Source organism: Borrelia turcica IST7, from assembly GCF_003606285.1.
Classification (GTDB): domain Bacteria; phylum Spirochaetota; class Spirochaetia; order Borreliales; family Borreliaceae; genus Borrelia; species Borrelia turcica.
In genome coordinates this window covers 173,015-230,685 of sequence record NZ_CP028884.1, presented here as the reverse complement: position 1 = coordinate 230,685, position 57,671 = coordinate 173,015, and the positions used below count along the sequence as shown (strand labels likewise).

General features: G+C 28.7%; 56 protein-coding genes, 3 tRNA genes and 1 pseudogene (2 of these 60 running past the window's edge). 28 read left to right on the top strand and 32 right to left on the bottom strand.

From position 1 onward, the window contains the following. Both DB313_RS01125 and DB313_RS01120 read left to right on the top strand, forming a co-directional pair. Positions 1 to 349 carry the 3' end of an alanine--tRNA ligase gene (locus tag DB313_RS01125; RefSeq protein ID WP_120104028.1) on the top strand. The gene continues 1,430 nt to the left of window position 1, outside the view, so only the last 349 of its 1,779 coding nucleotides appear in the window; its start codon lies beyond the left edge, outside the window; the stop codon is at positions 347 to 349. A 54-nt stretch (positions 350 to 403) separates the two neighbouring features. Next, complete coding sequence (locus DB313_RS01120) at positions 404 to 1,225, top strand: ZIP family metal transporter (RefSeq protein ID WP_120104027.1); 822 nt, start codon at positions 404 to 406, stop codon at positions 1,223 to 1,225. Here DB313_RS01120 and pstB read toward each other — a convergent pair whose 3' ends face one another. From pstB to DB313_RS01100, 4 genes are all read right to left on the bottom strand, one after another. Further along, the gene (pstB, locus tag DB313_RS01115; protein ID WP_120104026.1) at positions 1,226 to 1,990 is read right to left on the bottom strand and encodes a phosphate ABC transporter ATP-binding protein PstB; all 765 of its coding nucleotides are present in this window, start codon (positions 1,988 to 1,990) and stop codon (positions 1,226 to 1,228) included. Next, positions 1,991 to 3,472: a phosphate ABC transporter permease PstA gene (pstA, locus tag DB313_RS01110; RefSeq protein WP_420808984.1), complete on the bottom strand. Its 1,482-nt coding sequence runs from the start codon at positions 3,470 to 3,472 to the stop codon at positions 1,991 to 1,993. Between the two features lie 56 nt (positions 3,473 to 3,528). Continuing rightward, the gene (pstC, locus tag DB313_RS01105) at positions 3,529 to 4,437 is read right to left on the bottom strand and encodes a phosphate ABC transporter permease subunit PstC (protein ID WP_120104024.1); all 909 of its coding nucleotides are present in this window, start codon (positions 4,435 to 4,437) and stop codon (positions 3,529 to 3,531) included. Positions 4,438 to 4,526: 89 nt separating this feature from the next. Next, the gene (locus DB313_RS01100; protein ID WP_174220831.1) at positions 4,527 to 5,372 is read right to left on the bottom strand and encodes a substrate-binding domain-containing protein; all 846 of its coding nucleotides are present in this window, start codon (positions 5,370 to 5,372) and stop codon (positions 4,527 to 4,529) included. Between the two features lie 121 nt (positions 5,373 to 5,493). On the opposite strand from DB313_RS01100, the gene efp reads away from it, so the two are divergent. Together efp and DB313_RS01090 are read left to right on the top strand one after the other, a co-directional pair. After that, positions 5,494 to 6,072: an elongation factor P gene (efp, locus tag DB313_RS01095; protein ID WP_120104023.1), complete on the top strand. Its 579-nt coding sequence runs from the start codon at positions 5,494 to 5,496 to the stop codon at positions 6,070 to 6,072. Next, entirely contained in the window at positions 6,050 to 6,703 is a 654-nt protein-coding gene (locus DB313_RS01090) for a hypothetical protein (RefSeq protein ID WP_120104022.1), read from the top strand. The genes efp and DB313_RS01090 overlap by 23 nt, the downstream gene beginning before the upstream one ends. Here DB313_RS01090 and DB313_RS01085 read toward each other — a convergent pair. From DB313_RS01085 to DB313_RS01055, 7 genes and pseudogenes are all read right to left on the bottom strand, one after another. Further along, positions 6,704 to 6,777 (bottom strand) — tRNA-Ile (locus DB313_RS01085). A 74-nt stretch (positions 6,778 to 6,851) separates the two neighbouring features. Next, positions 6,852 to 7,901: a hypothetical protein gene (locus DB313_RS01080; RefSeq protein WP_120104021.1), complete on the bottom strand. Its 1,050-nt coding sequence runs from the start codon at positions 7,899 to 7,901 to the stop codon at positions 6,852 to 6,854. A gap of 20 nt (positions 7,902 to 7,921) precedes the next feature. Next, the gene (gene mutL, locus DB313_RS01075) at positions 7,922 to 9,766 is read right to left on the bottom strand and encodes a DNA mismatch repair endonuclease MutL (RefSeq protein WP_120104020.1); all 1,845 of its coding nucleotides are present in this window, start codon (positions 9,764 to 9,766) and stop codon (positions 7,922 to 7,924) included. Further along, a complete protein-coding gene (locus tag DB313_RS01070) occupies positions 9,763 to 12,120 on the bottom strand; it encodes a tetratricopeptide repeat protein (protein ID WP_120104019.1) in 2,358 nt (785 codons plus the stop codon). The genes mutL and DB313_RS01070 overlap by 4 nt, the downstream gene beginning before the upstream one ends. A gap of 666 nt (positions 12,121 to 12,786) precedes the next feature. Next, a pseudogene (locus DB313_RS06585) lies at positions 12,787 to 13,423 on the bottom strand (tetratricopeptide repeat protein); the annotation flags it as partial. 49 nt (positions 13,424 to 13,472) lie between these two features. Continuing rightward, positions 13,473 to 15,185 carry a BB_0208 family protein gene (locus DB313_RS01060; protein ID WP_120104018.1) on the bottom strand — a complete coding sequence of 571 codons (1,713 nt, stop codon included), beginning with the start codon at positions 15,183 to 15,185 and terminating at the stop codon, positions 13,473 to 13,475. Next, positions 15,182 to 16,015, bottom strand: coding sequence for a sugar phosphate nucleotidyltransferase (locus DB313_RS01055; protein WP_120104017.1), 834 nt, complete (start codon positions 16,013 to 16,015; stop codon positions 15,182 to 15,184). The genes DB313_RS01060 and DB313_RS01055 overlap by 4 nt, the downstream gene beginning before the upstream one ends. A gap of 86 nt (positions 16,016 to 16,101) precedes the next feature. Here DB313_RS01055 and rsmD point away from each other — a divergent pair, with 86 nt between their 5' ends. Next, positions 16,102 to 16,659: a 16S rRNA (guanine(966)-N(2))-methyltransferase RsmD gene (rsmD, locus tag DB313_RS01050; RefSeq protein WP_120104016.1), complete on the top strand. Its 558-nt coding sequence runs from the start codon at positions 16,102 to 16,104 to the stop codon at positions 16,657 to 16,659. On the opposite strand, the gene DB313_RS01045 is transcribed toward rsmD, so the two are convergent. Together DB313_RS01045 and DB313_RS01040 are read right to left on the bottom strand one after the other, a co-directional pair. Beyond that, positions 16,656 to 18,200: an HD-GYP domain-containing protein gene (locus tag DB313_RS01045; protein ID WP_120104015.1), complete on the bottom strand. Its 1,545-nt coding sequence runs from the start codon at positions 18,198 to 18,200 to the stop codon at positions 16,656 to 16,658. The two genes, rsmD and DB313_RS01045, sit on opposite strands and share 4 nt — an antisense overlap. 190 nt (positions 18,201 to 18,390) lie before the next feature. Further along, positions 18,391 to 18,463 (bottom strand) — tRNA-Phe (locus DB313_RS01040). 147 nt (positions 18,464 to 18,610) lie between these two features. Between DB313_RS01040 and DB313_RS01035 the strand changes: the two genes are divergently transcribed. After that, positions 18,611 to 19,441, top strand: a complete 831-nt coding sequence (locus DB313_RS01035; protein ID WP_238614528.1) for an HAD-IIB family hydrolase — start codon at positions 18,611 to 18,613, stop codon at positions 19,439 to 19,441. 17 nt (positions 19,442 to 19,458) lie between these two features. Here DB313_RS01035 and DB313_RS01030 read toward each other — a convergent pair whose 3' ends face one another. From DB313_RS01030 to DB313_RS01010, 5 genes are all read right to left on the bottom strand, one after another. Continuing rightward, positions 19,459 to 19,863, bottom strand: coding sequence for a hypothetical protein (locus tag DB313_RS01030; RefSeq protein WP_120104013.1), 405 nt, complete (start codon positions 19,861 to 19,863; stop codon positions 19,459 to 19,461). Between the two features lie 205 nt (positions 19,864 to 20,068). Beyond that, positions 20,069 to 21,040, bottom strand: a complete 972-nt coding sequence (gene hflC / locus DB313_RS01025) for a protease modulator HflC (protein ID WP_120104012.1) — start codon at positions 21,038 to 21,040, stop codon at positions 20,069 to 20,071. Then, complete coding sequence (gene hflK / locus DB313_RS01020) at positions 21,041 to 21,970, bottom strand: FtsH protease activity modulator HflK (RefSeq protein ID WP_120104011.1); 930 nt, start codon at positions 21,968 to 21,970, stop codon at positions 21,041 to 21,043. A 138-nt stretch (positions 21,971 to 22,108) separates the two neighbouring features. After that, entirely contained in the window at positions 22,109 to 23,350 is a 1,242-nt protein-coding gene (locus DB313_RS01015; RefSeq protein WP_120104010.1) for a hemolysin family protein, read from the bottom strand. Positions 23,351 to 23,408: 58 nt separating this feature from the next. Then, a tRNA-Cys gene (locus tag DB313_RS01010) sits at positions 23,409 to 23,481 on the bottom strand. A 156-nt stretch (positions 23,482 to 23,637) separates the two neighbouring features. Between DB313_RS01010 and DB313_RS01005 the strand changes: the two genes are divergently transcribed. Then, positions 23,638 to 25,161: a UDP-N-acetylmuramoyl-L-alanyl-D-glutamate--2,6-diaminopimelate ligase gene (locus tag DB313_RS01005; protein WP_174220830.1), complete on the top strand. Its 1,524-nt coding sequence runs from the start codon at positions 23,638 to 23,640 to the stop codon at positions 25,159 to 25,161. A gap of 4 nt (positions 25,162 to 25,165) precedes the next feature. Next, positions 25,166 to 26,260: a D-alanine--D-alanine ligase gene (locus tag DB313_RS01000; protein ID WP_120104008.1), complete on the top strand. Its 1,095-nt coding sequence runs from the start codon at positions 25,166 to 25,168 to the stop codon at positions 26,258 to 26,260. On the opposite strand, the gene DB313_RS00995 is transcribed toward DB313_RS01000, so the two are convergent. From DB313_RS00995 to prfA, 4 genes are read right to left on the bottom strand one after another with little or no spacing between them, the layout of a single operon-like run. After that, the gene (locus tag DB313_RS00995) at positions 26,257 to 28,500 is read right to left on the bottom strand and encodes a hypothetical protein (RefSeq protein ID WP_120104007.1); all 2,244 of its coding nucleotides are present in this window, start codon (positions 28,498 to 28,500) and stop codon (positions 26,257 to 26,259) included. The two genes, DB313_RS01000 and DB313_RS00995, sit on opposite strands and share 4 nt — an antisense overlap. Next, on the bottom strand, positions 28,490 to 30,493 hold the full coding sequence (locus tag DB313_RS00990; RefSeq protein WP_120104006.1) for a RelA/SpoT family protein: 2,004 nt from the start codon (positions 30,491 to 30,493) through the stop codon (positions 28,490 to 28,492). Before DB313_RS00990 ends, DB313_RS00995 begins: the two co-directional genes overlap by 11 nt. Continuing rightward, entirely contained in the window at positions 30,477 to 31,310 is an 834-nt protein-coding gene (gene prmC, locus DB313_RS00985) for a peptide chain release factor N(5)-glutamine methyltransferase (RefSeq protein WP_120104005.1), read from the bottom strand. Before prmC ends, DB313_RS00990 begins: the two co-directional genes overlap by 17 nt. Before the next feature lie 9 nt (positions 31,311 to 31,319). Further along, positions 31,320 to 32,393: a peptide chain release factor 1 gene (prfA, locus tag DB313_RS00980; RefSeq protein ID WP_120104004.1), complete on the bottom strand. Its 1,074-nt coding sequence runs from the start codon at positions 32,391 to 32,393 to the stop codon at positions 31,320 to 31,322. A gap of 294 nt (positions 32,394 to 32,687) precedes the next feature. Between prfA and DB313_RS00975 the strand changes: the two genes are divergently transcribed. Next, positions 32,688 to 33,830: a tetratricopeptide repeat protein gene (locus tag DB313_RS00975; protein ID WP_120104003.1), complete on the top strand. Its 1,143-nt coding sequence runs from the start codon at positions 32,688 to 32,690 to the stop codon at positions 33,828 to 33,830. After that, entirely contained in the window at positions 33,827 to 34,636 is an 810-nt protein-coding gene (locus DB313_RS00970; RefSeq protein ID WP_120104002.1) for a TatD family hydrolase, read from the top strand. Before DB313_RS00975 ends, DB313_RS00970 begins: the two co-directional genes overlap by 4 nt. Here the strand turns inward: DB313_RS00970 and DB313_RS00965 are convergent. The 3 genes from DB313_RS00965 to DB313_RS00955 form a co-directional block, all read right to left on the bottom strand. Then, complete coding sequence (locus DB313_RS00965) at positions 34,618 to 35,265, bottom strand: flagellar filament outer layer protein FlaA (RefSeq protein ID WP_120104001.1); 648 nt, start codon at positions 35,263 to 35,265, stop codon at positions 34,618 to 34,620. The two genes, DB313_RS00970 and DB313_RS00965, sit on opposite strands and share 19 nt — an antisense overlap. Positions 35,266 to 35,326: 61 nt before the next feature. Beyond that, the gene (locus DB313_RS00960; RefSeq protein WP_120104000.1) at positions 35,327 to 36,064 is read right to left on the bottom strand and encodes a hypothetical protein; all 738 of its coding nucleotides are present in this window, start codon (positions 36,062 to 36,064) and stop codon (positions 35,327 to 35,329) included. Between the two features lie 4 nt (positions 36,065 to 36,068). Further along, positions 36,069 to 36,725, bottom strand: a complete 657-nt coding sequence (locus DB313_RS00955) for a hypothetical protein (RefSeq protein WP_120103999.1) — start codon at positions 36,723 to 36,725, stop codon at positions 36,069 to 36,071. 169 nt (positions 36,726 to 36,894) lie between these two features. On the opposite strand from DB313_RS00955, the gene infC reads away from it, so the two are divergent. The 6 genes from infC (at position 36,895) to tsaB (ending at position 39,562) form a co-directional block, all read left to right on the top strand. Continuing rightward, positions 36,895 to 37,449 (top strand): translation initiation factor IF-3, encoded by a 555-nt coding sequence (gene infC / locus DB313_RS00950; RefSeq protein ID WP_120103998.1) that lies wholly within the window; start codon positions 36,895 to 36,897, stop codon positions 37,447 to 37,449. Positions 37,450 to 37,466: 17 nt separating this feature from the next. Beyond that, positions 37,467 to 37,664, top strand: coding sequence for a 50S ribosomal protein L35 (gene rpmI, locus DB313_RS00945; protein WP_120103997.1), 198 nt, complete (start codon positions 37,467 to 37,469; stop codon positions 37,662 to 37,664). A gap of 19 nt (positions 37,665 to 37,683) precedes the next feature. Then, positions 37,684 to 38,031: a 50S ribosomal protein L20 gene (gene rplT / locus DB313_RS00940; protein ID WP_120103996.1), complete on the top strand. Its 348-nt coding sequence runs from the start codon at positions 37,684 to 37,686 to the stop codon at positions 38,029 to 38,031. 202 nt (positions 38,032 to 38,233) lie between these two features. Beyond that, positions 38,234 to 38,494: a hypothetical protein gene (locus DB313_RS00935; protein ID WP_120103995.1), complete on the top strand. Its 261-nt coding sequence runs from the start codon at positions 38,234 to 38,236 to the stop codon at positions 38,492 to 38,494. After that, complete coding sequence (gene tsaE / locus DB313_RS00930; RefSeq protein WP_120103994.1) at positions 38,491 to 38,919, top strand: tRNA (adenosine(37)-N6)-threonylcarbamoyltransferase complex ATPase subunit type 1 TsaE; 429 nt, start codon at positions 38,491 to 38,493, stop codon at positions 38,917 to 38,919. The genes DB313_RS00935 and tsaE overlap by 4 nt, the downstream gene beginning before the upstream one ends. Beyond that, the gene (gene tsaB / locus DB313_RS00925) at positions 38,900 to 39,562 is read left to right on the top strand and encodes a tRNA (adenosine(37)-N6)-threonylcarbamoyltransferase complex dimerization subunit type 1 TsaB (protein WP_120103993.1); all 663 of its coding nucleotides are present in this window, start codon (positions 38,900 to 38,902) and stop codon (positions 39,560 to 39,562) included. The genes tsaE and tsaB overlap by 20 nt, the downstream gene beginning before the upstream one ends. Here the strand turns inward: tsaB and csrA are convergent. The 5 genes from csrA to DB313_RS00900 are packed head-to-tail and all read right to left on the bottom strand — an operon-like array spanning position 39,547 to position 43,852. Next, on the bottom strand, positions 39,547 to 39,795 hold the full coding sequence (csrA, locus tag DB313_RS00920) for a carbon storage regulator CsrA (RefSeq protein ID WP_120103992.1): 249 nt from the start codon (positions 39,793 to 39,795) through the stop codon (positions 39,547 to 39,549). The genes tsaB and csrA overlap by 16 nt on opposite strands. Further along, positions 39,789 to 40,190, bottom strand: coding sequence for a flagellar assembly protein FliW (gene fliW, locus DB313_RS00915; RefSeq protein WP_120103991.1), 402 nt, complete (start codon positions 40,188 to 40,190; stop codon positions 39,789 to 39,791). Before fliW ends, csrA begins: the two co-directional genes overlap by 7 nt. Then, the gene (locus tag DB313_RS00910) at positions 40,191 to 41,462 is read right to left on the bottom strand and encodes a flagellar hook-associated protein 3 (RefSeq protein WP_120103990.1); all 1,272 of its coding nucleotides are present in this window, start codon (positions 41,460 to 41,462) and stop codon (positions 40,191 to 40,193) included. Position 41,463: 1 nt separating this feature from the next. Continuing rightward, positions 41,464 to 43,347, bottom strand: coding sequence for a flagellar hook-associated protein FlgK (gene flgK, locus DB313_RS00905; RefSeq protein WP_120103989.1), 1,884 nt, complete (start codon positions 43,345 to 43,347; stop codon positions 41,464 to 41,466). A 10-nt stretch (positions 43,348 to 43,357) separates the two neighbouring features. Beyond that, positions 43,358 to 43,852 (bottom strand): flagellar protein FlbF, encoded by a 495-nt coding sequence (locus tag DB313_RS00900; protein ID WP_120103988.1) that lies wholly within the window; start codon positions 43,850 to 43,852, stop codon positions 43,358 to 43,360. Between the two features lie 136 nt (positions 43,853 to 43,988). Here DB313_RS00900 and mnmE point away from each other — a divergent pair, with 136 nt between their 5' ends. From mnmE to DB313_RS00850, 10 genes are all read left to right on the top strand, one after another. Continuing rightward, entirely contained in the window at positions 43,989 to 45,383 is a 1,395-nt protein-coding gene (gene mnmE, locus DB313_RS00895; RefSeq protein ID WP_120103987.1) for a tRNA uridine-5-carboxymethylaminomethyl(34) synthesis GTPase MnmE, read from the top strand. 2 nt (positions 45,384 to 45,385) lie between these two features. Then, positions 45,386 to 47,248, top strand: coding sequence for a tRNA uridine-5-carboxymethylaminomethyl(34) synthesis enzyme MnmG (gene mnmG, locus DB313_RS00890; RefSeq protein WP_120103986.1), 1,863 nt, complete (start codon positions 45,386 to 45,388; stop codon positions 47,246 to 47,248). Then, positions 47,245 to 47,868, top strand: coding sequence for a 16S rRNA (guanine(527)-N(7))-methyltransferase RsmG (gene rsmG / locus DB313_RS00885; protein WP_120103985.1), 624 nt, complete (start codon positions 47,245 to 47,247; stop codon positions 47,866 to 47,868). Before mnmG ends, rsmG begins: the two co-directional genes overlap by 4 nt. Positions 47,869 to 47,941: 73 nt before the next feature. Then, positions 47,942 to 48,934, top strand: coding sequence for an AAA family ATPase (locus DB313_RS00880; RefSeq protein WP_120103984.1), 993 nt, complete (start codon positions 47,942 to 47,944; stop codon positions 48,932 to 48,934). 13 nt (positions 48,935 to 48,947) lie between these two features. Beyond that, positions 48,948 to 49,829, top strand: a complete 882-nt coding sequence (locus tag DB313_RS00875; protein WP_120103983.1) for a DUF58 domain-containing protein — start codon at positions 48,948 to 48,950, stop codon at positions 49,827 to 49,829. Then, positions 49,826 to 50,725, top strand: coding sequence for a hypothetical protein (locus DB313_RS00870; RefSeq protein ID WP_120103982.1), 900 nt, complete (start codon positions 49,826 to 49,828; stop codon positions 50,723 to 50,725). The genes DB313_RS00875 and DB313_RS00870 overlap by 4 nt, the downstream gene beginning before the upstream one ends. After that, on the top strand, positions 50,712 to 51,713 hold the full coding sequence (locus tag DB313_RS00865; RefSeq protein WP_120103981.1) for a vWA domain-containing protein: 1,002 nt from the start codon (positions 50,712 to 50,714) through the stop codon (positions 51,711 to 51,713). The genes DB313_RS00870 and DB313_RS00865 overlap by 14 nt, the downstream gene beginning before the upstream one ends. Continuing rightward, positions 51,710 to 52,699: a vWA domain-containing protein gene (locus DB313_RS00860; RefSeq protein WP_120103980.1), complete on the top strand. Its 990-nt coding sequence runs from the start codon at positions 51,710 to 51,712 to the stop codon at positions 52,697 to 52,699. The genes DB313_RS00865 and DB313_RS00860 overlap by 4 nt, the downstream gene beginning before the upstream one ends. Then, positions 52,681 to 53,268, top strand: a complete 588-nt coding sequence (locus tag DB313_RS00855) for a tetratricopeptide repeat protein (RefSeq protein WP_120103979.1) — start codon at positions 52,681 to 52,683, stop codon at positions 53,266 to 53,268. Before DB313_RS00860 ends, DB313_RS00855 begins: the two co-directional genes overlap by 19 nt. Beyond that, positions 53,217 to 55,268: an SH3 domain-containing protein gene (locus tag DB313_RS00850; protein ID WP_120103978.1), complete on the top strand. Its 2,052-nt coding sequence runs from the start codon at positions 53,217 to 53,219 to the stop codon at positions 55,266 to 55,268. The genes DB313_RS00855 and DB313_RS00850 overlap by 52 nt, the downstream gene beginning before the upstream one ends. Before the next feature lie 17 nt (positions 55,269 to 55,285). On the opposite strand, the gene infA is transcribed toward DB313_RS00850, so the two are convergent. Further along, positions 55,286 to 55,507, bottom strand: a complete 222-nt coding sequence (gene infA, locus DB313_RS00845; protein WP_120103977.1) for a translation initiation factor IF-1 — start codon at positions 55,505 to 55,507, stop codon at positions 55,286 to 55,288. A gap of 167 nt (positions 55,508 to 55,674) precedes the next feature. Between infA and DB313_RS00840 the strand changes: the two genes are divergently transcribed. Further along, on the top strand, positions 55,675 to 56,052 hold the full coding sequence (locus tag DB313_RS00840) for a TraR/DksA family transcriptional regulator (protein ID WP_120103976.1): 378 nt from the start codon (positions 55,675 to 55,677) through the stop codon (positions 56,050 to 56,052). Positions 56,053 to 56,061: 9 nt separating this feature from the next. Here DB313_RS00840 and DB313_RS00835 read toward each other — a convergent pair whose 3' ends face one another. Further along, on the bottom strand, positions 56,062 to 57,219 hold the full coding sequence (locus tag DB313_RS00835; RefSeq protein ID WP_120103975.1) for an OmpA family protein: 1,158 nt from the start codon (positions 57,217 to 57,219) through the stop codon (positions 56,062 to 56,064). Positions 57,220 to 57,382: 163 nt separating this feature from the next. Between DB313_RS00835 and malQ the strand changes: the two genes are divergently transcribed. Beyond that, positions 57,383 to 57,671, top strand: the start of a protein-coding gene (gene malQ, locus DB313_RS00830) for a 4-alpha-glucanotransferase (protein ID WP_174220829.1). 1,199 nt of this gene lie beyond the right edge of the window; only the first 289 of its 1,488 coding nucleotides appear in the window; it begins with the start codon at positions 57,383 to 57,385; the stop codon falls past the right edge of the window.

Below are 57,671 nucleotides of genomic sequence, written 5' to 3'. Positions count from 1 at the left end.
GGGAAGTAATATTACAGCAGAAAGACTGAGATTTGATTTTAGTCATCCTCACAAAATGACAGATGATGAGATAAAAAGGGTTGAGGATATTGTCAACTTACAAATAAAGAATGCATTGTCTGTAGAAAAATCTATAATGAGCTTGGATGATGCTATGGCTAGGGGTGCTATGGCTCTTTTTGGTGAAAAATATGATGATATTGTGAGTGTTTATGAAATAGATGGTTTTTCAATTGAAGTTTGTGGTGGTCCTCATGTTAAAAATACTAGTGAGCTTGGTACTTTTAAGATACAAAAAGAACAAGCTTCTTCTTCAGGTATAAGAAGAATAAGAGCAGTTTTGCTTTGAATAATAAATGGTAATTAATCGATTGATAATTAATAAAATTTAGGAGGATACTTTATGTTTGAACATTTTGGGGAATATTTATTAACGCTACATCCTGTTTTTTTGGGATTTTTAGGTTCTACTTTTACTTGGTTTACTACAGCCTTTGGAGCTGCTGCTGTCTTTTTTTTCAGAAGAGTAAATAATAAAATAATGGATGCTATGCTTGGATTTTCAGCAGGTATTATGATTGCTGCTAGTTTTTTCTCGCTTATTCAGCCTGCAATAGAGAGAGCTGAAGAGCTTGGTTATACTCCATGGATGCCAGCTGTTTTTGGATTCCTATTAGGGGCTTTTTTTATATATGCTGTGGATGTGTTTGTGCCAGATCTTGATAAGCTCACATTTATTGATGAAGATTTAACAAGACATGGTAAGAAGGATTTTTTGCTTTTTACGGCTGTTACTTTACATAATTTCCCAGAAGGGCTTGCTGTTGGTGTTGCTTTTGGAGCTTTAGTTTCTACTCCTGATATACATACTTTGGTTGGAGCTATGATTCTTACATTAGGAATTGGTATTCAAAATATGCCAGAAGGTGCAGCGATTTCTTTGCCTTTAAGACGAGGTCATGTTCCTTTGTGGAAATGTTTTAATTATGGACAGATGTCAGGTTTGGTAGAAATTTTTGGAGGGGTTTTAGGAGCTTATGCAGTTTATACTTTTACTAGAATTTTACCCTTTGCTTTATCTTTTTCTGCAGGCGCAATGATTTATGTCTCAATTGAGCAATTAATACCTGAATCTAAAAGAAAGGATATTGATAGTAAAGTGCCAACCATATTTGGAATTATTGGGTTTACTTTAATGATGTTCCTTGATGTTTCTTTGGGCTAATTAACCAAATTTACCAGTGATATATTCTTCGGTCTTAATATTTTTAGGATTGAAGAATAATTCATCTGTTGGGCTTTCTTCTTCAATATATCCGTTAAGGAAGAATGCAGTTCGGTCAGATATTCTTCCAGCTTGTTGCATGTTATGAGTAACTATTATGATAGTATAGCTTTCTTTTAAATTGATTATTAACTCTTCAATTTTTCCTGTTGATATTGGGTCAAGAGCTGAAGTAGGTTCGTCCATTAATATTACATTTGGTTCAATTGCAAGAGTTCTTGCAATGCAAAGTCTTTGTTGCTGTCCTCCTGAAAGACTTAGCGCATTTCTATTAAGCTTATCTTTTACTTCATTCCAAAGTGCAGATTTTATTAAAGATTTTTCAACTACTTCATCAAGCTTTTTTTTGTCTTTAATGCCGTGAATTTTGGGTCCATAACTTATATTGTCATAAACAGACATTAAAAATGGATTTGGAGTTTGGAACACCATTCCAATTTTTCTTCTAAGTTCAAGAACATCGAAATTATTTGAGTAAATGCTTTTACCTTCATATATTACTTTCCCCTCTATTTTCACACCTTCCACAAGGTCATTCATTCTGTTAAGTGTTCTAAGGAATGTTGATTTTCCACAACCCGATGGGCCTATTAAAGCTGTAATGCTATTTCTTAGTATGGATATATTAATGTTATTTAATGCTTTAAAGTCTGTATAAAATAAGTTTAAGTTTTCTGTTTTAATGATTGCTTTATCTTCACTCATTTATTTAATCCTATATAATTTATTGATTAGAAATTTTGATATCAAGTTTATTAAAAGTATCATTATGATAAGTATTGATGCCGTTCCAAAACCTTTATCTAGATGTCCTTCTTGAAATAATAACAATAAATGTACGGTTAAACTTCTTGCAGGCTCATTTAGGCTTCCTGCAAGACCTAAATTTGTTCCCATTGTAAATAGAAGTACGGCTGTCTCGCCAAGCGCACGCCCTATTGCAAGAACTATTCCTGTTAAGATACCTGGGCTAGAGGCGGGCAGTAGAATTTTAAGTATAGTTTCTGTTTTGTTTGCACCCAGAGCAAAGGAAGCGTATTTATATGATTTAGGGATTGATTTAAATGCTTCTTCGGTTGTTTTAATAATCATTGGTAGTATCATTAAAGAACTTGTTATGGCGCCAGAGAGTATCCCCATTCCAAGAATTGGAACAAAAAACATGAGTCCAAATAGTCCAAAAATGATTGCAGGAATTGATGATAAAATGTCAACGCTCATAGATATTGTTTTGTAAAATATTTTATTTGAAGTGTATTCTGCAAGCATTATTCCTGTGCCAATTCCTATTGAAATTGAAATTATTGCTGTTAATAATATTACATGAAAGGTATTAAGGATTAAATAAGAAATACCTCCGTATGCACCAGAATTTCTTGGGGTAGATAATATGAAATTTAGGTTTAAAGGCATGCTTTTTTTTGTGTAGTATAGCTTAAGAAAGGGTGCATCACTTTTATAAAAAGAGTGCCAAGGTACAACGGCAATTGTGCCTTCTTGTTCTTCTACTTCTTTTATTGCATTAGGATTATAAGTTGAGTATTTTATAACATTTGAGTTGATATTTTTAAAGATTAAATCATTCCATTTTTTCTTGCCTATGAGTAGTTTTTCTGTCATTTCTAGGCTTAGAGTATTGATAATTTCATTTTCACTCTTTTGTAGTGTTTTTTTTCCTACTAAAATGGACATAGATTTGATTTTTATGGATTTAACTTCCGAATATTTTTTAAAATTCAATTTTTCAAGTTCTTCTTTTGTTAGATAGCCAATAGCGCCCGCAGTTTTATTGACAGTTTGTATCATCTCTTCAGTCGATTCTTCTACTTTTATATATCTGTTATTAAATTCATTATTCTGTATAAAAGTTGTTAATATAGCTTTACTAGATAAATTTGATTTTGAACTTGCAATGGGAGCTATATCTGTAACTTGATCGGATATACTGCCCCAATGTGAGATTTTGTTATTGTATATGTTATATATGTCTTTAGTGGTAAGTTCATCTATTTTAATGCTTTTATTTATAATAAAGGCAATTTTTATTGTTTTGTTCTTAAGTGTTAATGGTAGAAAATGTTTTGTTTCATTTAAAAATAATGTTTGTTTTTTAGAGAAAAAGAATAGTGAATTGTATAATATATAAGATATTAAAAAGATTAATAGTGCTATTAGAGCATAAGAGATTAATTTTATTATGAAAAATGATATTTTATTTAACAGTTTGTTTATTTGAACTGTATTCACTTGATTTTTAGCCTTTTAGAAGAAGAAAGGATAAAATACTTAATTGAATTTGTAATGATTACTGATAGTAACAAAACCAGAGCTGTTGAGAATAAAGCTTCTCTGTGAGTTCCGGATGCATATCCCATATCTATTGCAATATTTATTGTAAGAGTTCTAATAGGTGAGAATATGTTTTTTACAAATAAAGGGGAACCTCCACCAACCATTAAAACTGCAATTGTTTCACCAATGGCTCTGCCAACAGCTAGTATTACTCCTGCTAGGATTCCTCTTCCAGCGGAAGGAATCATTACTTTGTATATTGTTTGCCAGTCTGTTGCTGCTAGAGCAAGAGAGGCTAGTTTATATGATTTAGGAACAGCTTTAAGAGCTGTGTATGAGACACTAATTATTGTTGGAAGTATCATTATGCTTAAGACTATTGCTGAGCTTATTAGATTATATCCTAAATTGTCTTCTCTTTTGAATGTGTTCTTTATGAGTGTGGCTATAAATGTACTTCCAAAAAAGCCATATACTACACTTGGAATTCCTGCTAGTAGTTCTATGATAGTTTGTAATATTTTTTGATAAATCCCTTTAGCTTTTTCAAAAAGATAAATTGCAAATCCAAGTCCAATTGGTAATGCAATCAAGACAGAAAAAAGTGTTGTTAGTGCAGAATTTATAATGAATGATAAGATTCCATAAGACTTTTGTATATTACTGGTAGGATCCCAGTTGGTGCTGAATAGAAAATTGGAAATTTTAATTCTATTGTGAAGAAAAGGTGCAATCCCATTGTTAACAATAAATAAAATCAACAATAATATGGATAAAGCGCTAATTGTTGCGGATGTAAAAATAAAGCATTTAAACCCTAAGCTAACAATATTTCTTTTTGTCTTTAAATTTAATGCCATTCTTTACAAGAATTCCTCATAGAATTTTATTAAAATTCTTATCTACCAAAAGCCTTAGTTAAGTTTATCATATCACTGTTTAGTTATGCCTAAGTTGTATTTGCAATGCCAATGAACCCTTGTTCTTCAACAATATCTTGACCATTTGGACCTAGCATAAATTCAATAAAGTTAATTGTATTTTTATTCTCCGAAATACTAGTTGTGATTGCAATTAAACTTCTTTTTATATTGTATTTATTCTGCATTATTGTTTCTTTTGTAGGATATATGGTATTGATTGAAAGCGTATTTAGACCCTTCTCCATAGAATTTCTTGCATATCCAAAACTAACATAACCAATTGAGTGTGGAGTAAGACTCACCTTTTCAATCACCTCCCCATTAGATTTTACCACGATACTATCTTGTCTAAATTGAGCTTCTTCGGGATTTTTTAATATTTTCTCAAGAACTAATTCTTTAACAGATGAATATGACCCAGATGATGAATCTCTGTTTATGAAGTTAATCTTAGCATCAGGTCCCCCAACTTGTTTCCAGTTTTCAATATTTCCATTAAGTATGTTTGCCAAATCAGACTCTGCAATATTTGTAATCTTAACATCAGGACTTGTTATAAATATTAAAGCATCATAAGCAATTACTGTGACTTTAGCTCCCCTAGCTATTTCTTCCTCAGTAGCATCCCTTGATGAGATTGCCATTTTGTAAATGCCGTCAAACAATCCTTTAATGCCAACACTACTTCCTTGAGCATCATAAGTTACTTTAATTTTATCGTTTGCTTTTTTGTAGCTTAAGATTATTTCATCCATAATAGAGGTAGCAGTGGTAGAGCCACCAACAGGAATAATATTTTCATTGCTATTGTTTGTACAACTCATAAATAAAAAGAATAATGAAATAATAAAGGATACCTTAATATTTCTCATTAAATTCACTCCTTTTACGACTATATATAATATCATTAATTTTAGATAAGTCAACAAATAGTAAATATTTTGGTTTTTTGATATAAATTATTATGCACATTAGAAATTGATGAGGTATTAGATGAGTACAATTAAGTCTGGAGAAATTGAAAAGGGGAGTTTTTTGCTTTTTAAAGGTATGCCGCATATTGTTCTTGAACGAGAATTTTCGAAAACAGGTAGGGGAGGGTCTATTGTAAGACTGAAACTTAAAAACTTGAAAAATAAATCTGTTATCAAGGAAACATTAAAAGGGGCAGATACAGCAGAAGAAATTGAAGTTTTAGAAGTAAGATCTCAGTATCTTTATAGGGAAGGTGAAAATCTTATTTTTATGGATTTGGAAACTTATGATCAATTTAGTGTTAATTTAAGAGAGGTTTCAAATCTTGAGGATAAGGTTCTCTTTTTACAAGAAGCAGAAGTATATTCTCTTGTTAAATGGGAAGATGAAGTTATTGACATTAAGTTGCCACCCAAAATTGCATTTGAAGTGGTAGATGCTGAGGTTGCCGTTAAGAGTGATACTGTAACTAATGCTATGAAGAATGTTACTCTTCACACAGGTTTTATAGTAAAAGCACCTATTTTTATTAATGTTGGAGATAAAATTTTGGTTAATTCTGAAACAAAGGAATATGCTGAAAGAGTTAAAGACTAAAATAGTTCTGTTATTTTTTGTTATTTTCTGTTCTTGTGAAATAAGCTATCCTGAGATAAAAGAACTCGATTATGTCATTAATTATTATTTCAATAAGGATAATTTTGATTATTTTATGTCTTTTGATTTTGCTATTAGAGTTTTAAATTCTAAGGATATAACTAAGTTTGTTGTTGAGAACATAGATAGTAGGGAATTTATTGAGGTTACTAAGGATAAGTATGCTTCCTCTTTCTTTGATTCTACTCTTGGCAAAGATATTCTTTATTGTAAAGATTTGATGTTTAATTTTGCAGATAAAACTTTTGAGAGTTTTGTAGCGCAAGTACATCTTTTTGATACTGGTATGAGAATATATAATAAAGACATTGTCATAAATTTAAATTTATCAAGAGAAGAATTAGCTTTATTGTATGATTATGTGTATAAACATAGGGATATGTCTAAGTTAAATGAAATAAGTGGCAATAAAGTTTATTTGATGAAGGCATCCAAAGATGAGATTAATTTTTCAGATGAAGTTACTAATATTGAAGATATAACCAGTATTCAAACAGACGACAACTTGGATAATTATATGGGATTTTATTATATTGGAAAAAATTCTAACCTATTTTTTAAACTAAATTAATGGGCCCACCAGGACTTGAACCTGGGACCTACCGATTATGAGTCGGGTGCTCTAACCAACTGAGCTATGGGCCCTAAAAGGACTAGCTAAAAGAATTAAACATAGTTTTCCACTGCTTTTCCATACTTTAAGTCATTATATTTATTTTTTATTTATTGTCAAGTTCATCAATTTCATTTTGTATGATTTCTATTTTTGAATTTAGTTTATTTAATTTATTTTCAATTGATTCTTTGTTTTTTATGAGTTGTTGCATTTTTGCTTTTATTGTTGCTATTTCATCTGTTTTAATTGTTTTTGCTATTTCTTCATTTAGTTTGAGTATTTGTTGATTTAAATTTTCTATTTGTTGTAATAAAGAATTAATTGCTCCGGTTTTACTTAATCCTTTTTCTGTCTTTGTCATTTCAATAAATTCTTCGGCTATTTTTTTTAAAACATTCTCTTTATTTGTTTCAACAATGCTAATTTTATTTTCTATTTTATTTTTGTTATTTATTTTATCTTTTATGCTTTTATTTTTTGTTTCTTTTATGGTGTCGTTTATTGTTATTAAATTTGCTTGAGATTCGTTCATTAATCTAAATTCTTCAATTAGCTCTTTACTTAACTCTTTATTCTCTATAAAATCATTGACTAAATTTTCTAAGTTTTCTGTAGATAAATGTTCTCTTAATATTTTTTTCTCAAATTCTTTTGCTACTTTTCCTATATTTATTTTATTTAGGATATCCTTTATGGTTAGTATAGTATTTGTAATAAACTTCTTAATGAAATTGGGATTTTCATTTGGGCTTGTTATTTCGGTTGTTTTATATTCATGCTTTTCAAGCATTGATTTAGTAAAGTCCAGTTTGTATTCTACAATTGATTGTAAATTTTTTGGATAATGATTTATTAATGCTTCCACAATCTTTATAAGTTTATTTTTGTAAGCTTTAATAATATTTTTTTGATTGACTTTACAGTCTTTAAGATTTTTATATAATTCTTTTAATTTATTTTCATTGTCTTCTGCTTTGCTTAAATTTGTTCTAAGTTGAGTTAATTCTTTTTCAATTAATTTTAAAGAAGTATAAGAGGCCAATTGTTTCAGCTCTATTACATTGTTATTTTTAAGAGTTTTACCAAGCTCAGTTAATTTTTTGTCTCTTTCTAAGTTTAGTTTTTGAATTTGGGATTTAAGATTTTTTATCATAAACAACTTCTGTGTTTATTTTATTTTCTGTCGACACTTTTTTCAAGTTCAAATTTAGAAATTTTGTAGTAAATTTTTCTTCCGTGTGGACAATGTTTGAGTTTTAAATTGAAAAATTCATTTATTAAAAAATTGCTAAATTCAGAGCTTATTGTGTCATTTTGCTTAATAGCTTGTCTACAGGCAATAGTAGCATATAAATCAGCCTCTAAGGAATTAATAGTTTTGCTTTTTCTTGTCTTTAAGAAATGAATAATAACATTTTCATATTTATTGCAAATATTTGGGATGGATTTAAGTTGATAAGTCTGGTTCTTTGTTTTAATAACTATGATGTCTATTTGTTTATATTCTTCTATCTCACTCTCAAGTATTTTGTCTGCATCTTCGCAATCTACTTGAAATTCAATTGGTACTAAAAGATTTTGTATAGTCTTTTTTGAATTTTTGAGATTATTATATATGATCGTTTCATGAAGTGCATGTTGGTCTAGAAAATAGACTTCATTATCCTTCTCTACTATTAGAAATTCAGAAAATAATTGTCCTATATATCTATATTTGTATTCTTCCTCTCTTGGCTTACTAATTGCATTTAGCATTGTGGAAGTTTTTAGGAAAATATTTTGGATGTGGGTTTTAAAGGATGATTTATTGTTTTGAGCTGGATCGTGTCTTTCAAAATTGACCTTGTTTTCTATGATATTTGTTATTTTATTGCTTTGAGGTTTTTCTAATATTAATTCTTCATTTTTTGTAATTTCGTAGACTTGGAAATTTGAATTTTGTGATTCATCACTCTCAGGTTCTAACAAGTGAGTATCATTCGTTAATTGTCTTTTTATTATTATGTTGTTGTAGTCTTGTAAAATTTCTTTTTGTTCTCTGTCAAAAAATTCATTAATGTTGCTTGAAATTTGTTTAGGGAGGAAAGGTAGGTTGAAAAATCTTACTTCTTTTTTTTGAGGATGTATATTAAAATCGATGTGTTTGGGTTCTATTTCTAAGAATAGATAACATATTGGGAAGTTTCTGGGTGTTAGTATTCTACTGTGTCCATCAATAATAGCTTCAGATAAATTTTTTTCTTCAACGGGTCTTCTGTTTACAAATATTTTTATATTTCTTCTGTCTTTTCTTGAAAAATGAGGAGGAGCAAAAAAAATTTTCATTTTGACATTCTCGTATTCTGCTTCTATTTTTCCAAATTTATTATGCTCTATTATTTCTCCATATACGCTTTGAACTCTGTCTATTAGTTTTTCTTTAAAATAGACCTTTCTCAATTCATGGTTAATACTTAATCTAAAGTCGATTTCAGGATGAGCTACTGCCTTTTCTTCAAAAACTTTTAGACACATTTTTGTCTCAATAGAATCTTTTTTTAAGAATCTTTTTCTTGCGGGAAAGTTATGAAATAAGTTTGTAACATCTACTATGGTTCCATTTATTGGAGATTGTTTTTTTAAATATTTTTCAATTCCGTTTTCAACTTCAATTTGATAACTTTCTTCTCCTGTGGTTGAACTTGTTATTATGAGATTAGAACAAATTGCAATACTAGAGAGGGCTTCTCCTCTAAATCCTAGTGTTTTAATTGTTTCAAGATCTTGTTCTGCATTGATTTTTGAAGTAGTGTGGGGTAGATAACATATCTTTAAGTCCTCTGGGCTTAATCCACTACCATTGTCTGTGATTAGTATTCTTCGAATACCTCCTTCTTCAAGGAAAACTTCGATTTTATCTGCGCCAGAATCTATTGAATTGTCAAGCAATTCTTTTAAAATAGAAGAAGGTCTATCTATGGCTTCTCCTGCTGCTATTTTTTGTACTAAGTTTTTGTCTAAAAATTTTATTTTATTCATTGTCCTATAATTTTTATTATTTTTTTATTTTGTGCGTAATTAGGAAATTTTTTAACAACTTCTTTCAGTCTTTTGTCATCTCCATTTTCATTATATTCTATTATGGCCAATGCATGGAGAGCTTCTGGGTTGTTTGAATCTACTTTAATGTATTCTATTAATTTTTCCATTGCTCTTTTGTTTTCCTTAGTAGCCAAAAATGTAATGGCTAGGTTATATTTTGCTTCAAGGTTTGAGCTAGCTTCTGCTTTTTGAAAAATGTTTATTGCTTTTTGGTAATTTCCTTGTTTTTTGTAAAGTTTCCCAAGATTATTTAATGCAACTGAATGATTTTTATTGCTAACCTTTTCAAGTATATCAATTGCTTTGCGTTCATTTCCTAGTTTTTCATATGCTCTTGCTAAATTTATGTGAGCTGTAATATTTTCAGGAGTTTTTAAAATTACATTATTGTAGAGTTCTATTGCCTTATGATAGTCTCCTTTTGTTAGAAAAATGGATGCTTTTAAATATAGATATTCAGGCTTTTCTGGGTTTATAGTAAGAGCTTTATTTATGACTTCAAGTGATTCATTAAGACTGTCGTTTTCAAATTTTGCTATTGCTAGATTATAAAGAATGATGTCATTTTTTTCTTTAATTGAAAAACTTACCATATCTAGGTATTTTTCACCACTTTGAAAGTCTCCAATATGATTTGCGGTAATTCCTGCTTTTATGGCGTAATTAGGATTTTTAGCAATATCATGAGCTTTTTTGAAACTTAAGAAGGCATGTGTTTTATCATTATTTTTTTCTTCTGCTATTCCTTTTTTATAGAAAGCAGTGTCATAATTTTGGTCAATTGCAATAGCCTTCTCAAAGGCTTTAATTGCTTCTTTGGGTTCATCTAATATAATTAAGACTGTTCCTTTATTTGTGTATGCTTTTTTGTGGTTTGGATCAATTAGTATTGTGTCATCAAAAGCTTTAATAGCTTCTTTGTATTTTTTTAGTTTAAATTTAATTAGTCCAACTTTATAGTAATCTTCTGCTTTTTTTGTAATGCTTGTAATTTTTTCATAAATTTCTTCAGCTGTCTTTAAATTGCCTTTTTGTTCATTTGCTACTGCTAGCATTTTGAGGGAGTTTAAATCTGTTGAAGAATTCTTGGTAGGGCCTACAGAGGGTTTGTGTGTTTCTTCTGTTTTGATTTTATTATCTGGTGAAATATTCTTTGTATCAAAAATTTCTTGCATAGGTCGCTCTTTTACAAAAAGCTCCTTTAAATAAGGAGCTTTTTGTAGGCTAACTGATTTTAATTCAAAATCTTGCTTTATTAATTTAAGCAAGATTTGGGCGGCTTCTTGATATTTTAATTTATCAATTAAATCATTTACTTTCTTGAATTTATCACTTAATCCCCTTTTAATTAAGTCATTAAGTCTTGCCTTGCCAATAGAAGGATTGCCAGTATTAATATTATCTAATATTTCATACAGTTCTTTTTTTGTAGAGTAGTTGTAGGGTCTCTCTATTTTTTCACTTACTTGACTTTGTGATTTAGGCAGAATTTTTGGATTTGTCTGCTCTATTTTTATTGGTGGTTTTAGGGGTAAAGACTCAAGATTTTCTTTAGGGTGTTTAATTTGGTTTGTTTGCTCTGTGCTAGAATTGTTTAAAGTTTTTTCGGTAGGTTTATCCTGTTTTTCTATTTCTTTTTTTTGATTATCTAACGGCTTATTCTTAGTATTGTTTAGCTCTTTACTTAAGTTGTCTTTTAACTTTTTTAAGTTAAATAAATTTTTTTGGCTTTCAGTAGATTCTTTATTGCTTAAGGTTGGCTTTTTATTATCCTCGATTTTGCTCTTATTGTCGCCTAAATTCTTAGGTACTTTACTTTGTCTAAACTCTAAAATATCTTCGTCTTCAATACCAGTATCTTCTTTTCTATCAGCATAGTTTTCTATTGCTGTGCTGTCTTTAATATATCTATTATTAAAAGCAATATCAGAGTTTTCATTGCTAATAGGCATTAATTTTTCTCTTCCCTGTATTTTATCTAGTATTTGATTAGCGGTATCTCTTTGCAAATTTTTTGATTCAAAAGGACTATTATTGGCAAGTTCTGCCAGAGTATTCTCAAGCATTGCAATATCTGTGTTTTTTGGATATTTGTCTTTTAGCATTTTTGTTATTGAATAAGCTTTTTTATAATTTCTATCCATAACACTATTTTTGACTTCATTTAGCATTATTTCTTGGTTTCGTTTGTTTAGTCTATCTTTGTATACATAATAACCAAGTGACGCAAATGAAGAAATAAGCAGAAATATTAAAGTTAATAGTATAGGTAGGCTTTTTCTGTTATTCATCTATGTTTAACTCCTCTTGCCAATTAATTTTTTCTAGCTCAATTAAAGAATCTGTGTTTAAATTAGGTTCAAATTCTTCTTTAAGCATTTTATTATTACTGTCTTTACTGTCTTTACTGTCTTTACTGTCTTTACTGTCTTTACTGTCTTTACTGTCTTTACTGTCTTTACTGTCTTTACTGTCTTTACTGTCTTTACTGTCTTTACTGTCTTTACTGTCTTTACTGTCTTTACTGTCTTTACTGTCTTTACTGTCTTTACTGTCTTTACTGTCTTTACTGTCTTTACTGTCTTTACTGTCTTTACTGTCTTTACTGTCTTTACTGTCTTTACTGTCTTTACTGTCTTTACTGTCTTTACTGTCTTTACTGTCTTTACTGTCTTTACTGTCTTTACTGTCTTTACTGTCTTTACTGTCTTTACTGTCTTTACTGTCTTTACTGTCTTTACTGTCTTTACTGTCTTTACTGTCTTTACTGTCTTTACTGTCTTTACTGTCTTTACTGTCTTTACTGTCTTTACTGTCTTTACTGTCTTTACTGTCTTTACTGTCTTTACTGTCTTTACTGTCTTTACTGTCTTTACTGTCTTTACTGTCTTTACTGTCTTTACTGTCTTTACTGTCTTTACTGTCTTTACTGTCTTTACTGTCTTTAGGAGTATGATCATTTCTACTTTTTAGACTTTTGTCAAGCTCTTCTAAGTCTGCTTTTTTATTTCTTAAAAGATCAATCATATAGAGAATGTCGTCTTTTTTTTCAGTATCGTATCTTAGTGTAATAAATTGGGCATAATCGTGAATCGCCATAGTATATGAATCCCATGCGTCTTTATAGTTCTTTTCCTTGAAATTTACTTTTCCTTGTTCTACATAAGAATTTGCTCTGTTAAGTAGTGCCTTGTCGTAATTAGGCATGTTTTTAACAGAATTGGAATAATATTTGATTGCTAAATTATAGTACCCTTCACCTCTTTTAAACATTATGTTTCCAAGTTCAAAAAAGAGTTTATAGTCGATGTCTCCTCCAATTGCAATTCCATCAAGCAAAGCACCTTCTGCTTCTGTTAATTGGTTGTTCTCCCTATAAGCTATTGCTAGGAAATAGTATCCGTTTTGTACTTTTGGATATTTCTGAATAGCATCACTTAGAATCTTTATTGCTTTTGGATAGTTCTTATTTTTTATCTCTTCTTGTCCAATTCGAATTAATCTTTGAGCATATGCTAAGTTTGGGCTTAGTAACAAAACTAAAAATAAAGCAAAGAGTATCGAGTTTTTGAGCAGTGACAAATGAGTATTCATATTTTTTATTATTAACATTGTATTATTTTAGAGGAAATATTACCATATTTCATAGTGTCTTAGAAATAAATTTATTTTGATCTTTAGCCAAAAATGCAATGAATTTCATTATGTCTTCTTTTTGTGAAGAAGACATTGTTTCTTCTTCTTTTAATACGTCTGGATTGGAATAATAAGCAATATAACATATTGCAGGTAGTAATTTTTCATCTCTAAATCCTTCTAGGTTTAACATTAGTTCTGGTTTAATATTTTTATGTAAAATTTTGAGTACTCTTGTTCTTAGAATTAATGATTTAATGAAAATATATGATTTATAGTAGTTTAATTCCTGAGAGTGGGTCTTTTGCATTCTTATTATTTCTTTAGGTATGACAATTTTACTCTCATCAAGATAGAGTATTATTTCTGATATGAATTCAAAATGTTTCTTATCAATATTTGGATAAAAGGATAAAAAGTATACGAGTATTTGATTTTGAATTTCAAAATTTTTATTCTTAAAGAATGTTTTTATGTCTTGTGAGAAATTTTCCTTATCATCTTTATCTGCATAAATGTAGAATGCTACCCAACCATAGGTGTCTATCTTTTTTGTATTGTCTTTTATATAGTTGACCACATTTTGCAAAAATGTTCTTTTTATATATTTATTTTGAAATATGTTAGAACTTTTATATGGATTGAAGCTCATTTTTTCGAAAGATACAAAGAAGTCTTCTGCTTGAAATTTTGCTGTAATTATATCTTCTATTTTTTCATTTAAATTTAGTAACCTATGTTTTGCAATATATTCAATTGCAAAAGTAAAATCTTCCCATTCGTTTGGTACTTTATCTTTAAAGAACCATTTTAAATATTTGTTTGTTGCAGTTTTTTCAAATGAAGATAAATAAGCTTTTAGTGTATTTTGAAAATCTTTGGGGGTATATTTTGTAAAATCGCTGAAAAAATAATTAAAATTAATATTTTTCTTTGACCCTTTATAAAAAATTTCATTAAGGCTTAAAGTTTTTATTGTTCGTAAATATTTAAGAATCTCATCATATTTTAAAGTTAAAATCTCATCTATCATGTATCTATAGTTTTTTATTAAAATTTTATTAAAAAGTGACCTAGATAAGCATCCTACTGGCCAGTATGTTAAAATAAGTAATTTTTGTAGCTTGATTACTCTACTTTCTTTTTTGGTTGAGCTAGATTTGAATAGTCTTTGCAATGTTTGGGTTTGTTTTAGGATGCGTTTAATTTCTTCCTTGTTTCTATTTTTTACAGCTACTAGTATATCTATTGTTGTTTCTAAATTTTCTATTTTTATGTTGCTGGAGAAGTTTAGTATTAGCTGTTTATACAGTTCTTTTTTACATAAAGTGTATTTTGGATTATTTTGTATTTCAATTAACTTTAAGAAATTAGTTGATTTTAATTTATATGTTATTCCAAGCCTTTTACTAATAAGATTTGTTTCTTTTTGTATTTGTAATGAATTTTTTCCTTTAATTATCTCTAATATCCAGTTTTTGATTTTTGTATCTTCATTTTTTTCATAATAATATTCTTCAAGAGTAATGTTTATTGTATTTCTTTTTTGTTCATAATCTCTGCTTATTTTTATAAGATTTTTAATCTCTTCTTCATTTAGGATATAAAGCTTTGAAAAAATACTATATTTTAAAATTTTTTCTTCTATATTTTCATTTATATATTTTTTTAATATGCTAAGAGAATCATAAAATTCTTGGCGTTTTGTTATTGTACTCATTTAACCTCTATTAAATCTTTAATTATTTGGGACAACTTATCATCTCTTTTAGCAATCTTGATTATTGTCTCTAAGTAACCTTCAATATCACCTGTATCAAGTCTCTCACCTTCTATTTCCTTATATAATACTTTGCCCTCACTCATCAGTTTCTTTAAAGCATAAATGTGATGATATTCTCCCTTCTTGTGAAGTTTAAATCCTTCTTCTAAATATTTAAAAAAATCATAAGTGTATAAAAATCTTCCAATAGATGCTTTCCTGCTTGGTTCTTTTCCAACTGCTGGTTTTTCTACGATGTCTTTGATATGAATATTGTCTTTATCTAATTCTATTACTCCGTATCTGTTGATATTTTTAGGATTTTCAATAACAGATAATATATTTTTTCCGGTTTTTTTGTGTAGTTCTATAAGTTGTGCCGTTAAGGGAGGATTCCCAATATGTAGATCATCAGGATATGCAACTATTGTAGGCTCTACCCCAATCCAAGGTTTTGCATGCAGTAAAGCATGTCCTGTTCCCATCATTTCATTTTGCTTTATGAAACTAATATTGATGTCTTTAAGTTTAATAATATCTAGTAAATCTTGCCTACATTCTTTTGTAAATGTAGATTCAAGTTCAATTTCTCTATCAAAATAATTATCTAAAACTCCTTTTCTTCTTGAGGTTATTATTAAAATTTCTTTTATTCCAGAATTAATAAATTCTTCAATAATGTAGTCAATTGCTGGTTTATTTAGAATTGGTAACATTTCCTTTGGAATGGTTTTTGTTATGGGTAAAAATCTTGTTCCATAGCCAGCTGCTAAGATTATACCTTTCATAGTTTGTTCCTCTTAAAAGAAAATTATATCAAAATTTAAGTTTTAAATATTTAATATTTTCTTAAAATAATTTAAAATTAGTATTTATGCATGTAAGTGCAGGTAAGTATAAGGGGAGAAAGGTTGCTTTTCTTAGGGCTGGTAGTGTGCGTCCTGTGATGTCTGTTGTTAGGAAAGCATTTTTTTCTATTCTTTTTAATCAGATTCTAGATTCAAATTTTCTTGATGTATTTGCAGGTACTGGAATAATGTCTCTTGAAGCTTTGAGTCGTGGGGCTCGTCTTGCTCATCTTGTTGATTATAATAAGGCTTCTAGAAATGTTTTGGTTAAGAATTTTGGGTTTGTAAGTGAGCCTTACAAGTTTTTTTTCAATGAGGCTGAATTTTTCCTTAAAAGGAGTAACCTTTTTTATGATTTTATTTATCTTGACCCACCCTTTGATTATTCTCTTAAAGAAAACTTACTTGAAATAGTTGCAAAAAATGCGAGTTTAAATAAAGATGCTAAGATTATTATCCATTATCCTTCTAGGGAAAATTTAAGTAGAAGTATTTTAGGTCTTTCCAAATACGACTCTAGAAAATATGGCGATTCAAGGCTTGATTTTTTTAAATGTGATTCTTATGACAAATCTCAAGATTAATCTTTGAAGGGAGTAAAAATATTAAATTCATTACTTTTAAGTTCTTCAATATTACGTTTTAATTCAAATTTATTAATATTTTTTAATGGACTTTTCTTTATTTCTCCATTTTGTCCCTTGATGATTATTTCCTTGGATTCAAGGTTAAGAAGAACATCTCCAATGTTATAGGATTTATCCTTTTTCTTTATTACAGATAGAATAGGCAATATGCCTATATTGTATTCAAAAACAACTACTTTGAATAAAGGTTCATTGCAATCTTTTGTGCATATGTCTAGGATTTCTCCATAGTCGAAGGGTGCAAGTATTGTTAAGAAGATCTTTAGCATTTCTATATCAAATTTTTTGTTTTTTAAATATTCATTTGGTTTATCTGTATCCCAATAGTATTTTTCGCTATTTTGAAATAGAAATTCAATAGCTTCCAAAGGGTTGACAGGTTCTTTTATTGTAATAGGATTGACCATTTCGTCGTAAGTATCTATTACACAAAAAATTCTAATAAGTTCGTGAGTAAATTTTTTAATTTTTATATCTTTATGACTTTTACTATTAAGGTAGGTTTTTTGTCCGTTTATTATCATCTTTGTAATGGGAGAGATATCTTCTCTCATTCTAAATAAATTTTTAGAGACATTAATGCTTTTTTCTAAATACTCTATTTTAAGTTTGTATTCTTCTTCTATGTCTTTGTTTTTAAGGCTAATTTTGTCTTTTAGTTCCTGTAGTATAGTGGCATGCATGAGGCCGATTGGGTGTAGAAGTACACCAAGTGCAGCTTGTATTATTATATTATTATCGTAGAAAAATTCTGTAAATTTTGTGTAGTGTCCTTTGTCGATAAAAAACTTTAGTGTTGAGCGTGGAGCATCTTTTGCTGCTCTTTCTTTATTGAGGTGTGCAATTGTTATTAAAAAATAAATTGTGGTATCAATTGCATGTAGTAAAACAGAATCGCCTGTTGTTTTTACTTTTCCATTGAAAAATTCCCAATCTCTTCTGATTGAGTGTAGATGTAATTTTTTTATTGTTTTTGTGTTAGAAAGACTATCTTTATTCCTAATTTTTTGAAAATCAAAATAATCATATATTTCTAGTAGTAGCTTTTGAATAGATATTATTTTGTGTGTTGGTAAGATCTTAAAGCTACCCTCAATGATTTCTTTAAAGTAAATGGGATCGGGATCTTCTTCCATGAGTATATTTAAATTTATCAATCTTTTTTTGCCGGCAATTATAAATATTTTATCTTTTTCTGAAAATGGTTTATATATATCTTTTAAAGCTTGTATTAAATCTTCCTTTAAAAAATTTATTTCATTATTTAAAAGCTCTTCATTGATTATATTGATTAATTTTTCATGTGGAATGTTTGTATAGTTATTGACTACGGGTATATGTGAAACATTTCCTTGCTTTAGAGCTTTAATGATTTTATCATTTACTCGTGTGCTTAGTTTAGATAAATTTCCGATATTTGAAAATATAATATCGTTTTCTGTTAAGTCTTCTATTCTTTTTATTTCTTTGAGAATCATTTTGAGTCCTCTTAAATAAAATTTTAAATGGTTGCCTCAAGAAGAGAGGATTACCTAAGAAAGGATTTAAACTCTTCTATCCCACAAATTCGGCAAATTTAGATATTAGTCTAAAAGTTAAACCTTTAAAATACAATTACTTTTTCTAACTTTGAATTTCAGTGCAATCAATAAAATCAATGACCAATATTGCCGCCGAGGAGAATCGAACTCCTGACACAAGGATTTTCAGTCCTATGCTCTACCAACTGAGCTACAGCGGCTGTTTTTGTTTTACAACATTATTATTTTTCCATAAACATTTTTTTTTGTCAATCATCATGAGTAGTATAGATTAGTTGTTATTTTTTATATTTAAAGTTGTATAATTAATCTTATATAGTTCATATAAGGATATTTATTTGAGTAAGGTGTTTATTACGGATTTAGATGGTACATTGCTTGACGCAAAGGGGTCTTTGTCGGATTTTTCTAAAAATAATTTAAAGGAACTTCTAAAGAGAGATGACTTTAAATTTACAGTTGCAACCGGTAGAGATTTTTATCTTATGAGATCGCCTTTGAGGGGATTTGATTTTAAGATTCCTTTAATTAGCCATGATGGTGCTTATGTTGCATCTATTGATCAAGGCAAGCCTCTTTATGTAGAAAATATACGGTGGGATTATCTTTGCGATATTTATTCTTATTTTAAGAATAATGGGTTTTCTGTATTTTTTAAAGTAATACATAATGGAGAGGTATTTAATGCTTATGATGGTATTAATAATTTTTTAGAACATTGGTATCTTACATTTAAGCAAACTTTTTGTTGTTCAAATATTATCAAAATAGATAAAATCAATGATATTTCTCTTTATGATGTTTTATCTGTTACTGTTATTGGTACAAGAGAGATAATTGAAGGTGTTTTTTTGAATATGAGAAATTATTCTGAACTTAAAGTTTCTAAATATGGAAGAATAGAATTTAATGACAAAATTAGTGTTATTGAAGTACAAAGTATTCATGCTGAGAAAATAAATGGGATTAAATTTTTGGCTGATTATTTATCTATTTCTTATAAAGATATTGTTTATTTTGGAGATTCTGATAATGATATCTCTGTTTTTAATGAAAATGAAATTCATAAAGTTACTCCTCAGAATGGTATTGACACGCTTAAGGATAAGGCTTGTGAAGTCATAGATTATCATTATAATGATTCTGTGGTAAAGTACATATTAAACAATTTTAAATAAGATGAGTTTTATAATCATTATTCAGAGTGAATAAGTTTTATTCTATTTGTCTTTATGTCATAGCTTACAAAAGCTAAGTGCATCTTAGTATTTATTTTATCTTCTCTATAATAATAATGAATTAACGCATCAACTCTGACAATTCTTTTGCTAAAATCCTTATCATTTGTTGCAATCTCATTGCCTTGAATGTCTTTAAATATTGAGTAATAACTTTCTATTGTGTAATCATTTGGACTTTTCCCTTTGTGTTTAGTTATTTCTATTAAGAATAAATTCTTGACTTTTTTATTGATACTTTCTGAGCTACTTGGCATCAATATATTGAGATTTAAGAAGACAAAGATTGATAGCGTTGCTAAGATAACAAGTGTAATGACAATGGAATATTTGCTTATTTTTTTCTTTTTATATATATTCATTTTTCTTCCTTTCTTTAGTTATTGCTTTTTAAATGTGTATGAATTTAATTACTCTGTTTTCTTAATATGTTGATTTATAATGTTTTTATAGGCTTCCTGTTACTATATTAACACATTCAAGCTTAAAAAATTTCTACAATAAATCTTTAATATTATTTTTAAATAAAACTTTTATTAAATTTAGTATTTCAGATCTTTATATATTTTATTTCCTGTTATGTAAGTATCTGAAAAAATCCATATCTGTTGAGAATATTTTCCGTTTATCTTTAAGTACTGCCTTGTAACTCTCTAGTGCTTGCCAAAATCTATAAAATTCAACATTTTGACCATATGCATTTGCATAAATCCGTGCAGCTTCACTATCGCCCTCAGCTTTAATTATAGCTGCTTCAGCTTTTGCCTCACTTAGTAATTTTAGCTTTTCTTTTTCAATGCTACCAAGAATTTCTGTTTTCTCAGCCATACCTGTGCTTCTTTGTTCTTCTGCTATTTGTTGCCTTTCTGAGATCATTCTATTATGTACGGAATCAATTAAGCTAGGGTCATAGCTAATTTTTCTAATAAGAACGTCAACAATTTCAATCCCAATATCTTTCGTATTTTTATTTGCAACTTCAATTATTTCATTTTCAATGATTTTTCGACCCTTTGTTATTTGATAAGTTGTGTCATTTTTAGCCTCTTGAGCTGTTAAGATTCCGTGAGATAGTCTTTGAATAGGGTCATTTGAACTTCTAATCATTTCAAGTAAAGGGTACTTAGCAATAACACCTCTAACCGCAGGTTCAATAGCAGCATCAATTCTTATGTAAGCTCTATCCATTGTTTTGATGGATGTATAGAATTTATTAATGTCTGCAATTTTCCATCTAGCAGTTGTATCTATCCATATTAGTTGTTTCTCTTCACCACCTGTTGGAATTCTTTGGGGTTCTCCGTCCCATCTAAGTATGATTTTGGGAAATATTTGTACATGTTCAATAAATGGGATTTTATATTTAAGACCTGCTGCGTTTTCAGTCCTCTCAATTTTTCCAAGTCTTGTAGTAATTGAAATTTCGTTTTCTTTTAGTATATAAATTGGTTGCATTATAGAGAGTGATATTAAGCTAATTAGTAATGTAAATACAATAATCTTAGCAATAGAGAATAAAAATTTTACCATATATTTCATTTACTTTACCTCCTTAAAGGGTAGGAAGTTTTTTAAATTTTTGTCGATTATTTCAATGCTATCTTTATTTTCAAGAATTTCTTTCATCGTTTCATTATAAATTCTCTCTTTTGTAATTTCTGGGTCTTTAATGTATGCGTTTAAAATTGCATTAAAAATTTTAGTATCGGCTAACGCATTGTTTATTCTGCTTTCTTTGTATCCCTTAGCTTCTTCTAGCACTTTGAGTGCTTCTCCTCTAATTTTTGGAACGATTTGATTAAATTCTTTCTTTCCCTCATTAATGAATTTATTTTTGTCTTGAATCGCAATGTTAACATCTTCAAATGCTTCATAAACTTTTCCCTTTGGTGGCATAGCATTTCTGATTTGTACTTGTACAATATCAATTCCTAAATTATATGTTTTAATAATTTCATTCATGGAAGATTTTACTCCTTCTGTAACTCCAACTCTATTGTCATTAATTATTTCAAAAATAGTGTTGTCTCCAATTAATCTGTTCATTGATGATTTTGCAATGTCTTTTATTGTTTCTTCTGGGTCTTGTACTTTAAACATGAAAGAATATGGATCGCTTATTTTATATTGGACTAGCCATTCAACATTTATTATGTTTAAATCTCCAGTAATAATTATTCCCTCATCTTCACCAGCATTAATTCCTCTGTTATTATCTGTGTTAAAACCGAATTTAACCTCTTGTACTATTTTTACTGGTACAATGAATTTTTCCTCAATTAGTGGAATTTTTATATGTATTCCCGATTCAAGTGTTCTATTTAGCCTACCAAGGCGAAGAACAATAGCCTCTTCTGATGGTCCAACTACAAAAACATTTGATATGATTATTATTGCTATGATTACTAATACAATTAGTATTATTGTGTATTCGTATGTTTTATTGAAAAATTTTGGAATATTCAGCATTTTTATCTCCTTTTTATTTATTTACGCCAAGAGAAATATAGATTTTTCTTCTTGATTTTTTGATATTAAATTTATGTTCTGTGTTTAAGTTAGGTTTTGAAAAATTAAAAATCGTTTTACAAAAATTTTTGTACATTTTTATTCCTTTTCAAATTTTTTAAAGGTTATTTTTTTTATTTTATGATTCTGTACTTCTTCTATTAAGTATTCTCCATGTTCTGTGTTAACTTGTTCTCCTTCTTTAGGAATTTTATCAAGTAAATCCATTATGTATCCTCCCATTGTGTTTATGTAATCTTTGTGTTGAATTTTTATTCCAACGGTTTCCTCAATCTCATCAAAGGTGGTCTCACCAAGTATGAGGTAAACGTTTTCACCTTCTTTAGTGATAAATTGTTTTTCTTCTTCTAGATCATATTCATCAAATATTGCTCCGAATATTTTCTCTACTATATCCTCTATTGTAACTATCCCCGAAAATCCTCCGTATTCGTCAATAACGATTGCCATTATTTTTTGATTTTGTCTCATAATGGCTAGCGTATCTTTTATTCTCTTGTTTTGTTGTACAAAGACAGCGGGTTTTGCAAATTTTATGATACTTTTTTCAAGTTCGTTTTTGCTTATTTCAATTAAATCCTTAGTTATTAAAATACCTATTATTTGTTCTCTGTTTTGACCCTTATATACAGGGATTCTGGAATATCCTTCTTTTTTAATCAATTTAATTTTATCTTTTAGTCTTGATGTGCTTGAAAGTGAGAATACTTCTGTACGGTGAGTCATAACTTCAGATGCTCTAACCTCTCCTATGTTTAACATTTTTTGCATGAATATTCTAGCGTCATTTTCTAAAATTCCTAAATTTTCAGCTAAAAATAACATATTTTTTATGCTATCTTTATTCATTTTTTGACTTGTTTTTATTTTACATAAGCTTAATAGGGCCTTAGTCATTCCATTAATTACATATATTATGGGTGTGAATATGAATGTTAATGTTTTAAGTAAGATTGAGGTTGACAAGGCTATGCCTTCATTGTTTAATATTGCGATTTGTTTAGGAAGTATTTCGGAAAATATAAGAACTATTATTGTTACGATTCCTGTTGAAAGAGCGAGAGCATTGTTCCCATATTTATTAAGAACAAATTTTGTTGCAAGAACACTGGTTGTTATATTGGCAATATTGTTTCCAATCAAAATTGTTGTGACAAGTTTTGATGGATTTTGAGCTAAGTGGTATACAACTGTTCCTAATTTCCCCTTTTTCTTTATATCCTGGAGTTGTATTAAGCTTAATGAGGTATATGCCGTCTCTGACGCTGAAAAAATTGCTGAGAGTATTATAAATACTATTATTAATGTTAACTCTAACATATTTATTATTGTAGTTTATATCTGTTAAAAACTGTATTGGCTTTTACTGACTCTCTAAAGGCGCTGACCGGAATCGAACCGGCGAATCAAAGTTTTGCAGACTTCTCCCTTAGCCACTTGGGTACAGCGCCATTAAACAATAGTTAGTTTATTAAAAAATGATTGAATTGTAAACAGCATTTTTAGTCTTTGATAGTATTGATAATGCGGAGTGGATTTTAATTCTGCAAGGTTCTCTTTTTGAGCTTTATATCAAAATAATTTTTATTTTTGTACAATTTATTAATATGAATAGAAAAAAAAGACTTAATAGTGTTTTAGCTAAGTTAGATAAGAATTTAGTCAAAGAGATTAGAGGATCTTGTGATGTGGAGATATTGGGACTTGCATATGATTCAAGATGTGTATATTCTAACTTCGTATTTTTTGCTCTTCCGGGATTTCATTTTGATGGTCAAAGATTTATTGAAGTAGCAATTCAAAGGGGTAGTAATGTTATTGTACATACCAATCATGTTGACTTTTGTGTTCCCAATGTAACATATATTAAAGTTGATTCTTGCAACATAAAAAGATTTATGTCAAATTTTTCTAATATTTTTTATGATGAGCCTTCAAAAAAGCTTAAAATTATTGGAGTGACAGGAACTGATGGTAAGAGCTCTGTTTGTTTTTATATATATACTCTTTTAAAGTCTATAGGTGTTAAGGTTGGATTTATTTCAACAGTGTTTTTGGACGATGGAAGTGGAAGTTTAATTAAAAATCCTTATAGGCAGTCAACCCCAGAATCAACAGAGATTCATTTTTTTCTTAGTAAAATGGTGGATAATAATGTTCAATATGCCATTGTTGAATCAACATCTCATGGGCTTGATCCTAGAACAGCAAGGCTTGTTGACATTGAGTATTCTGTTGCTGTTTTAACTAATGTTAGTCATGAGCATCTTGAATTTCATGGCACGATGGAGAATTATTTGAAAGCTAAGCTTAATCTTTTTTCTTCTACTGCTACTAATAATGGGTTTGGTGTTATTAATATTGATGATAAAAATTCTTCTATCTTTTTAAGTTCTATTGATAAATCTTATGCATATAGTTTAGAGAATAAGAGTGCTGATTTTTTTGTAAGCAAAATTAATGAACAAATGGGTTTTACGGAGTTTGAATTTTTTAATAAAGATATTAAATATGATGCTAGAGTTAATTTGACGGGTAGTTTCAATGTTGAGAATGTGATTGCTGCTTTAATTGTTGTAAGTAAAGTTGCAAGTATTGGTATTGCAGAACTTATTGCTAGCCTTGCAAGTATTAGGGGTCTTTATGGGCGAATGGATGATGTTGATTTTGGACAGAATTTTTCTTTGATAATCGATTATGCACATACTCCGGGTGCTTTTCTTAAGCTTTTCCCTATATTTAGAAGACTAGCAAAAAATAGATTAATTGCTGTTTTTGGTTCGGCTGGGGAGAGAGATATTTCTAAGAGAAGATTACAAGGAGAGATTGCAGATAGATATGCAGATATAATAATACTTTGTGATGAAGATCCAAGACGGGAGGAAAGCATGCATATAATTAAAGATATTGCAGAAGGAATTTCGGATAAGATGCGGGATGCAAACTTATTTTTCATTCCTAACAGGAAAGATGCAATTGAAAAGGCAATAAACCTTGCACATTCTGATGATTTGGTGGTTACTCTTGGGAAGGGACATGAAGATTCAATAATATATAAAGATAAAAGTATTCCTTGGGATGAAAAAGGTGTTGTTAAAGATATTATTTTACGTTTAATAAATAGGGGTTAATTTTATGAAGAAAAATCTTATGTTAATATTTGGAGGAGTTTCTTTTGAACATGAAATTTCTTGTAGATCTGCTTATGGTGTTTATACAGCTCTTATGAAGCTTGATAAGTATAATGTATTTTCAGTGTTTATTGATAAGAACACTGGAATTTGGTATTTATTGGATTCCGTTCCTGCTGATCCTGAATTTGTCAAGAAGGATAGTTCTTCTGTTATTAGTTTAGTTCCTGGTGGTGGAATATTTGTAAGAGATAGAGACCTTGAAATTGATGTTGTATTTCCCATTGTCCATGGTAGAACAGGGGAGGATGGCTCTGTTCAGGGACTTTTAAAAATAATGGATATTCCTTGTGTTGGTCCTGGTATTTTAGGAAGTGCTATTTCTAGTAATAAGTATTTTTGTAAGCTCTTGCTTAAGAGTTTTAATATTCCTTTAGTACCCTTTATTGGACTTAGAAAATATGATTATTTGCTAGATAAAGAAGAAATCAAAAATAATATAAAACAAAATTTAAAATATCCTGTTATTGTTAAGCCAGCTATACTGGGTTCTTCAATTGGAATAAATATTGCATATGACGAGAGTCAGATTGAAAAGTGTATTGAGGAAGCTTTTAGATATGATTTAACAATTATCATAGAGAAGTTCATGAGAGTTAGAGAAATTGAATGCTCTGTTATTGGAAATGATCAGATTAAAGTATTTACTCCTGGTGAGATTGTTATACAAGATTTTGTATTTTATGACTATGATGCTAAGTATTCTACTATTCCTGGAAATTCTATTGTATTTAATATTCCTGCTCAGCTTGATACAAAACATTTACTAGATATTAAAGAATATGCGTTTTTGGTTTATAAATATTTAGAACTTAGGGGTATGGCTAGAATTGATTTTTTTGTTGAAAAAGATACTGGTTTAATTTATATTAATGAGATAAATACAATACCAGGGTTTACAGATATTTCTATGTTTTCTAAGATGTGTGAACATGATGGGGTTGGTTATGAGTCTTTGGTTGATAAATTGGTGGACTTTGCTTTTAATAGTTATGAAAAGAGAAAGAAAAGGATTGATTTTGAAAAGTTAGAAGACTAGTTTAATTTTAAATTTTTCAAGTTTTCTATTTCTTTGTCATCTTGGAGCTTAAAGAAAACATCTAAATCATGTTTTTCAGGTTTAGGAAGTGTACCTGAATATTTTATTGAATATGAATAATCAATATTTATGTTTTTATCTTCTGCTTTAGTTTCCTTGTCATATATTTTGACATAGTAGTCATTGGTGTCAAAATAAGCAAATATATCATATTTAATGTCTTCTTGAGATTTAACTGTAAAAGCAATGTTGATTGTGTTTGATTTAATGTTATTTACTGTGAATATGATATTATTAGACGCTATTTTATATGGCGTATTGCTTTGATATATTATAAGTTCAGATGCATTTTTTAAAGATAAATTAATTTGTTTTGCAATCTTTTTAGTATTAATTTTTATTCCATATATACTTCTCTCAGCAATATCTATTTTTTGAAAAGATAAATTTATTAAATCTTTTTGTACTTTAAATTCCTTTTCCACTTGTTTTTTGCCTTTTTTTAAATTTAAAATGAAGTCTTTTGTTGCTATTTGAATTGTATTTCTGTTTTCTTTAAGGTATTCTATGCTAATTTTATTTATTTTTTCTGGAAAGCTTATTATTTGGTTGATTTTGATTGTTGAAATTTTGCTTATGTTATTTGAAATTATTATCGTAGCGATTATTAAGAAAAAAATTATAGATTCGATCTTTTCAGCTTTTTTGAATTCTTGTAACATTGGTGTAGTCCTATGCTTTAAATGTTCTACGATATTAGTAAGTATTGGCGAGAAAAGTGAGATTGATATTAAATAGCTTAGTGCTATTGGTCTTGAGATAAGAGAAGTTGTTTGTAGAGATGTTATTAGTATGAAGTTTATTGTCCAAATAAGAATTACTATGATCTTTTTTATAATTTTTCTGTTATTTGGGATAAGTAATATTAATATGTTTTTCAGTAGTATGATTAAAATAAATTCTATTTTAATATATAGTAGCATTATAAGTTCAATGACGGAAATTGCTATTGCTAAATATTTAAGTTCTCTAAAGTTTAAATATATTTTAAAGTTATATGTGAAGTAGGAGAGCAGGTTAAAGTTAAATAATGTTAGGAAAAAATTTACTAGATAGATCGGATTTATAATATTGTAGTCTATTGAGTTTTGGTACTCTGTAAGTATTCTATTTGTGATGATAACCGAAATATATGTGCTTAAGAATAGTATAAAAAACAGCCTTATTATTTTATAGTAATTATCTTTAACTTTTCTGATTATTATGCTAGTTTTTGTAAATTTTCTAATAAACATCAATATAATAAAATTGTAGATAGCGTATATTAAGATGATGAGTGTACTTTCATTGATTATCCATTTTTTAAATGGAGTATTGAGTATAATATAGTGCAGATGATTTTCGTTTTGGGCATTTTGTTTAGATGTTATTGTGTCTTTAATTGATTTATAAATTTCAGAAAGATTATTATTTTTTGAGTATTTTAAAAGAGGTATCTCTTTGTTATTATTGATAATTAAAATCGGAATTTCTTCTTCTAGATACAGATTGTATATTTCATTTATGTTCTTATCATGGATTTTTGAAACAATAAAATTTACTTTATTGTCTTCAAAATTTTTAATGAGTGCTTCTAGGAATCTTAGGTCTGTTTTTGAGTTTATTATGTTTGATTGATTTTTAAATTCTATTATATTATTTTCTTTTTCTTCATTTAGCATCAAGTATATTGTTCTTGTATTCTTTTCAAGAGCATTGCTATTGAGAAGTAATATGCTACTTATTGTTGATATTTGTTTGTATGAATCATCTTTAATAAAGTATATGTTTAAGGTATTTTCAATTTTTATATTTTTTAATTCGTTTAGTAGTGTGATTGCAATTGCAATAGCAAGATTGTTTTGCAAGCTATATTGTATCTCTATAGGTACAATAATGTTATAAGTGGTTTTACCTATTCCTTTTATTTTTGAATGAATTGTTTTTTGCAAATATCCAATAAATCCAATTTCTTGAAGTGAATGTTCTTTGTGTTGAATTTTGTTTTCTGTCAAATATTGTTTTATGTAGTCATAAGTGCTTTCAATTTTTGTTATTTTTTCTGTATCTTTGTTTAATTTATTAATTTTTGTAATATGTTCTTTTATTTGTTGACTGTAGGGATCTATGTCGTTTGCTTTTATTGTTTTGTGTACAATCAATACATTAATTAGCATTAAGAATAATATCTTAATTCTCATAATTTTTAATGTCTTCTTCTACTTGCATTATTTTAAGTATATTGGGATTTTCTTTAAGAGATGAGAGCACCATTTCTACATTTTTTGCATTTGATGAGATTATTATGTTGCTTATACCGTATCCATTACCACAATCTTCTATTTTTTCACTAATGAGTCTTACATTGAAAGTTGTAAAAATGTTATCTAGGTAATTGAAAAGACCTTTTAAATTTTTTAGGAATATTACAATGTGGTATACTTTTCTTGTTGGCGTTGCCTCCCATTCTACTTCAACAAGATGGCTTTTTTTATATTGTTTTACAGCTTGACAATTATCATTGTGTATTATTATTTCATCTTTTTGTATTATGCCAATAATATCTTCTCCTGTTGACGGATTGCACTCAGGAGATATGGTGATTCTTTTTATTTTAGATTTTGTTAAGGATTTAAACAGACTAAAAAGTCTTTTTTGTTCTTTAGACTCTCCAATAAGATATGCAATTATATTATTGTCTACAAATATTGTGTCGTCATTTTTATTAAGCCAAGATCGAATTTTTGAACGTGCTTTTTTTGTTCTAACGCTATTTAGCCAAATTACATCGGGTTTTGCCTCTGGTGAGGTAAATATTTCAACAATTTGTTCGTTTCTTAAAGGTTTTGTGAGTGAGCTAATTTTTCCATTTATTTTGGCATAAAGTGCTTGGTCTCCAATGTCTGTATGTATTGCGTATGCGAAATCAATTGAATTTGATCCAAATGGAAGTTCTACTATTTCTCCTTCAGGCGTATAGACATATATAAATGTGTTTAATAGTTCTTTGTGTATGTCATTCATTGAGTATTGATTTTTATTTGCCGAGTCTTGTTGCCATTTTTTTATGCGATTAATAAAAGAAAGGTCATCGGCTTTAAGTTCAGCTTGTTCTTTGTAAATCCAGTGAGCAGCAACACCGTATTTAGCGATTCTGTCCATTTCTTCTGTTCTAATTTGTATTTCAATCAATTGATTGTCTTCTGGTATTCTTACAGTGGTATGTAAAGATTGATATTTATTCTCTTTAGGTATTGCTATGTAGTCTTTTAGTCTTCCGGGTATTGGTTTCCAAACTTTGTGTACAATTTCTAGTATTTCATAACATTCTTTTTGTTGTTTACAAATTATTCTTATCCCCAAGGTATCAAAAATTTGAGAAAGCTTATTAGTTCTTGTTTTCATTTTTCTAAATATTGAATAGAAGTGTTTTGAGCGTACCGTAATCTCTGCTTCAATTCCAATTTTTTTAAGTTCCTTTTCTATTGCCAATTTTCCCTTATATAATTTTTTTTCTCTCTCTATTTTTGTTTCAGATAGAAAATTTTTTATCTCTTTATATTCTTTTGGATAAAGATATTTTAATGACAGGTCTTCTAGATATACTTTAAGAGATGAAATACCAAGCCTCTCCGCAATTGGTACATAAGTGGCAAGACAATCTTTTGCTATTCTCTCTCTTCTATTTTTAGGTAAGTGAGAAAGAGTTGTCATGTTATGTAGCTTATCAGCAAGTTTTATGATTATTATTCTAATATCATGAGTCATTGCGAAAAACATTTTTGAAATAGTGTTTGCTTCTTTGATTGCTCTTGTTTTATTGTGTAAATCATGGATTTTTGTTACACCATCAATTAAGCTTAAAATTTCTTCATCAAATTCTTTAATTATTTCTTCCTTCTCAACACTTGTATCCTCAAGTACATCGTGTAGAAGTCCAGCTATTGTTGTTTTAAAATCCAATTGAAATTTTGCAAGAAATAATGCAACCATTATTGGATGTATTACATAAGGAACTCCACTTTCTCTATATTGTCCGTAGTGTAGTTGTTCTGATATTTCAAGAGCTTTAAATATTAATTTTTTTTGAATCTCATCTTTATAAATGTGATTAATGGTAGTTTTGAAAATATTTTTTATTTTATCAATATCATTGATTTTCATTAAATATGCAATTTCATAGGGTTGTATCATTTTTTATCCTCAGCACTATCGCTCTTTTTCTTGTTTCAAGATCATGTAGAGTTTTAAGATATAAAAAACCTTCCTGTATGGCAAACTCTTTCATGGGTTCTATTTGCCAGGGAGCTAATTCTATTATTAAGAGTCCATTTTGTGTGAGTTTGTGTTTTGATTGTTGTATTATTTTTCTTGAAAGCTCAAGCCCATCTTTTCCAAATCCTAAAAGAGCCATTCTTGGTTCTATTTCTAACTTTTCCTTTATTTTAAGCTCGTCTTCATTTAAATAAGGAGGGTTAGTAATTATTATGTCAAACTCTTTATTTATACATTTTAACAGATCTGAATATAGTATTTCTATATAATTTTCTAATTTTAGTCTTTTTGTATTTTTTAATGCTACTTGTAGAGCTTTAACAGAAAAATCTGACAATATTACCTTTTTTTTAAGATAATGTGCAATTGCAAGCCCGATGCAACCACTTCCACAACATAAATCTAAAATTTTGCTTAAGTTATTCTTTTTAATTTGCATTAAAGCTTCTTCTACTAAACATTCTGTGTCTGCTCTAGGTATGAGGACATCTTTATTGATATAAAAATTTAATCCCATGAATTCTTTGATTTTAAGTATATGGTGTATCGGGATTCCTGATTTTATATTATTTATTTGATTCAAAAATTTATACTCTGCTTTTTTTGTTAGATTTTGATTTTTATTGGCGAGGATTAATTCTTTTCTCGTCTTTAAAATTTTTTCAAGTAATAATAATACATCAAGAGTGTGTAGATTATATTGTTTTGAGCTTTTTATTGCTTCATTTACAGTCATTGAGAGAAATTATATTGAATTATCTTTTAAAGCTCTTTCTTGAAGTTCCATAGCTAGCATGTCAAGAAGAGAATCAAGTTCTCCTTGCATAATTTCTTCTAGCTTATAAAGACTAATATTTACTCGGTGGTCTGTTACTCTGTTTTGTGGAAAATTATATGTTCTAATTCTCTCAGATCTATCACCTGAGCCTACTTGTTGTTTTCTGTCACTTGAACGTTGTTCTTGTTTTTTAATATCTTCAAATTCATAGAGTCTAGCTCTTAAGATTTTCATTGCTTGATCTTTGTTTTTGTGCTGACTTCTCTCATTTTGACACTGTACCACAATACCTGTAGGTAAATGTGTAATCCTAACAGCAGAATCTGTTGTATTAACATGTTGCCCGCCTGCACCAGAAGATCTGTAAACATCTATTCTTAAGTCTTTCTCATTAATTTCAATATCGGTATCTTCAACTTCGGGAAGTACAGCAACAGTTGCAGCAGAGGTTTGAAGCCTTCCATTAGATTCGGTTATGGGTACTCTTTGAACTCTGTGGACTCCGCTTTCATGTTTTAGTTTTTTAAATACATCTTTACCTTTTATTTCAAAGCTTACTTCTTTAAACCCCCCAAGTTCTGTTTCATTAAAGTTAATAAGCTCAGTTTTCCACCTTTTTTTCTCAGAATATTTTGTATACATTTCATAAAGATTATTGGCAAAAAGTGCGGCCTCTTCCCCACCAGTACCAGCTCTAATTTCAATAATAATATTTTTACTGTCGTTTTCATCTTGGGGTAATAACAATACTTTAATTTTATGTTCAATCTCGTCCTTTTTAAGACTTAAAGTATTCAATTCTTGTTTTACTAGTTCTCTCATTTCTAAATTTTCTTCTTCAGAAAGGATTTTTTTATTTTCCTCAATTTGGTGTAATATTTTTTCATATTCGTCTTTTTGTTCTTTAATTTTTTCTAGATAATTATATTCTTTTACTACTTTTGTATATTCTTTTTGATTCTTAATTAAATTTGTGTCCTGTAACTTATCTTCAAGCATTTTTATTTTGTTTTCAATTGGATCTAGTTTATTTAAAAACATTTTAATTTTTCTCCTAATGGGTAGTAATATTTTATCTTAATTTTAAATTTTTTGTTATAATTGCCCTTAAATTTTATATAGGTGCGTTTTAGTTAGGGTTTAAATAAAAATTTGAGCGTGTAAATTTAAGTATATTTTTTTTAAATTTTTATATAATATGTATTATTAAGATTGGATATTAAAGATTTATTAATATCTTAGTATGTTTATATCTAAATATAATTTATATGTTTTAATAGCATATATGAATTGGGTTGAAGTTATATCTTTAATAAACCAGTTAAAGGGGTATTTATGTTAGAAAAGGAACTTTTAGGTGATCTTGAAGATATATCGCAAGTTTCTGATAATAAACTTCTTGATGTTACTGAGAAATCCAAAAGGGGGTATCAGTTAATAAAGGAAGATAGGCTTGCTGAAGCAGAGAAGTTGTTCAATGATATTTTAGAAAAGGATAATGATAATAATTATGCTCTTGTTGGACTTGGAGATATTGAAAGGAAGAAGAGGAATTTTGATAAAGCTATAGTTTATTATCAAAGATGTCTTTCTAAGCATTCGAGTAATAATTATGCACTTTTTGGTTTGGGGGATTGTTATAGAAGTTTAGATGATTATAAGAAGGCTACAGATATATGGGAGGAGTATTTAAAGTATGACCCTGAAAATATTACTGTTTTGACAAGAGTTGCTGCTTCTTATCGAAAGTTAAAAAATTTTCAAAAGTCCAGACAAGCATATTTAAGAGTAATAGAACTTGCTCCTGAAAATGATTATGCTCTTGTTGGTATTGGGCATTTATATTATGACTTTAAAGAGTATAAGGAAGCATTGAAATATTGGCTTAAGATGTATGAAATAAATCAAACTAAGATTGATGTGCGTGTTCTAACTTCAATTGGCAATTGTTATAGAAAATTAAAGGAATATAGTAAAGGAATTTATTTTTTCAAAAAAGCATTAGAAATTTCTCCAAATAATTTTTATGCTGTTTTTGGGCTTGCTGATTGTTATAGGGGGAATAAGGATTATCATGAAGCGTTGAAATATTGGCTTGCAATAATAGAAAAAGATCCAAAGAATAACTTGGTTTTAACAAGGGTAGGAGACATATATCGATACTTGAAGGATTATGAAAATTCACAAGCGTATTATAAAAAAGCTCTCGATGTTGATTTTGATATGTTTGCTATACTAGGTCTTGCTTTGTTGCAAAAAGAAAAGGGACAATATGAAGAAGCATTGACCGCTATTAAAAGCCTTATAAAAAATAATCCTAAAAACTCAATATTATATATGAATGCTGCTGAATGCTATGAGGCAATGGGGCAAATTGAAAATGCTGTAGATATTTTATCAAAATTTTTACAGTTAGGAATGAAAAATGTTGCTGTTATTGACTACATTGATGAGCTTAAGAAGAAGATGGACTTATGAACCTTGAATTTGAAAGATCTATTTTTTTTGATAAGTTAATAGATACTCATGTTCATTTTAATGAGCTTAAGAAGAATTCTATAGATGTTCATCATGTTATTAATAAATGTTTGAGGAGTGGATTTTCTTATTTTCTTGATATTGGTTTACATCCTAGTGATTTTTATGAGAGAAAACAGCTTTTAGATGCTTATTCTAATATTGCACTAACAGCTGGAATTCATCCCTTAAATAATGCTTTAAAAGATGACTTTGAATTGCTTGATAATATTTTGGCAAATGAAAATGTTATTGCTGTTGGTGAGATTGGTCTTGATTACTTAAAATCAGATAATAAAAAAGAGCAGATTGAAACTTTAAATATTCAATTAGATTTGGCTAGTAAATATAAAAAGCCTGTTATTTTACATATTAGAGAGGCCTATGGTGATGTTTACGATATTATTAAATCTTCCAATTTTTTAAGCAGAGGCATCCTTCACTGTTATTCTGGTACTTATGAATATGCTAAGAAATTTATTGATTTTGGGTTTAAAATATCTTTTGCAGGTAATTTAACTTTTAAAAATGCAGGATCTTTAAGAGAGGTTTTAAGTAAGTTAAACATTAGTGATATTTTGATTGAAACAGACAGTCCATTTTTAGCACCAGTCCCTTTAAGAGGTAAGATAAATGCTCCTCTTTTTTTAGGATATACATGCCTTGAGGTTGCAAAAATTAAAAGTTGCGATGCAGAAAGTATTTCAACCACATTGTATCACAACTTTAAAGATTTATTTAAAAATGATTACCAATTGTCATCATAAGTAGTTGATGTACTTTGTTCATCAATCATTGCCTTGAGTTCTGATAAATATATATATTGTGGCTCATGATTTATTCTATGCTCAGGTATTATTCTTATTCTTATTAATTCTGAATCTCTGGTTTCTTTTTTAAATTTATGTGTTTTTTGGACAAAACTTTTTGGAATGTATGCTGTTAGTTTTTTCCATCCAAGGAAGTTAAGTTTAGAGCTACCGTCTTCTGCTTTAAAGGGGATTGAGTGAAAAGTTCCTGATGAATCTTTTAGTATTACAAAAACTTCTGTGTTAGTTTCTCTGCCATCTACCCATAAGGATATACTTCTAACAATACCAGGTATTATCATCTGTTTATCTGGTTCTAGATTTATTTCACTATCACTTCTAGAAGTAATATATCTAAGTGCTAATACAAATTTGTTATCTTGAGTTGCATTGTTATTGTTTTTAAATCTAACAAATAAAGGATTAATCCTTTCAGTAAAAAATCTTAAATGAAAATCAAATGGATCTTCCATCGCAGAAAGAATATATTCTTTCTGTCCTTGATTATCATCCTTTTGATTAGTTTCATTTTGTGCGAATGCATAAATATTAATAAAAGTAAGCAATATTATTAAAATCTTTATCATATTAAAACCCTTCTAATCTGAAACTAAATATTATTTATTATATTAGAATAACAAATTTATATTATCTTTTATAGATGTTTAGTTCATAGTAAAAATTTTTATCAATTTTTTTTATTATGTCTATTAAATCTAATTCATTGATACCAATTATGTATTTTGAATTAATTTCTTTTAAATTTTTCCTAGTATCTCCAATTAGAATAAAGTCTATTTTTTTAAAAAACGGTGAGCTAGATAATCTTTTTAAATAGATATGATTATTTTTCATTGAAAATAGAATAACTCTTTCTATTTTAGGAGTAATGAAATTTTTTAAGTACTCTATATTTTGATTATCTATTGTAGTGATGTTTATATTTTGCTCTTTTACTCTTTTTTCTAAATACTCCGAGTCTTCTTTATTTAAGGTGTTGTCTCTCATTATTAATGATGATGTGAAGTGTGCTAGAGAGTTAGTGAATATAAAATCAATAGCCTTTTTTAGTGAAAATTTTATATCAGAGAGGAAAAAAAGATTTTTTCTTCTTTTATTATTGAGTATTTCATTAGTTGATTTGTGTGTTAAGAGTATTTTTTTTACCTTGTCTAGTTTGTCTTTAATCATTTCAATGTCTTTTTCATTTATGAATAATATATCCTCTTGTACAAATGGATCATTTTTAATTTTAAAGAAATATGCCGTTGCATCTGAGAAAATGATGATATAATCGAAATGTTTGTTTATAATTTTGTTTTCTTTGCAACTAGACAGAGAAAGCAGAGTGAATAAGGCAATAAGAGCTATTTTTGTTTTTAGCATTAGTTTAAAATTCCAGTGACTTTTTGTTTAAGACTATAATTCCCATTAGTGTTATTGATATGACTAAAGCATAGAATTCCATATTAATTAAAATTAATACTTTCAAAAGTGTAATTATTACTTCTAGCAAAAGGAGGGGGATGAAAATAAGTTTATATCCATTTATGGTGTGTATTACAGAAATACGTATTCCTCTCTCACATATCATTGCTGTGGATACCAATTCTATTATATGCAAGATAGGTATTTTAATGTATTCATAGGTACCAAAAACTTTGCTATTCATAATAATTAGCTCTAAATTTTTAGAAAAAATAAGTCCAAATGCGAAATATATTAAAAATATAGGATTTTTTTTAAGTAGTGAATTTGGATTAAATGTGAAAAAGAATATAAAAATCAATAATGGAAAAATATAGTAGTAAAGGTGTTCTTTGATGAATATTGAGATTGCTAAACTTAAGTTTGTTTTATAGTTTGTTTCTAATATTTTGTATAAGATGAATTCTTCTGTCAAGTATAGTGAGAAAAAAATAGTCATTCCAAATAGTATTAACATTAAGTATATATAATTTTGTCTAACTTGTTTTAACTGAGGATATTTTATTAATGTGTAAATTTTTAAAGCCAAAGGAAGACTTATGAGTAAAAATATATTCATAATAAATAAATTTTACTTTTTAATTACTCATTAATCAATTAATTTTTGTTTGTTTGCAAGGTACTTTTTGTTATTGTGTGTAAATAGGATGTATTGTAATTTACTTTTTCATTAAGGTATATTAAAATTAGTTATCAATTAATATTGTTTGAGGAGTATGTATTTTTAGATGATAAATAGGAGTTCCAATAGAGATAGGATTAAGTCGGGGGAAAAGGAATTAAAAATTAATCATAAAATAAGGGCTAGTGAGGTTAGAGTTGTTTTTGAAGATGGAACTCAATCTGTTTTACCAATTGAAGAGGCCATTAGGCAAGCTAGAGAGGCTGAGCTTGATTTAGTTGAAGTTTCACCTAATGTTTCACCTCCAGTGTGTAAGATAATTGATTATGGGAAGTATAAGTTTCATCAGGAGAAGAGACAAAAGGAACAAAAGAAAAATCAGAGAATAATTAAACTTAAGGAAGTTCGAATGCAGCCGAAAATAGATACTCATGATCTTGATTTTAAGTCTAGAAATATTTTAGGCTTTCTTAAAGAGGGGAATAAGGTAAAGGTTACTATAAGATTTAGGGGCCGTGAACTTGCTCATACTCATTTGGGGTATGGAATTTTGGAGAGTGTTCTTGAAAGGGTTGGAGATGTTAATTATAATTTAGAATCACCGGCTAAGATGGAAGGCAAGACGATGTTTTTAGTTGTTGCACCTAAGTCTAGGAAGTGAATAATAAGGAGATATGAATGTCAAAGATGAAGACATGTAAAAGTGCAAGTAAGAGATATTCTTTTACTTCAAAGGGGAAAGTAAAGTATAAAAAGCAAGATTTGAGACATATCTTGACAAAGAAGTCTTCTAAGAGAAAGAGACACTTGGGGAAAGCAGGTGTGCTTTCAAGTTCTGAGGTTAAGAGGATTAGAACCTTATTGCCTTATGCTTAGTTTGATTTGAGGAGATTATATGGCTAGAGTTAAAAACGGAACAGTGCATGTTGCGAGACGAAAGAGAATTTTAAAGAAAACCAAAGGATTTTGGGGAACTAAGAAGAGTAATTATAAGAAAGCTAAGGATACTCTTCGTAAGGGTATGATGTATGCTACAAGAGATAGGAAGAATAGGAAGAGAGAATTTAGAAGTTTATGGGTCGTAAGAATTTCTGCTGCTTTAACAGGCATGGGAGTTAATTATTCAAGATTTGTTGAAGGTTTAAAGCACGCTAATATTAGGATTAATAGGAAAATTTTGTCTAATTTAGCGATTGAAGATATAGAAACTTTTAAAAAAATAGTATATGAGATAAAAAATTAAAGAGTTCCTGAGAAGTTCAATTATAGAAATTAGAGTTATTTTTTGCGACATCTCACTAAATTTGGGAATTTAAGTATTTTTTTAACGGATGATTTCTTAAGGATAATCAAAAGTTAAGAATGAAAATTCCATCTTTTAAAATAGCGCTAAATGAAATGTTTCTATGTTGGCTTCTTGGGATTTAATTTAAAGGAATATTATTGTGCAATTTATTTCTCTTGAAAATATTAAAAAACAAGATAGTTATATCTATTATAGGAATGTATATTTTGCTGATGTCCTTTATGAGTATAAGGGTTCTATTGAAACTAAGCGGGTTAAATTTACAATAGAAACAACTCCTTTAGGTGAAAAACATATAACTATTGATTTTATAGATCCACTAGATTATCCTGTGCTTAGTTTAATGATTGCAATAAAAAGACATATAATTGAGATTGATGTTGAGGGTGAACTTCCTTGATTTTGTCTTTTGAGTCAGAGGAAAAAATGATAGACTTTTCTAAGTCTTTTTTTAATCCTTTGCCCATTGGTAAGGTGTTTGCTCTTTGTGGTGATATGGGAGCTGGAAAGACAACATTTTTGAAAGGTTTGGCCTTAAATCTTGATGTTTCTTCTTTTGCAAGTCCAACTTATAATATTATTAATGTTTATGAGTTTGTTGATTTTAAATTTTATCATATTGATCTATATCGTTTAAATATTTTAGATGAGTTTGAGCTTATTGGTGGAGTGGAGATTCTCTTAGATATTTCTTCTATCGTAGCTATTGAATGGCCAGATATTATTCTTGATATTTTACCTAAAAACAGATTGATATTTTTAAAATTTAAAATAAGAGATACTACTAGGATTTTAGAAATTAGTAATGAATACTCTTGCAGTTGATTATTCATATAAGTCTTTATTAGTTTACTTTAAGATAAATGATGAAGTTTTATCTCTAGTTGTAAATAAAGATAGGGTTAATAATAACCTTAGTGTTCCAAAAATATTTAAAGACTTTGTATTAGAGAATAATATTAATCTAAATCATCTTGATTTAATTATTAATTCTTATGGTCCTGGTTCTTTTACAGGGTTAAGAATTAGTTTAAGTTTTATTAAGGGTCTCTCATTAGGGCTTTCTATTCCTTTTGTGAATATACTTACTTTTGATGTTTTTGCTAATTTAGTTCATCAAAACTCAGATATCGTTACTTTAAGTTTTACGGCAGGTAGATATTTCTTTGGATATTATAGGTGTTCTAAATTGTGTGATGAGGTTTTTTGCTTTTCTGAAGAAGAATTATTTGAATATTTAGGAAAGCTTGACTCTAATTTGGTGATTATTGGAAATGGAATTGAATTTGTTTATGAGAAGCTTAAAAATAAGTATAATGTTATTAGTAACATGGATTCTTTTGGTGAAGTCTTGACGGAGCTTGGTAAGTGTAAGTATTTAAAAAACAAAAAAGGAGATGACATTTTATCTGGTCCTTTTTATGCAAGAAGAAGTGATGCAGAGATTAATTCTTATTTAATAAAATAATCAAATAAACTCTTAATTTTATGTATGTTATTTTTTATATGCTGTTTATCTTGTAATATTGATTTTTTATTTTCCTCTTTAATGATATCGTAAATTTCGGATCTAAGTATTTTAATGTCTTCAGGGGCTTTTATTGCTATTTTAACACTGTCTTTTTTTATTTCAAGTATTGAAATTTCAATATTAGAGTCTATTCTTATGCTTTCGTTTGCTTTTCTTGATAACACTAGCATGATTCTTCCTTAAAGACTCTGTATCTAAGATAATGCTCTTCATTCGTAGATATGGCTTGTTTTCCAATTAATTTTTTTTTGTTTAATATGATAGGAGCTTTTAAATTTGCTGTGATGTCTTTGTAGTTTTTTACATACATGTTTATTATGCAGAGTATGACTCTTTCATCTTCATTTTCTGCTTGAATGTCTAGCCAGTCTTTTTCCTGTATGTTTGGTAAATATTCTTCTAAAAAGTTAAAAGGGGAGGTTACTAAAAAACTAATCTCCTCATTTACTGACTGCATAATTGAAAAGAGTTTGTGCTCAGAGTCTTTAATTATAAATTCTTTAATATCCTCAAAGCCTAGTATTCCTTCGGGAAATTTGAACTTTATACTAGTTTCATCTCTCATTTATTTTAAAAAGTCTAATAGGGTTGTTTGCATTATCCGTGCAGAAACTCCTAAAGATACTTGATAGGCCAAACTTGTCATATTAAGATCTGTTATTGCTTTTGTCACATCAAGATCAGTATAATTAACCATATCGTCTTTCATGTCCATTACTTCTTTACTAATTCTTTCATAACTTGAATCAAGTCTATTTTCTTTAGCTCCAAGATCGGCTATTGTTGTAAGTATTTTATTTAAACTCTCGTCAATTTCAGCTAAACTCCTACTTCCAACAAGTTCTTCTCTGTTTTCTTCTAAATTGTCTCTCAGTTCAATTAAGGTATCAAAAATAGATCTGCTTCTAACTTCAGTATTTCCTGCAATATTATAAGGCGGGGATTTAGTGTCATTATTTTTAGTAATAATGCCAAGATCTTGTAGTACGGTTGAACCCTCTTCTGTTATCCATATTTGGTGCGGTGTAGTTGTTTGTATTGCGATTGAATTTAAAATACGATCAAGACTGGCTTCAACAGGAGCGGATGATTCATTAATCTTAGCAATGATGTCAGCAGCTGTATCTCCCGCTACTAATGCTATTTCAATATTATCAATATAAATTTTTGTATTTTCTTTTACAATAAACCCATTAACATTTGTTGATGATATTATATGGTGATTTTGTGAGAAAAATATTTCATTCCCAGGATAATTGGTTGGAATATAAATTCCATTATATATTTCCATTTCTTTTTCTGCTTGATTACCGTTGTAATCTATTCTTATTATTTGTGGAGATTCTCTGTCTTGAGTGACATTATTAACTCTATTTTCTCTAGTTATTTTAAAAGCCTCAGCATCAATTTTAGTACCTGCAAAAATGCTATATCCGTCTGAACCCTTTACATTTGCGATTGCAATAACATCTTCAAGAATTGCATTTACTTCTTTTGCTATTATTTTCTTATCATCAAGTCCATAAGTGCCGTTTGCTCCTTGAATAGTTATCTCTTTAGCACGAGTTAAAATGTTTGATAAAGATTGCAAATATCCTTCTGTATATCTAAGTTTTCCTTTAGCACTGTTGATATTTTTAATATAGGTATTAAGCTTAAAAATATCACTATCTAGTCTTATTGCATGAGTAACTCCTGTAGGATCATCTCTCAAGCTTCCAATTCTTTTTCCGCCTTTATATAGGCTTTCCAGGAGTTTTGTTATTTTTACTTCCTGTTCTGTTGAAGATGACTTTAAATTATCATATGTTAAAGGATGACTTACTCTGTTTATCATACTATACTCCCATTTTATTGATTATTGTGTCTATTAATTCTGTAGAAACAACAATAAACTTACTTGCAGCAATAAAGGCTTGTTGAAATTCTATCATATTGGTCAATTCTTCATTTTTATTAACACCGGAAATTGATAACCTTAAATCAGTTAGATCTTTAAGTATTTGTGCTTGGCTAGTTTTTGTAACTTCCGCTGTTTGTCCTTTTATTGCAATATTAGATGCTGTGTTTGCAAAATAGTCGTTTAATGTAGAATTTTTTCCAATCATAATAGGTGAGTTTACAAAAGACGCAATGCGTAGAGCTGCTTCATTGTCCCCAATAGCAATATCGTTTATAGGATTCTTAAGACTTGCTGCAATCTTTGATGGATCTTCTGCAATTTCATCAGCTACCTTAAGCCATGCTGATGGATTTTTTAAAGGAGATATTGAGTAACTAGATGTATTTGCTAGTTGATCAGTTGTATTAATATTTTGATAATTATAAGCACCCTCAGCTCCCGATGCGTTTAAAATCCCTGTGTAGCTTGTTAAAAATAATCCAGAATCCTCAATGTGTCTGATTCTAAATATGACATTTTCTTTATCTTCTTCTTTTACTGCCTTAATTTCAAATTTTCCTTCTGTATTGATTCTTGCAGTGACTTGTGCATGAGAGTTGTTTATTTTATTTATCACATCTTGAACGGTGTCTGTTGCATTATATGCTATTTCTATGAATTCGTTTTTGTTGATTGCTTCAAATCTCAATGTACCTAAAAATCCTAGTTTTTCTTCTGCAAAGATTTCATTTGTACCATTTATTTTAAATAGATGAACAGAATCAAATTCTCCATCTCCATTACTGTCATATCGTCCACGTTCATCTGTTAATTTGTATTCTTGTTCAAAGAAAACTCTTCGATTTTTTTTATCAAGACCATGTCCTGAGATATGAACTTCATTAATAAGCTCTGTAATATTGATTGCCATGTTGTCTAGCTCATTGATTTCGTTTTTAATTTCGTTGTCTCTTGCATTAATAAGAGCTCCTAATTTTCCTGTGTCAATATTAGCTAACTCACCATTGTTCCATAAAATATTCCATTTAGTTCTTGTAGGTCCATTAGAGGCTTCCAATATAAATTCGTTTGCAATTGTACCTTGAATAAGATGTTTCCCTTCTGTATGAATTAAAAATTCATTGGGGTCTTGTCTGTTTTCTATGGAAATACTAATAAGATTGCTTAGCTTGTCAACTATTAAATCTCTAGCATCCATTAAATCATTTGGATGATCTTTCATAGCAATTGCTTTTGCAATTTGCTTATTAAGCTCACCAATGTTTCTAAGATAATTGTTTATCTCTTCAGTAGTAATTTTTACCTCATCATTTGCCATTATATATATTCTTTCAAGGGAATGAAATCTATTTTTTACTACCTCCACAAAAGATTTTCCTCGTTCTAATATGATATTTCTTTCGGCTAATCCTTGAGGTTGCCTAGATAAATCTTGCCAGCTTTCCCAAAAATCATTTAGTCTTTTTCTGATTGATTGTTCTTCTGGTTCATTATAAACATTCTCAAGCAAAGAAATGAATTTATTTTTCGAAGTCCAGTAACCAAGTTTGTGTGATTCTTCAGCTATTCTTATATCTAACAAATCATCTCTCACTCTTTCGATAGATTGAACCATTATCCCTTGGCCTAGTTGACCAGCTTTTTGTGCTCTATTTAAATGAGGAGCGTAAATTGGCATTTCGGTTTTCATGATAATTCTCTGCTTTGAATACCCAGGCTTTGATGCATTAGTTAAATTATGACCGGTTGTGTTCATAGCATCTTTGTGGGCAAATAAACTTCTCTTTCCAATTTCTATTCCTGAGAATGTTGAATCCATACTAGACTCCTTAAAGTTTTTTATTTATTAAAACAGATGCTTCATTTAAGTTTCCGTTTTTAGGTCCATAAGGGTTTCTATAAGTGTTATTTCCAACACTTTCTTGAGCATCTTTAAATATTAAATCCAAAATATCAAGCGATGTTTCTACATAACTTGATATTAAATAATTTAAGTTTTGAATATTTATCATTCCTATTCTTAATCTATGGAAATAATTGTATATCTCTTTTTTGTAAACTGCACATAACTTTTCTATTGCCATGTAGGTTGATTCAAATATCTCATGTTTTGTGAATTCTTTCCAAATTTCATCTCTCTTTATCTCTATATCTTTAAATTTGCTAAGACAGATATTTGTTTTAGCAACAGTTTCTTTAAGCATTGTTTCGTTCTTTTCATCAAGATATTTTTTTATGCTCAGATACAAAGCATAAATATCTTCTACTAAAATAACTTCTTCTTGTAGAGTATCTTTTAACTCAGTTTCTAGCTTAATTTTCATCTTATAGCATAGATTATAAGCTAAATTAACAATATTTACAAATTAAGTGATAAGTTAAAGTGGGTTTAATAATTTAAGAGTACTATTGTAGTTTAGTGTTGCAATTTTTATGCTATGGTATAATTTATTTTAGTTTATGAGCAAGCTTTTTCAAAGAGATGATGACATTGTTGCACTTGCCACTCCCTTTATGAGCAGTGCTTTATGTGTGATTCGTAGTAGTGGACTCTCTTCGATTAAGAAATTTTCTAAAATATTTTCAAATCCTAAGCGACTTATTGAGGCATCTGGTAACACTATTCATTATGGATATATAGTAGATAACGAAACTTGTGAAAAATTAGATGAAGTTGTTGTTTGTCTTTACAGAGCTCCAAAGAGTTTCACAGGACAAGATTCAATAGAAGTTATGGCGCATGGATCTCTTATTGGTATAAGGAGAATTATAGATTTATTTTTAAAAGTAGATTTTAGGTTGGCTGAACCTGGTGAATTTACTCTTCGTTCTTTTTTAGCAGGTAAACTTGATCTTACTAAAGCAGAGGCAATCAATGAACTAATTGCTGCTAAAACGAAGAAGACTCATGCTCTTTCTGTTAATAAACTTTCGGGTTCCTTGTTTTCTAAAATAGATTTAATAAAAAAAGATATTTTAAATTTTCTCTCAGCACTTAGTGTTCATCTTGATTATGAGACAGATGAACATGAGGTTGTAGTTCCTTTTGAAATTGTTTTAAAAAGTAAAGATGAACTTAAGTTATTGATTGATTCTTATGATATTTCAAAGAAGATGGAACATGGAATTACATTGGTTTTGGCCGGTTCTGTGAATGTTGGGAAGTCTTCTCTTTTTAATTTGTTACTAAAGGAAGACAGGGCAATAGTATCATCTTATGCGGGGACTACAAGGGATTATATTCAGGCAAGCTTCGAGCTTGATGGAATTTTATTTAATGTATTTGATACAGCGGGTTTTAGGGAGACTGGAGATTTTGTTGAAAAGTTGGGTATAGATAGGAGTAATTCTTTGATTGAAGAAGCATCCTTAGTTCTTTATGTTATAGACTCAAGCTTAAAGTTAACAAATGATGATTTGAAATTTATTAATTCTTATGGAGGATGTTCAAAGGTTATTTTTGTTATAAATAAGGTAGATTTAAAACAGGATAAACATACAGTTGAATTTCTGAATTCAGGTAACATAAATTCATCAAATTTAGTAAGAATTAGTACTAAAACTTTATTTGGAATAGATTCTCTTTATGATAAAATAAGGGCATTTACATGTTTTGATTATGTTGATATTAATTCTTATGATGTTGTCATTGCATCAAGTCGTCAGGCAGAACTTTTAAAGAAAGCTTATAGTTTGATTATTGAGTTACTAGATAAAATAGAACAACAAGTAAGTTATGATATGTTGGCATTTGATGTTTATGAGATTCTTAACCTTTTAGGTGAAATAACGGGTGAGGTTACTAATGAGGATGTTCTTGGTAATATGTTTAAGAATTTTTGTTTAGGAAAATAGGTATGGATTTCGATGCTATTGTTATTGGAGGAGGGCATGCTGGTATTGAGGCATCACTTGCTCTTTCGAGGTTAAATTTTAAGACGCTTTTAATCACTCAAAATTTAGATACGATTGGAAAACTTTCTTGTAATCCGGCAATTGGTGGTCTTGCTAAGGGAAACATGGTACGTGAAATTGATGCTCTTGGTGGAGAAATGGGACGTATTATTGATTTTAGCATGATTCAATTTAGAATTTTAAATAAAAGTAGGGGACCTGCTGTGCAGGCGCCACGTGCTCAGGCCGATAAGTTGGTGTATCAGGTCAAGGCAAAGGAAACATTGGAAAGGCAAAGTAATCTTGATCTTTTTCAAGATACTGTAACTGATTTTTTGCTTAATTCTATGAAGAATAAAATTGAAGGAGTTATTACAGAAAGGGGTAATAAATTTACATCTCGTGTTGTAGTTCTTACAACTGGAACTTTTCTTAGAGGTAAAATATTTATTGGTGAATATAAAGCTTTTATGGGAAGGTTATCTGAGCCTGCGGCTTTTGGACTTGAAAATATTTTACTTGAGCTTGGATTTGAAATGGGGAGGCTCAAAACAGGTACTCCTGCAAGAATACACAGGAAGAGTATAAATTTTTCAAAAACGGAAATTCAATTTGGAGATTCTGATATTGTTCCTTTTTCTTTTTCAAATAATCTAATAGATAAGTCTCAACTCTCATGTTATATTACTTATACCAACAATAAAACTCATGAAATTATAAGCGACAATATGCATCTCTCACCACTTTATTCTGGAGAGATTATTGGAAATGGTCCTAGGTATTGTCCTTCAATTGAAGATAAAATAGTAAAATTTAGAGATAAAGATAGACATCAAATATTTATTGAGCCTGAAGGCTTGAGTACTGAGGAAATGTATCTTAATGGACTGAGTACTTCCTTACCTGAGGATGTTCAGGTAAAGTTAATTCGTAGTATTGATGGACTTGAGGATGCTATTATTACAAGGCCTGGATATGCAGTTGAATATGATTATATTAATCCTATTGAGCTTTATGCAAGTCTTGAAACTAAGAGAATTGAGGGTCTCTTTATTGCAGGGCAAACCAATGGTTCTTCGGGGTATGAGGAAGCTGCTGCGCAAGGGTTGATGGCTGGAATTAATGCAGCACTTAAAATTCAAAACAAGGAACCAATGATACTTACAAGAACGAGTTCTTACATTGGAGTACTCATTGATGACCTTGTTACTAAGGGAACTAAGGAACCTTACAGAATGTTTACCTCAAGAGCTGAACATAGACTTAATTTACGACATGACACTAGCGATAAGAGGTTAATTAAATTAGGATATAAAGTTGGATTGGTTGGGGAGGAAAAATATTCTGAATATCTTTTAAAGGAACAAAAAATAGAAGAAATTAAGGAACTTTTGCGACAGAGGCGTCTTAAGGATAGAGAAGCTAGTACTTTGCAGTTAAAGAAGCATGTTAGTAAAGATTTTTATCATATACTAAAGGATCCATATATTAATTTAAAGGATCTTGTTAAGATAGATTCTAAATTTAATTTTTCAAAAGTTGTTCTTGAACAAGTTGAGTTAGATATTAAGTATGAAGGCTATATTAATAGACAGAGAGACTTAATTAGAAAGATGAATAATCTTGAACTTATTAAGTTGCCTCTTGATTTTAATTATGAAATTGATGGTTTATCAAGAGAAGCTAGGGAAAAATTTGTTAAAATACAACCAGCAAACTTAGCACAGGCAAGCAGAATTTCTGGTATTAGGAATACAGATATTCAAGTTTTGCTTATATATTTTTCAAATCCTAAAAATAGGGTAGTACTTAATTTGGCTTTATGATGCGTTTTTTTGAATCTACTATGAAAAATTTAGGAATTTCTTTCACTTCAGAAAGTATTGATAAATTAAAGATTTATATAGAAAGAATTTTGTTATTTGGTAATAGGTTTAATTTAGTGTCAAATAATGATAAAAATTTTAATACGATACTTTTACATGCTTTGGATTCTCTGGCAGGCTTTCCTGTTATTATTGATAATAACCCACATCAAGTACTTGATGTGGGTAGTGGCGCAGGATTTCCGGGACTTGTTTTGGCTCTTTTTGATAAATATAGAAAGTATTTTCTTCTTGAGAGAAGCAATAAAAAGGCTACTTTTTTGAGAATGATGAAGGTAGAACTTGGTTTGGGTAATGTAGAAATTTTAGAGCACGATATTAGAGAAGAAAAAAATGAATATGAATTTATTACGTTTAGGGCTTTTAGGGATATAAGGGAATATGCAAATATTTTGAGGTTGGTTTTAAAAGATGGAGGCTTGATTATGGCTTATAAGGGGAAGCTTAATAAGATTGAATTTGAAATTGAATCTATTGAAATCTTATTTAGAAAAATAGAAATCAAACCATCATTAATTAATGGGGAAAAGGAAAGGAATTTACTTCTGCTTTATGCATAGTAATTTTATGTTTGTTATTATCATTTTTATGTTTGTTTTGACGATAAATAAACTTTAGTAATATAGGAGTAGTATGAAAGGTAGTTTTCAAATAGATTCAGAAGTAGAGAATGCATTAAGTTTAATAAATAAGTTTAGAAGAGAGGTTTCAAGTAGAATTCTTGGGCAAAAAGAAATGATTGATGCTATTTTGATGGGAATTTTGACCGAAGGACATGTATTGCTTGAGGGTGTTCCAGGACTTGCAAAGACATTAACAATACAGACAGTCTCAGATGTTCTTGATCTTGGTTTTAAAAGAGTTCAATTTACGCCAGACCTTTTACCCTCAGATCTTACGGGAAATATGGTGTATAAGAATACAACGGGTACTTTTAAGGTAAGAAAGGGTCCTATATTTTCAAATATTATTTTAGCAGATGAAATTAATAGGGCACCTGCAAAGGTTCAATCAGCGCTTCTTGAAGCAATGGGTGAGTGTCAGGTAACTCTTGGAGATGAAACCCATAAACTTCCAGATCCATTCTTTGTGCTTGCAACACAAAATCCGATTGAACAAGAGGGTACTTATAATTTACCGGAAGCTCAACTTGATAGATTTTTGCTTAAAGTTAATGTGAATTATCCTGCTATTCAAGATGAAATAAAACTTCTTAAAATATTTTCAGTTGGAGGTGGACTTGAAAATATTAAAGTTGCAAAGGTAATGAATTCTTACTCTTTGTCGGATCTTAAGCGTATAGTTACCAAGGTTAAGGTAGATGATAAAATAATGCTTTATATCGTTACTTTAATAGCAGCTTCTCGTGAGAATGACAAAAAGACTTATCCATTTACTAAATATATTGAATTTGGAGCATCTCCTAGGGCGTCAATTAGTTTGCTCAAATGTGCTCGTGTTAACGCTCTTTATGAGGGGCGCTTATTTGTTCTTCCAGAAGATGTTAAGGCTGTAGCCTATAATGTGTTAAGACACAGGATTACGCCATCTTATGAAGCAGAGGTTGAAGAGATGAATACAGATGATATTATTAAGATACTTCTCTCAGCTGTAGCACTGCCTTAAGGGTTGCTATAAGATGCAAGAGAATAATGAATTAAATACTAGCACGAAGACTAAAATAAAAGCTTTAAAATTTTTTTCAAGAAAAATGCTTTTAGAACTTAATTTTGGTGGATATCGTTCAATTTTTAAGGGTCTTGGTCTTGAATTTCATGAATTTAGACCTTATGAAGAGACGGATGATGCTAGATTTATTGATTGGAATGTTAGTTCTAAAACAGATAGCATATTTTCAAAGGTTTTTAAAGAAGATAAGGGAATGAATCTTCATCTTCTTGTTGATAATTCACTTTCAATGAGTTTGGGAAGCACTATTAATAAAAAAGAAATCCAGGATCTTTTAGTTTCTATTTTTGCCCATATGGCATTTTTTAATAATGACAAAATAGGCATAACTTTTTTTTCAAGTAAAACAGATAAATTTATTCCTTCTAGAAAAGGGCATTCACATTTAGGATTAATTTTAAATGAAACAATAAATAGGAAACTACAAAGAGGTAGTAATTTAACTTATATATTTAAAAACACAGCCGAGTATTATAAAAAAAGGTCTTTAATTATCATTATTTCGGATTTTAAGGCTAGTGATTATTTTAGGTCTTTAACTGTACTTAGTAAGCGTCATAACATTATTGCAATAAGGCTTACAGATTTTTTTGATGAAAATCTTCCTCAGTATGGATTTTTAACTTATGAAGATATTGAAACGGGTGAGAATTTTTTAGCTTCCGGTTTTAGTAAAACAATAGTGAATGGTTATAAAAATTATTGGACTTTGGATAAAATAAGGTGGAAGCAAGAGTGTGTAAGGAGAAGTATTAATTTTATAGAAATTAGCACAAAAGATGATGTTTTTAGAAAAATAAAAGCCCTTTTAAAAAAGGATAACAAGGTTTGAAAAATATAATTATTATTTTTGTATCTTTTTTATCTCTTAATTTATTCTCGTATGAGTTAAAAAATGAAATATTTATTCCAACTCGTTATTATGTTGGAGATACTGTTGAGCTTAAATTTTCTTTGGTTCTTAGTGAGGATGAAAATTTTACTCCTGCTGATTTTAAGGAAATTAAGAATGAGTTTGTTGAGGTTAATTCACTTATTTACAGACCAGAAAGAGGAGAGATAATAATACAGTTTGTTTCATTTTATGTTGGAAGCAATACTCTTCCACTCATTTATGTTGGAGATGTTAGCAAGAATAATAAATCAATCAAAGTTGTTCTTAAAAATATAAAAATAAATACAAGTAAGCTAATAGCGGCAGATGATTCTCTTATGATACAAAATATAGAGGGTGTCCTTTTTCTTCCAGGAACAAGCACTTACCTTGTTATTTTTGTTTTAGCACTTATGGTGGTTCCTTATGTTTTTATTAAGTTTTTAAAGCTTATAAGGAATTTATTAACATTTTTAATAATGAGACATAATTTGAGGAAGCCATATAGAATTTTTCAAAAACAGTTTGTTATTTTATCTAATTATATTAAAAATGAAGAGGATCAAATTGTTTTTTATAATTTATTAAACTCTTCTTTAAGGGTTTATTTATCAAAAAAAACAGGCTTTGATTTTAATGCAATTACCACAACTGAAATTTCTGAAATTTTGCAAAATCTTAAGGTGCCTTATGAAATTCGTTCAACTTTGGTTAATATGCTTAGGATTTCTGATTTTAGTAAATTTAGTGGTGTTAATTTACTAGGTGGAAATCTGTCACTTGTTTTAGAGGATCTCAAGAAAGCAGCTCTTAGTTTTGAAGAATTTAATAGGGGTAATAATGTTAACATTTAATTCTCCCTTATATTTATTTTTACTTATAATTCTTCCTTTAATAATTTATTATAGCCATTTTCTTAAAGATAGAGGGGGGAAAATTAAATTTCCAATATCTCTTTATGGAAATGTTGGTTCTCTGAAATTTAAAGATTATGGATTAAATGTATTGTATTTTACAACTTATTCTTTTTTTTATTTGGCAATAATAGGCATGGTCTTGACCTTAGCGGGACCTTCTATTTCGAAAAAGAAGATGTCTTATCTTAGCAATGGGGCGGATATTATTATTGTATTAGATATATCACCTAGTATGGGTGCTGTTGAGTTTTCCTCTAAGAATAGACTTGAATTTGCAAAGGAATTAATTAAGTATTTTGCTTTTCAAAGGGAGAATGACAATATTGGTCTAGTGGCTTTTGCAAAAGAAGCTTCGTTAATAGTTCCACTTACAGTTGATAGGGAGTTTTTTGCTAAAAAATTAGATGATCTTTACATAATGGATCTTGGGAATGGTTCTGCTTTAGGTCTTGGAATTTCAATTGCTCTTTCTCATTTAAAACATTCAGAAGCTCCTAGAAAGTCCGTGATTGTTTTAACGGATGGAGTGGTTAATTCGGATGAAGTGTATAAGGATCAAGTAATAAATCTTGCTAAAGGATTGAATGTTAAAATTTACTCTATTGGAATTGGTAGTAATGAAGAGCTTAGTGTTGAGTTTAAATTGAGGTCGGGTAAGTTTTATCAGGGTACTTTAAAGGAAGTTTATGACCCCAGTATGCTTTTTGAGATTTCAAGTAGAACAGGAGGACTTTTTTATTCTGTAAACGATGATTTTTCATTTAAATTTGCAATTCAGGATTTTTCAAAAAAAGAAAATGTAGAGAGGAAAGTTAAAATTTCTGTCGAAAATAAAGATATTTACAATGAATTTCTCTTAGTAATATTTTGTTTATTGGTTCTTTATTTTATATTTTCTAAGGTCTTTTTAAAAGAGGTATTATGAGTATAGGGAATTATTATGCTTTTTACTTGTTTATAGTTTTGTTCTTAATTCTTATTGTGTATATCTATAATTTTAAGAAAAATCAGCCATTTTTTAAGAATTTAAGTATTATGTATGCTAATAATGCATACATAAAAAATTATTACATAAAAAAAATACTTATGATATTGTTTTTCATCTTGAGTTTGGGATTTTTGATTCTTTCTATTTTAAATATTTCTTGGGGACATAAAGTTGCTGAAGATGAGAGGTCAAATTTAAGAATATCTTTTGTTGTTGATGTATCTCGTAGTATGTTAAGTCTAGATGAAGGGAGGTCGATTAATAGGCTTGAGAGTGCTAAGGATGTTATTAGTTTAATTTTAAATAATTTTGAAAGTGCTGAGTATTCGCTTACTATTTTTAAAGGCAAGCCAGTTTTAATTTTACCCTTTTCTAAGGATAAAGCTAGTTTACAGAAGATATTAAATTATATTGAACCTAATTTAATAAGTTTTCCTGGTAGTTTTTTAAGTGAGGGAGTGTTTAGCGCTATACAGGGAATAAAGGATGATTCTTATTATAATTTTTTAATAATTTTAACGGATGGAGATGAGTGGGGTGAGAATAATTATTATAGATTTTCTAAATTAGTTGATGCTATGGGTATTAAGAGCTTTGTAGTTGGTATTGGAAGTAATAACCCGTCTCCTTTGATTGATAATAATGTAAGTGTTAGAGATAAAGAGGGAGGGGTAGTTAAAGCTTTGCTTAATGAGGATAATCTACATCTTCTTGCATCTTCTCTTAAGGGCTCTTATTATGATTTATATTTAAAGGGTACAAATTATGTTATTAATGAAATAAGAAATGATATAATAAAAAAAAGTTCAAGTGATATTATGATTATTAGTATTCTAAGGTATAAAATTTTCTTAGTCATTTCTTTGTTATTTATGATGTTGTATATATTTGTTAAGGTTATTAAATGGGACGAGACTTTTTAGTTAAATTGTGCTTAGGTTTTATTTTTGTATCTTTTTTTTCTTGTACTAATGTTAAATCTATGTCTCTTATGGCCATTGGAAATTATGAATATATTAGAGGTAATTATCAAAATGCAATTTCTACTTATTATAATCTTGTAGATGATGTTAAGAGTTCTGCTTGGGGTTATTATAACCTTGGAATTGTATATTATTCTTTAGGTGAATATGAGAGTTCTCTTCGTATGTTTTCATATGCAAGAAGGGATGATGATGTTTTTTTGAATTTTAGTATAAATTATAATGAAGGAATAATATATTATAACCAGGGACTTTATCGAAAAGCGGAGATGGCCTTTAAGGAGGCTTTAAAAATTAATCCTGCAAGCTATAATGCTAAATATAATCTTGAACTTGCAATAATTAAAAAAAGAACCATTCCAGATAATTTGGAATCTTTAAGTGTTAATAAGAGTAAAGATTTTATCGAGAATAATGAAAATTTTTTGAGGTATATTGAAAATCTTGAGAGGATTTTATGGGTAACAAGAGCAGAGGAGGATATTGTGTCTCCAAAAGAAGATTGGTAGTTTTAATATTTTTAGTTTTCTTTTTTATAAATTTTAAAATTTTTGCCTTATCTGGTAATGATTATTTATTGTCAACTAAGGTGCTTAAAGGGGATAAAGTTGTTCATATTATTAGATTAAATCTGTCTCAGGAATTTGACGAGAGTTTATTAAAGTTGGAAATAAGCAAGGATATGAATGATAAAACTAAGCTTGCATCAATAAATAGAGTTTTAGATGGGAGTAATTTTGTTATTGAAATAAAGGTTGAATATTATTTTGAAAAGTTAGGATTTGTTAAAATTCCTTCATTAAAATTAATTTATCGTGATGAAGTTTATTTAAGTTCAGAATATGAAGTGAGTATTTTAAGACAGGATGAGATGCAGTCTTTTGGTTTACCAGTTGAACTGTATTGGGATTTTAGCAATAAAGAAATTTATGAGTATCAGAGTGTTGGGTTTGTTTTACGTTCAAATTGGCTTACAAATAGCAATCTAAATTTTGTTACTGGTGCTTTTAGTGCTGTTAAGGATGCTATGATTGATAGGACTCCTATATTTGGAAATATTAGGTATAGAACTTTCAATAGTAAAGAAATTTTAGATGTGCCTCTTTATAATTTTATTTTAACTCCTCTTAGGGGGGCAAAAGATATTATTATCCCTAGTGTTTCTTTTAATGTAGATGAAAATATTACTCGTGTGGTTCCTGAGATTTTTTTAAAAGTCAAACCTATTCCAGATGAGGTTAAGTCTTTAGCTGTGGGCAATTTTAAAATTGAATATGAATATCCAAATTCAACTTTAATTAATCAAGATACTTTTACTATTTTAATCAAAATAACAGGACAAGGAAATCTTCCACATATTCGTTTTCCAGAAATTGAAACTTATAATTCAAGAGTCATTTATAAGAAAGAACATTATAATTTTGAGCCTTCAAAAGATGGATATAAGGGTAGTATATCTAAAATTTATACCATTAAGCCGGATAATAGAGGTAATTTATTTTTAAATATTGGTGATTTTACTTATCTAGAACCTGAAGATGAAAAGGTTTATAGACTTGAAGGTAAGCGACTAAAATATGAATATTATGGCGAATTTAAAAGTGATGATGATTCTACTAAAGATTTATTTACTGATTTTAAGTTACTTTCATATGACGATATTTTAAATTATAAGAATAAAACTTTTTTATTCTTTATACCTGTTTATTACTTGATTTTAATCCCAGGATTTTTATTCTCTTTAGTCATTTTTATTAGATATAAAAAATTTTTTCTTGCTTCAGGTTTTGGATTAGTTATTTTAATATTGACTATTGGGGTTAGTCTTAATGCTATGAGTGATGGTTCTTTTTCGGAAGAGAGTATAAATGATTTAATTGAAAGTTATAAATCAAAAAATTATGATGACTCACTTAATAAAGTAGATAATATTATTAAAAAAAATCCAAGTTACTCAGGACTTTGGTTAAATAGAGCGCTTATTTTGAGTAAAATGGAGAAAGAGTTTGATGCAATTTATTCGGCTTATAAAGCATTTTTCACTTCGCCAAATAATGATACCTTTTATAAAGTTGTTGATTTAATTGAAGCTAGGAGCGGAGTTAGTGAGAATATTAGAAATAATAGTTTTGTGTTTTCTAATGTTTTTTTCATTGTTAGTTTGATTTTAATAAATGTTTTAATAATAGTACTTTCTTATAAATTTTATGCAAGAAATTTAAAGAAAATAATTTTATTCTTACTTTGTTCTGTAACTTGTTTTACTTTGTTTCAAACATATTATTTTTATGTAGAACAACAGTCTGAAATTGGAATAATTAAAGGTGATTTAGTTTCTCTTTATAAAGTTCCTGACAACTTTTCAAGGAGTTGGAAATTTATAAAGGGCAATGTAAGTGTTTATGTACTTGATAGAAAAGATGACTTTGTGCTCATTCAAACAAGCCATGGGCTCCAGGGTTGGATTTATAGAAATTTTATCTCGTCTGTTAAGGATAACTTGATATAAGAAGTAGTAAAGATAAGCTATTTCTCTCTATATATTATTCTGCCCTTTGTAAGATCATAAGGTGATAAAGCAACCTTTACCTTGTCACCAGGAACTATTTTAATGAAGTGTTTTCTCATCTTTCCAGACAAATGAGCTAGAACTAAATGTCCATTCTTAAGTTCTACTCTAAACATTGTATTAGGAAGAGATTCTTTAACAATGCCCTCAGTTTCAATAGCTTCTTCTTTAGTATCCAAAATGCCTCCTTGTTACTTGTATAACACAATAAATTGTACACAATTAAAAATATCATTGCAATTATTTTTTGATAAAAATTAATGAGCTAGTTTACATTGTATGGGATTGTTTATATAATTACACGAAGTTTTTTAAAGAGTGTAATTTATTATAGGGAGGTAAGATCATGCAGAAAAGTAATTTTGAGCATGAGTTTGTTTTGAAGATGAAAAATCTTCTTTTGGAAGCAAAAAAAGAAATATTGAATTCTATAAAATCTGTTGAGGATAGTAAGAGAGAAATTATTAGCAATGATCTTCATCTTAAGGATGTACTTGATATTGCGTTTGATAACATGGATGGAAATAATCTTGAAGCTTTAAGCTCTGTTGAGAAAAAGAATCTTCATTTAATAAATCAAGCACTTTATCGTATTTCTCAAAATACTTATGGAAGGTGTTTAGCTTGTGATAAGGATATTGCAAAAGAGAGACTTGAAGCTATTCCTTATGCATTTTTGTGTATAGGGTGTCAAACTAGAAAAGAGAAAAAGAGCAGAAGATAAAACATGTATTTAATTATTTAGAATTGTAATTTCTACTCTTCGATTTTTTGATGCTAAAGGAGATGAGCTTTCATACTTAGGTTTTTTAGCACCCCATCCTTTGAAAAATATTTGATTTTTGTTTTTTACTTTCATTTTTAATAGGTAGTTTCCAATTGAATGAGCTCTTTTCTCAGATAATTCTTGCATTTCTTGTTCTGTTCCAAACTTTGCTGTATGTCCTTCTATTAGAATATTGTTGTCTTTGAATTTTTCTAATAGCTTGGCTATATGGTTTAGTTTTTTATATTCTTTTTTCATTACTTGAAAAGAATCAGGATGAAATTCAATATCTAAGCTTAGGTTAATTCCTTTTTCATTTTTATTTATATCAATAGAGTCTATTTGTTTATCTTTAATATACTCTTTTACTTCATTCTCTATTAAGTTGTCGTTTTGCAATTCAATAGAGATTGTTTCTCCAGATGAATTACCAATCATTTTGATATTATTTTTATCATTTTTCATTTCAAATACGTATGTATCATTGTATTTGTATGTATTTCCTGCTATTGAGTCAAAGTAAATTATTTGGTTAACCTTTTGAGAGAATGCAATATTTTTTACATTATATCTAGATTCATAATTTGAGTGAATTATATCGTAATCTTTTCCTTTTATTTTTTCTTTGCCCTTATATACATAATTTACATTAAACTTTACAATAAAATCTTTTATTTCGTTTGAAATTGTAGATGCCTGAATGTATTCTTCTGCCGGATATGTCCAACTTTCATTTATTCTTAAGGATGTTTTTGGGAACCTTGGAATACCTCTAACGGAGGGTCTCTTTTGATTATTATTGATTTTATACTCACCTTGTTTATTTATGCTAAAATTTCCTTCAAATTCTTCCTTAAGCAAAAAGACATCACGCTCGTCATCTCTTTTTAGTACCCTAAAATAAGATTTAATATCTGCAAAGTTGTCTTTTACATCTTTTACTTCGCTTGAAACTTGAATATTGGTTTTAGTTTTTGCATTAAGTGTTCCGTTTAGGTAAATTTCTTGATTGTCTGTGGTTTCTATTCTAAATTTGGTTCCTTTAGCATATTTAAATTCTAATGTTTCAAATGCAAACGATAGATGTGTTAATAAAAGTAATAGGATAATAATTTTAAAATTCATTTAAAAAATTATACCACAATTGAGAAGATATTTGATTATCAAAATATTTCATTAAATCTTTTTAATAAAGCTTTAATGTTACTATTTTTTGGTTATAATAATTATATATAGACATTTGTTTTATAAGTTTAATTAAAGCAAATTATTTTTGAGGTATAAAATTATGAGAAAAAGTGGAATTTTACTAAGTATTAGTTCTTTACCATCTAAGTATGGGATTGGAGATTTAGGTAAGGGGGCATATAGATTTATAGACTTTCTAGCTGCTTCATCTCAATCTTATTGGCAAATATTGCCTTATGCTCCTACGGATTTTGTAGGGTCTCCTTATTCCAGTTGTTCTGCATTTGCGGGTAATATTAATTATATTGATTTAGAGGCTATTGGTAGATTTATTGATATAGATTTAGCTACTCTTGAATGCTTGGAAAATAGGTGTGTTGATTATGATA

Excerpts from the sequence above, each read along its gene's own strand:
- fliW (WP_120103991.1), bottom strand. The coding sequence starts at position 40,190 with ATGAGAGATGAAACTAGTATAAAGTTCAAATTTCCCGAAGGAATACTA.
- DB313_RS00975 (WP_120104003.1), top strand. The coding sequence starts at position 32,688 with ATGTTAGAAAAGGAACTTTTAGGTGATCTTGAAGATATATCGCAAGTT.
- DB313_RS00880 (WP_120103984.1), top strand. The coding sequence starts at position 47,942 with ATGAAAGGTAGTTTTCAAATAGATTCAGAAGTAGAGAATGCATTAAGT.
- DB313_RS00965 (WP_120104001.1), bottom strand. The coding sequence starts at position 35,265 with ATGATAAAGATTTTAATAATATTGCTTACTTTTATTAATATTTATGCA.
- DB313_RS01070 (WP_120104019.1), bottom strand. The coding sequence starts at position 12,120 with ATGAATAACAGAAAAAGCCTACCTATACTATTAACTTTAATATTTCTG.
- rsmD (WP_120104016.1), top strand. The coding sequence starts at position 16,102 with ATGCATGTAAGTGCAGGTAAGTATAAGGGGAGAAAGGTTGCTTTTCTT.
- DB313_RS00850 (WP_120103978.1), top strand. The coding sequence starts at position 53,217 with ATGGGTAACAAGAGCAGAGGAGGATATTGTGTCTCCAAAAGAAGATTG.
- DB313_RS01100 (WP_174220831.1), bottom strand. The coding sequence starts at position 5,372 with ATGAGAAATATTAAGGTATCCTTTATTATTTCATTATTCTTTTTATTT.
- csrA (WP_120103992.1), bottom strand. The coding sequence starts at position 39,795 with ATGCTAGTGTTATCAAGAAAAGCAAACGAAAGCATAAGAATAGACTCT.
- efp (WP_120104023.1), top strand. The coding sequence starts at position 5,494 with ATGAGTACAATTAAGTCTGGAGAAATTGAAAAGGGGAGTTTTTTGCTT.
- rsmG (WP_120103985.1), top strand. The coding sequence starts at position 47,245 with ATGATGCGTTTTTTTGAATCTACTATGAAAAATTTAGGAATTTCTTTC.
- pstC (WP_120104024.1), bottom strand. The coding sequence starts at position 4,437 with ATGGCATTAAATTTAAAGACAAAAAGAAATATTGTTAGCTTAGGGTTT.
- DB313_RS01000 (WP_120104008.1), top strand. The coding sequence starts at position 25,166 with ATGAAGAAAAATCTTATGTTAATATTTGGAGGAGTTTCTTTTGAACAT.
- DB313_RS00835 (WP_120103975.1), bottom strand. The coding sequence starts at position 57,219 with ATGAATTTTAAAATTATTATCCTATTACTTTTATTAACACATCTATCG.
- DB313_RS00995 (WP_120104007.1), bottom strand. The coding sequence starts at position 28,500 with ATGAGAATTAAGATATTATTCTTAATGCTAATTAATGTATTGATTGTA.
- prmC (WP_120104005.1), bottom strand. The coding sequence starts at position 31,310 with ATGACTGTAAATGAAGCAATAAAAAGCTCAAAACAATATAATCTACAC.
- DB313_RS01120 (WP_120104027.1), top strand. The coding sequence starts at position 404 with ATGTTTGAACATTTTGGGGAATATTTATTAACGCTACATCCTGTTTTT.
- DB313_RS00960 (WP_120104000.1), bottom strand. The coding sequence starts at position 36,064 with ATGCTAAAAACAAAAATAGCTCTTATTGCCTTATTCACTCTGCTTTCT.
- DB313_RS01030 (WP_120104013.1), bottom strand. The coding sequence starts at position 19,863 with ATGAATATATATAAAAAGAAAAAAATAAGCAAATATTCCATTGTCATT.
- mnmG (WP_120103986.1), top strand. The coding sequence starts at position 45,386 with ATGGATTTCGATGCTATTGTTATTGGAGGAGGGCATGCTGGTATTGAG.
- DB313_RS01080 (WP_120104021.1), bottom strand. The coding sequence starts at position 7,901 with ATGATAAAAAATCTTAAATCCCAAATTCAAAAACTAAACTTAGAAAGA.
- mnmE (WP_120103987.1), top strand. The coding sequence starts at position 43,989 with ATGAGCAAGCTTTTTCAAAGAGATGATGACATTGTTGCACTTGCCACT.
- DB313_RS00910 (WP_120103990.1), bottom strand. The coding sequence starts at position 41,462 with ATGATAAACAGAGTAAGTCATCCTTTAACATATGATAATTTAAAGTCA.
- DB313_RS00900 (WP_120103988.1), bottom strand. The coding sequence starts at position 43,852 with ATGAAAATTAAGCTAGAAACTGAGTTAAAAGATACTCTACAAGAAGAA.
- DB313_RS00855 (WP_120103979.1), top strand. The coding sequence starts at position 52,681 with ATGGGACGAGACTTTTTAGTTAAATTGTGCTTAGGTTTTATTTTTGTA.
- DB313_RS01090 (WP_120104022.1), top strand. The coding sequence starts at position 6,050 with ATGCTGAAAGAGTTAAAGACTAAAATAGTTCTGTTATTTTTTGTTATT.
- DB313_RS00860 (WP_120103980.1), top strand. The coding sequence starts at position 51,710 with ATGAGTATAGGGAATTATTATGCTTTTTACTTGTTTATAGTTTTGTTC.
- tsaB (WP_120103993.1), top strand. The coding sequence starts at position 38,900 with ATGAATACTCTTGCAGTTGATTATTCATATAAGTCTTTATTAGTTTAC.
- prfA (WP_120104004.1), bottom strand. The coding sequence starts at position 32,393 with ATGTTTTTAAATAAACTAGATCCAATTGAAAACAAAATAAAAATGCTT.
- mutL (WP_120104020.1), bottom strand. The coding sequence starts at position 9,766 with ATGAATAAAATAAAATTTTTAGACAAAAACTTAGTACAAAAAATAGCA.
- hflK (WP_120104011.1), bottom strand. The coding sequence starts at position 21,970 with ATGCTGAATATTCCAAAATTTTTCAATAAAACATACGAATACACAATA.
- DB313_RS01045 (WP_120104015.1), bottom strand. The coding sequence starts at position 18,200 with ATGATTCTCAAAGAAATAAAAAGAATAGAAGACTTAACAGAAAACGAT.
- DB313_RS00970 (WP_120104002.1), top strand. The coding sequence starts at position 33,827 with ATGAACCTTGAATTTGAAAGATCTATTTTTTTTGATAAGTTAATAGAT.
- pstB (WP_120104026.1), bottom strand. The coding sequence starts at position 1,990 with ATGAGTGAAGATAAAGCAATCATTAAAACAGAAAACTTAAACTTATTT.
- hflC (WP_120104012.1), bottom strand. The coding sequence starts at position 21,040 with ATGAAATATATGGTAAAATTTTTATTCTCTATTGCTAAGATTATTGTA.
- DB313_RS01015 (WP_120104010.1), bottom strand. The coding sequence starts at position 23,350 with ATGTTAGAGTTAACATTAATAATAGTATTTATAATACTCTCAGCAATT.
- DB313_RS01060 (WP_120104018.1), bottom strand. The coding sequence starts at position 15,185 with ATGAGTACAATAACAAAACGCCAAGAATTTTATGATTCTCTTAGCATA.
- rpmI (WP_120103997.1), top strand. The coding sequence starts at position 37,467 with ATGTCAAAGATGAAGACATGTAAAAGTGCAAGTAAGAGATATTCTTTT.
- DB313_RS01005 (WP_174220830.1), top strand. The coding sequence starts at position 23,638 with ATGAATAGAAAAAAAAGACTTAATAGTGTTTTAGCTAAGTTAGATAAG.
- DB313_RS00840 (WP_120103976.1), top strand. The coding sequence starts at position 55,675 with ATGCAGAAAAGTAATTTTGAGCATGAGTTTGTTTTGAAGATGAAAAAT.
- DB313_RS01055 (WP_120104017.1), bottom strand. The coding sequence starts at position 16,015 with ATGAAAGGTATAATCTTAGCAGCTGGCTATGGAACAAGATTTTTACCC.
- infC (WP_120103998.1), top strand. The coding sequence starts at position 36,895 with ATGATAAATAGGAGTTCCAATAGAGATAGGATTAAGTCGGGGGAAAAG.
- DB313_RS00955 (WP_120103999.1), bottom strand. The coding sequence starts at position 36,725 with ATGAATATATTTTTACTCATAAGTCTTCCTTTGGCTTTAAAAATTTAC.
- DB313_RS00865 (WP_120103981.1), top strand. The coding sequence starts at position 50,712 with ATGTTAACATTTAATTCTCCCTTATATTTATTTTTACTTATAATTCTT.
- DB313_RS00990 (WP_120104006.1), bottom strand. The coding sequence starts at position 30,493 with ATGATACAACCCTATGAAATTGCATATTTAATGAAAATCAATGATATT.
- flgK (WP_120103989.1), bottom strand. The coding sequence starts at position 43,347 with ATGGATTCAACATTCTCAGGAATAGAAATTGGAAAGAGAAGTTTATTT.
- rplT (WP_120103996.1), top strand. The coding sequence starts at position 37,684 with ATGGCTAGAGTTAAAAACGGAACAGTGCATGTTGCGAGACGAAAGAGA.
- DB313_RS00875 (WP_120103983.1), top strand. The coding sequence starts at position 48,948 with ATGCAAGAGAATAATGAATTAAATACTAGCACGAAGACTAAAATAAAA.